The 57,671-nt window shown below is 59.2% G+C and carries 41 protein-coding genes and 1 pseudogene (2 of these 42 only partly in view); 19 read left to right on the top strand and 23 right to left on the bottom strand.

The window, feature by feature from the left end:
• The 6 genes from KW840_RS14280 to KW840_RS14255 form a co-directional block, all read right to left on the bottom strand.
• Window positions 1-2,374: the 5' portion of an autotransporter serine protease gene (locus tag KW840_RS14280; RefSeq protein ID WP_218495782.1), read on the bottom strand. It extends 674 nt beyond the left edge of the window; 2,374 of the gene's 3,048 nt are visible here — the first part of the coding sequence; its start codon is at window positions 2,372-2,374; its stop codon lies beyond the left edge, outside the window.
• 154 nt (window positions 2,375-2,528) lie between these two features.
• Entirely contained in the window at window positions 2,529-3,896 is a 1,368-nt protein-coding gene (locus tag KW840_RS14275; protein ID WP_218495772.1) for a TolC family outer membrane protein, read from the bottom strand.
• A gap of 2 nt (window positions 3,897-3,898) precedes the next feature.
• Entirely contained in the window at window positions 3,899-5,209 is a 1,311-nt protein-coding gene (locus KW840_RS14270; protein ID WP_371318468.1) for an HlyD family type I secretion periplasmic adaptor subunit, read from the bottom strand.
• Window positions 5,210-5,244: 35 nt separating this feature from the next.
• Window positions 5,245-7,020, bottom strand: a complete 1,776-nt coding sequence (locus KW840_RS14265; protein ID WP_218495770.1) for a type I secretion system permease/ATPase — start codon at window positions 7,018-7,020, stop codon at window positions 5,245-5,247.
• A 161-nt stretch (window positions 7,021-7,181) separates the two neighbouring features.
• A complete protein-coding gene (locus KW840_RS14260; RefSeq protein ID WP_218495769.1) occupies window positions 7,182-7,595 on the bottom strand; it encodes an AprI/Inh family metalloprotease inhibitor in 414 nt (137 codons plus the stop codon).
• Between the two features lie 81 nt (window positions 7,596-7,676).
• Entirely contained in the window at window positions 7,677-9,134 is a 1,458-nt protein-coding gene (locus KW840_RS14255) for a serralysin family metalloprotease (protein WP_218495768.1), read from the bottom strand.
• Between the two features lie 572 nt (window positions 9,135-9,706).
• Here KW840_RS14255 and KW840_RS14250 point away from each other — a divergent pair.
• Window positions 9,707-10,363 carry a hypothetical protein gene (locus tag KW840_RS14250; RefSeq protein WP_057714793.1) on the top strand — a complete coding sequence of 219 codons (657 nt, stop codon included), beginning with the start codon at window positions 9,707-9,709 and terminating at the stop codon, window positions 10,361-10,363.
• Window positions 10,364-10,406: 43 nt separating this feature from the next.
• Here KW840_RS14250 and KW840_RS14245 read toward each other — a convergent pair whose 3' ends face one another.
• The 4 genes from KW840_RS14245 to KW840_RS14230 all read right to left on the bottom strand — a co-directional run bounded on the left by KW840_RS14245 (window position 10,407) and on the right by KW840_RS14230 (window position 14,207).
• Window positions 10,407-11,492, bottom strand: coding sequence for a polyamine ABC transporter substrate-binding protein (locus KW840_RS14245; protein ID WP_218495766.1), 1,086 nt, complete (start codon window positions 11,490-11,492; stop codon window positions 10,407-10,409).
• Between the two features lie 71 nt (window positions 11,493-11,563).
• Window positions 11,564-11,905 (bottom strand): cupin domain-containing protein, encoded by a 342-nt coding sequence (locus KW840_RS14240; RefSeq protein WP_008050088.1) that lies wholly within the window; start codon window positions 11,903-11,905, stop codon window positions 11,564-11,566.
• A gap of 29 nt (window positions 11,906-11,934) precedes the next feature.
• On the bottom strand, window positions 11,935-13,341 hold the full coding sequence (locus KW840_RS14235; RefSeq protein WP_218495765.1) for an FAD-binding oxidoreductase: 1,407 nt from the start codon (window positions 13,339-13,341) through the stop codon (window positions 11,935-11,937).
• A 50-nt stretch (window positions 13,342-13,391) separates the two neighbouring features.
• Entirely contained in the window at window positions 13,392-14,207 is an 816-nt protein-coding gene (locus tag KW840_RS14230; RefSeq protein ID WP_150812999.1) for an AraC family transcriptional regulator, read from the bottom strand.
• Window positions 14,208-14,473: 266 nt separating this feature from the next.
• On the opposite strand from KW840_RS14230, the gene KW840_RS14225 reads away from it, so the two are divergent.
• Window positions 14,474-14,746, top strand: coding sequence for a DUF1652 domain-containing protein (locus tag KW840_RS14225; protein ID WP_057716601.1), 273 nt, complete (start codon window positions 14,474-14,476; stop codon window positions 14,744-14,746).
• A 170-nt stretch (window positions 14,747-14,916) separates the two neighbouring features.
• On the opposite strand, the gene KW840_RS14220 is transcribed toward KW840_RS14225, so the two are convergent.
• Window positions 14,917-17,391, bottom strand: coding sequence for a UvrD-helicase domain-containing protein (locus KW840_RS14220; protein ID WP_218495764.1), 2,475 nt, complete (start codon window positions 17,389-17,391; stop codon window positions 14,917-14,919).
• 279 nt (window positions 17,392-17,670) lie between these two features.
• Between KW840_RS14220 and KW840_RS14215 the strand changes: the two genes are divergently transcribed.
• Complete coding sequence (locus KW840_RS14215; RefSeq protein WP_218495763.1) at window positions 17,671-18,366, top strand: pirin family protein; 696 nt, start codon at window positions 17,671-17,673, stop codon at window positions 18,364-18,366.
• A gap of 198 nt (window positions 18,367-18,564) precedes the next feature.
• Here KW840_RS14215 and pgm read toward each other — a convergent pair whose 3' ends face one another.
• The 4 genes from pgm to KW840_RS14195 form a co-directional block, all read right to left on the bottom strand.
• On the bottom strand, window positions 18,565-20,211 hold the full coding sequence (pgm, locus tag KW840_RS14210; RefSeq protein WP_218495762.1) for a phosphoglucomutase (alpha-D-glucose-1,6-bisphosphate-dependent): 1,647 nt from the start codon (window positions 20,209-20,211) through the stop codon (window positions 18,565-18,567).
• Window positions 20,212-20,323: 112 nt separating this feature from the next.
• Complete coding sequence (locus tag KW840_RS14205; RefSeq protein ID WP_218495759.1) at window positions 20,324-21,724, bottom strand: PLP-dependent aminotransferase family protein; 1,401 nt, start codon at window positions 21,722-21,724, stop codon at window positions 20,324-20,326.
• A gap of 40 nt (window positions 21,725-21,764) precedes the next feature.
• Window positions 21,765-23,255 (bottom strand): hypothetical protein, encoded by a 1,491-nt coding sequence (locus KW840_RS14200; RefSeq protein WP_218495757.1) that lies wholly within the window; start codon window positions 23,253-23,255, stop codon window positions 21,765-21,767.
• A 549-nt stretch (window positions 23,256-23,804) separates the two neighbouring features.
• Complete coding sequence (locus KW840_RS14195; protein WP_218495755.1) at window positions 23,805-24,827, bottom strand: zinc-dependent alcohol dehydrogenase family protein; 1,023 nt, start codon at window positions 24,825-24,827, stop codon at window positions 23,805-23,807.
• 270 nt (window positions 24,828-25,097) lie between these two features.
• Between KW840_RS14195 and KW840_RS14190 the strand changes: the two genes are divergently transcribed.
• The 4 genes from KW840_RS14190 (at window position 25,098) to KW840_RS14175 (ending at window position 32,198) form a co-directional block, all read left to right on the top strand.
• On the top strand, window positions 25,098-26,015 hold the full coding sequence (locus KW840_RS14190) for a LysR family transcriptional regulator (RefSeq protein ID WP_256353324.1): 918 nt from the start codon (window positions 25,098-25,100) through the stop codon (window positions 26,013-26,015).
• A gap of 316 nt (window positions 26,016-26,331) precedes the next feature.
• A complete protein-coding gene (mexE, locus tag KW840_RS14185) occupies window positions 26,332-27,585 on the top strand; it encodes a multidrug efflux RND transporter periplasmic adaptor subunit MexE (protein ID WP_057714781.1) in 1,254 nt (417 codons plus the stop codon).
• A gap of 12 nt (window positions 27,586-27,597) precedes the next feature.
• On the top strand, window positions 27,598-30,777 hold the full coding sequence (locus KW840_RS14180; RefSeq protein WP_150812992.1) for an efflux RND transporter permease subunit: 3,180 nt from the start codon (window positions 27,598-27,600) through the stop codon (window positions 30,775-30,777).
• Window positions 30,777-32,198 carry an efflux transporter outer membrane subunit gene (locus KW840_RS14175; RefSeq protein ID WP_218495752.1) on the top strand — a complete coding sequence of 474 codons (1,422 nt, stop codon included), beginning with the start codon at window positions 30,777-30,779 and terminating at the stop codon, window positions 32,196-32,198. The genes KW840_RS14180 and KW840_RS14175 overlap by 1 nt, the downstream gene beginning before the upstream one ends.
• 207 nt (window positions 32,199-32,405) lie before the next feature.
• On the opposite strand, the gene KW840_RS14170 is transcribed toward KW840_RS14175, so the two are convergent.
• The 3 genes from KW840_RS14170 to KW840_RS14160 are packed head-to-tail and all read right to left on the bottom strand — an operon-like array spanning window position 32,406 to window position 35,701.
• Window positions 32,406-33,371, bottom strand: coding sequence for an HlyD family secretion protein (locus KW840_RS14170; protein ID WP_218495750.1), 966 nt, complete (start codon window positions 33,369-33,371; stop codon window positions 32,406-32,408).
• Window positions 33,372-33,375: 4 nt separating this feature from the next.
• Entirely contained in the window at window positions 33,376-33,576 is a 201-nt protein-coding gene (locus KW840_RS14165) for a DUF1656 domain-containing protein (RefSeq protein ID WP_032829912.1), read from the bottom strand.
• Window positions 33,566-35,701 (bottom strand): FUSC family protein, encoded by a 2,136-nt coding sequence (locus KW840_RS14160; protein WP_218495749.1) that lies wholly within the window; start codon window positions 35,699-35,701, stop codon window positions 33,566-33,568. The genes KW840_RS14165 and KW840_RS14160 overlap by 11 nt, the downstream gene beginning before the upstream one ends.
• A 214-nt stretch (window positions 35,702-35,915) precedes the next feature.
• Here KW840_RS14160 and KW840_RS14155 point away from each other — a divergent pair, with 214 nt between their 5' ends.
• The 3 genes from KW840_RS14155 (at window position 35,916) to KW840_RS14145 (ending at window position 40,257) form a co-directional block, all read left to right on the top strand.
• Window positions 35,916-36,971: a tetratricopeptide repeat protein gene (locus KW840_RS14155; protein WP_057714776.1), complete on the top strand. Its 1,056-nt coding sequence runs from the start codon at window positions 35,916-35,918 to the stop codon at window positions 36,969-36,971.
• A 116-nt stretch (window positions 36,972-37,087) separates the two neighbouring features.
• Window positions 37,088-38,590: an ATPase domain-containing protein gene (locus KW840_RS14150; RefSeq protein WP_218495747.1), complete on the top strand. Its 1,503-nt coding sequence runs from the start codon at window positions 37,088-37,090 to the stop codon at window positions 38,588-38,590.
• Complete coding sequence (locus KW840_RS14145; RefSeq protein WP_218495745.1) at window positions 38,587-40,257, top strand: response regulator; 1,671 nt, start codon at window positions 38,587-38,589, stop codon at window positions 40,255-40,257. The genes KW840_RS14150 and KW840_RS14145 overlap by 4 nt, the downstream gene beginning before the upstream one ends.
• Window positions 40,258-40,261: 4 nt before the next feature.
• Here KW840_RS14145 and KW840_RS14140 read toward each other — a convergent pair whose 3' ends face one another.
• From KW840_RS14140 to KW840_RS14120, 5 genes and pseudogenes are all read right to left on the bottom strand, one after another.
• The gene (locus tag KW840_RS14140; protein WP_057714773.1) at window positions 40,262-40,639 is read right to left on the bottom strand and encodes a response regulator; all 378 of its coding nucleotides are present in this window, start codon (window positions 40,637-40,639) and stop codon (window positions 40,262-40,264) included.
• Between the two features lie 76 nt (window positions 40,640-40,715).
• Complete coding sequence (locus KW840_RS14135) at window positions 40,716-41,897, bottom strand: hybrid sensor histidine kinase/response regulator (RefSeq protein WP_218495743.1); 1,182 nt, start codon at window positions 41,895-41,897, stop codon at window positions 40,716-40,718.
• 41 nt (window positions 41,898-41,938) lie between these two features.
• Window positions 41,939-42,067, bottom strand: a pseudogene (locus tag KW840_RS14130) (chemotaxis protein CheB); the annotation flags it as partial.
• Window positions 42,064-42,897: a protein-glutamate O-methyltransferase CheR gene (locus tag KW840_RS14125; RefSeq protein ID WP_057714771.1), complete on the bottom strand. Its 834-nt coding sequence runs from the start codon at window positions 42,895-42,897 to the stop codon at window positions 42,064-42,066. The gene KW840_RS14125 and the pseudogene KW840_RS14130, both read right to left, overlap by 4 nt.
• Window positions 42,897-46,388 (bottom strand): response regulator, encoded by a 3,492-nt coding sequence (locus KW840_RS14120; RefSeq protein WP_218495741.1) that lies wholly within the window; start codon window positions 46,386-46,388, stop codon window positions 42,897-42,899. Before KW840_RS14120 ends, KW840_RS14125 begins: the two co-directional genes overlap by 1 nt.
• 247 nt (window positions 46,389-46,635) lie before the next feature.
• Between KW840_RS14120 and KW840_RS14115 the strand changes: the two genes are divergently transcribed.
• The 9 genes from KW840_RS14115 to KW840_RS14075 all read left to right on the top strand — a co-directional run.
• Complete coding sequence (locus tag KW840_RS14115; protein ID WP_218495738.1) at window positions 46,636-47,004, top strand: response regulator; 369 nt, start codon at window positions 46,636-46,638, stop codon at window positions 47,002-47,004.
• Between the two features lie 232 nt (window positions 47,005-47,236).
• Entirely contained in the window at window positions 47,237-50,212 is a 2,976-nt protein-coding gene (locus KW840_RS14110) for a hypothetical protein (protein ID WP_218495735.1), read from the top strand.
• Window positions 50,213-50,353: 141 nt separating this feature from the next.
• On the top strand, window positions 50,354-51,652 hold the full coding sequence (locus KW840_RS14105) for a glycosyltransferase (RefSeq protein WP_218495733.1): 1,299 nt from the start codon (window positions 50,354-50,356) through the stop codon (window positions 51,650-51,652).
• A gap of 105 nt (window positions 51,653-51,757) precedes the next feature.
• On the top strand, window positions 51,758-52,648 hold the full coding sequence (locus tag KW840_RS14100) for a phospholipase (protein WP_218495731.1): 891 nt from the start codon (window positions 51,758-51,760) through the stop codon (window positions 52,646-52,648).
• 61 nt (window positions 52,649-52,709) lie between these two features.
• Window positions 52,710-53,615 (top strand): AraC family transcriptional regulator, encoded by a 906-nt coding sequence (locus tag KW840_RS14095; RefSeq protein ID WP_090455307.1) that lies wholly within the window; start codon window positions 52,710-52,712, stop codon window positions 53,613-53,615.
• Between the two features lie 360 nt (window positions 53,616-53,975).
• The gene (locus KW840_RS14090; RefSeq protein WP_218495726.1) at window positions 53,976-55,286 is read left to right on the top strand and encodes a sugar ABC transporter substrate-binding protein; all 1,311 of its coding nucleotides are present in this window, start codon (window positions 53,976-53,978) and stop codon (window positions 55,284-55,286) included.
• 154 nt (window positions 55,287-55,440) lie between these two features.
• Window positions 55,441-56,367, top strand: a complete 927-nt coding sequence (locus KW840_RS14085; protein ID WP_218495725.1) for a carbohydrate ABC transporter permease — start codon at window positions 55,441-55,443, stop codon at window positions 56,365-56,367.
• A gap of 8 nt (window positions 56,368-56,375) precedes the next feature.
• On the top strand, window positions 56,376-57,206 hold the full coding sequence (locus tag KW840_RS14080; protein WP_057400064.1) for a carbohydrate ABC transporter permease: 831 nt from the start codon (window positions 56,376-56,378) through the stop codon (window positions 57,204-57,206).
• A 164-nt stretch (window positions 57,207-57,370) separates the two neighbouring features.
• Window positions 57,371-57,671: the start of an ABC transporter ATP-binding protein gene (locus tag KW840_RS14075; RefSeq protein ID WP_218495722.1), read on the top strand. The gene runs 803 nt beyond the window's last position; only the first 301 of its 1,104 coding nucleotides appear in the window; the start codon lies at window positions 57,371-57,373; its stop codon lies beyond the right edge, outside the window.

Below are 57,671 nucleotides of genomic sequence, written 5' to 3'. Positions count from 1 at the left end.
CGCTATAACCGGTAACGAAACCCAGTCGTGTGTCTTCAGTGATCAAGCCATCGACGCCGGCCAGCAGCCCGCCGATGGAGCTGTTGGAACTGGCGTTGTCATTCCCGCCATCGCTCTTGCCCCAGGCGCCGAGCACTTTGAGCCAGGCATTGCTGCGGTCATCGGTCGGTGCGCTGGCGTCGAACAGATCACGCTCGCGCAGACGTTCGCCGACCGCATCGCGCAGGTAGCGGCTGTCGTTGATCAGCAGCGTGCCGATCGCCGGATGAATCTCACCGGACAGTTGCTGGAACGCTTGTTGCGCGACAGCGGCGGTCGGCGACAACAGCAGGGTTTCGTAGAGCCGATTGCCTGTGCCCAGTTGCTCGGCGGCAGCGGCCACGGCCCGTTGATTCGGGGTCAGGCCTACACTGGTGAAAGATGTCGCATTGCGCTCCACCGCCAGTTGAATGCTGTCCGTCGTGTAACCGAGGGTGCCACCGATAAACAGGTAGTCCGGCAACACCGCCCCGAAACGCCCTTCGATCCCGCCAGCGGCTTGCAGGATGTTGTACTGATTGCCCAGCAGGGTTTTCGCCTCGCCGGTGGTCAGCAGCGTTGGACTGTTTTCCAGGGTCAGGCTGACCGTTGCGCCTTCGATGGTGGCTGTGCCGCCGGCAATGATCTGGTCGCTGCGGGTGGGCGACACCTCTACGGCGTAGGTCGAGCCGGGCTCGAAGGTCATGTCGCCCGTCACCTGCAAGGTGCCGATGGAGTTGCCGGGCGCCACGGTACCGCCGCTTTTCGCAGTCAGTGCCGCGATACTGCCGTTACCACCGAGGATGCCATTGTCATTGACAGTGACGGCCGATAGCAGCGAACCGTTGACGGCCAATCGGCCCTGATTGACCAGGGTCTGGCCGGTGTAGGTGTTGGCTCCGGTCAGCACCAGCGTGCCGATGCCCTGCTTGGTCAGGCCGCCGTGGCCGGATATGTCGTTGCGCCAGACGTCGAGCCCGCAGTGCACGTCGTTGCACACACGCTCGGTGGGTTTGCCGGCGTCGATGATCGCGCCGATACCCGGCAAGTCCGCGACAAACTGACTGAAGCCGTAGGCGCCGTCGATGCGGAACTCTTCGGGAATGTCCTGCTCGGTGACGAGCATCGCCGGGCCGTCGATGCCTTTGCGCAGGTTGATCATGCCCCAGCCATACAGCGAATCGACGCCGGGTGCGCCGAGGTCGGTGGCGGTGGTACGCAGCACGCTAGCGACTTGTGCGCCGGTCATGTACGGGAAGCGTTCCATCAACACCGCCACCGAGCCGGCAACGTGCGGTGCCGCCATGGAGGTGCCGTTGTAATTGGCGTAGCCGGTAGTCAGGTCAGCGGCATCGGTGCCGCTGATGATCGAACTGTAGATCCGGCTGCCCGGCGCCGACACGCAGAAACTCGCGGTGTAGCCGCAGCGCGACGAGAAGGTGCTGATGTTGTAGGGGGCGGGACTGTTGGTGTCCGGGTTCTTCTGCAAGGCGGCGACGGTCATCCAGTTCGGCGCGATCTCGGGGACGAAATAACCGAGGCCGGCGATGGCGTCCGGGTTGTTGAGGTTGTAGTCGTTACCGGCGGCGAAAATCGTCACGATGCCGCTGCGGGCCGCCGCGATGGCGCCGTCGTAGGCACCGCCGGGTTTGGTCCCCAGCAAGGTCCGGATCTCGTTGAACTGCAGTTGTGCATCCTGCACGGTGAAGTGCGGATACGCCGGGTCCCGACCGCCGAGGTCGAAGCGGTCGGTGATGCCGATGCCCCAGCTATTGTTGATGATCCGCGCGCCGCTGGCGATCAGGGCGTCCCAACCGGCCTTGTACACCGCGCCGTCGTTGCCGCGTACGATACCGTCTTCCGGGCCCGGGTCGCCGTTGTCGGCGCTGATGATCTGTGCACCAAAGGCGACGCCGTGCATCGGTCCGCCATCGCGGCTGCCGGCGGCGATCCCGCCGACGTGGGTGCCGTGGGCACCGAGTTTGCCGTTGGAGCCCACCGAGGGCGAACCGTCATAGAGAAAGGCGTCCCCGACCTTGACCGGAATGTACGGGTCGGTGTACTCGCGGATGCCGCTGGTCACCAGCGTGATGACCTTATTGGCTCCGGAAAACTCCGGGTGCAAGGCGTATACCGGTTGGTCGAAGATCCCCAGCTTCACGCCTTTGCCGGTGTAACCGGCCGCATAGGCATCCTGCGCGTTGATCGCCCCCAGGCCCCAGTCAGCGCTGAACTCTGTGCTGCGCCAGCTTTCGGGATCGCCTGTCCTGCCGTTTTCCACGTAGGGTGCCGCGTGTGCGGTGCCCAGTGTGGCCAACGCGCAGAGCACGGCTAGATTGTTGTACTTGTTATTCATCGAGCTACCTTCCTTAGTTGTGTTGCCAAAATCCTTGTTGTTAGACGCCTTGCCTCAATTCCTCTTGGTTAAAACGCGCCACTACAGGGGCTGCGGTGTGCAGTTCCTCAACAGACAGGCATTTTTTGAGTCCTCTCCATACTGTTTTTAATAGCTACTGCACCCTCGGTCCCTGGCCGAAGGCCTCATCCACCTTGGCCAGGTCCTGCTCGCTCAAGGTCCCGGCGTAGAAATGCAACCGGGTCCAGGCCATTAGATAGTCGTAGCGGGCCTGGGCCAGATCCCGGCGGGTGGTAAACAGTTGTTGCTCGGCATTGAGCGCATCGAGGTTGACCCGCTCACCGCCCAGAATGCTTTGCCTGGTCGAGACCACCAGCGCTTCGGCGGAGACCAGGGCCTTCTGATAGGCACGCAGCTTGCTCACCCCTGTCAGGCAGGCGCTGAACTGCCGTCGCAATTCGATCAGGGTTTCCCGGGTCTTGCCGTCCAGTTCGTACTCGGCCTGTTCCATCCCACGGCTTGCCTGGCGGGTCGATGCAGAAACACCACCGCCGGCGTACAGCGGCACATTGATTTCGATGCCGATGGTGTTGGTGTCGTAGCGCTGGTTGTAGGTGTTGCCGCTTTCCGATTCATTCTGACGCACCGTGGCGTAGGCGCTGACCTTGGGCAGGTGCCCGGCCCGGTTGCGCTCGACCTCGTAGCGCGCCACTTCAAGCGCCTGGCGCTGGGAAGCCAGGTTGGGGTTGTTGGCCACGGCCATCTCATGCCAGGTGTCGTAATTGGCCGGCTGCAGGGTGAAGGTCTGGAAGTTTTGATCCAGTGGTGCAAGGTCGGCAATGTCGATCGCCGGCACACCGATCAGCGCGCCGAGTTCGCGCAGAGATGCATCCTGTTCATTACGTGCTTCGATTTCTTCGGCGGTGGCCAGCTCATAGCGCGATTCGGCTTCGAGAATGTCCGTGCGAGTACCTTCGCCCTGGCGAAACATCTGCTCGTTCTGCTGGAACTGCTGCTCGAAAGCTTTCTTCTTGGCCAGGGCGATATCGATCTGGTCTTGGGCGAACAACGCCTTGGTGTAGTTTTCCAGCACCCGCACCAGCAATCGCTGGCTCTTGCCACGAAAATTTTCGTCGGAAAACAGCGATTGCGCGACGCCCTTGCGATAAGCCGCGTAGGCCTCGTAGTCGAGCAACGGCTGTTGCAAGGTGAGGCTGGAACCGTAACTGCTGTAGTTGCGGTCATCGCTCTGGTTTTGCCCGCGCTCGTTGAGGTAGGTAGCCTTGGAGCTGTTCCTGCCCTTGTTGTAGTTGTAACCCAGTCTTGGCAACAACCCGGCGCGGCCGATGGCACGGTTCTCAAGGCCTGCATCGCGTTCCTTGATGGCGCCGAGGAATACCGGATCATTGTGCAGTGCCTGTTCATAGATCTCGAACGGTCCCATGGCCGCCACGGCCTGGTTGCCCGCGAACAACATCAACGCCGCCCCGAGCATCGAAAGCTTTTTCATACAGCCGAACATCCTTATTCCTCGGTCAACGCGGAGCCTGCCCGGTCGAGCAGCGGTTTGAACAAATAATTGAGGAGCGAACGCTCACCGGTACGCACGAACATTTCCGCCGGCATACCGGGCTTGATCACCAGGCCATTGAGTTTCTCCATGGCCTGGTCACTGACGCTGCTGCGCAGCACGTAGTACGGTGCGCCGGTTTTCTCATCGAGCAACTGGTCGGCGGAGACCAGGCTGACTTCACCTGGTACTCGCGGGGTGCGGCTCTGGTTGAAGGCGGTGAACAGGATATCCACCGGCAGGTGCGGACCGACCTTGTCGATCAGGTTGACCGGCAGGTGCCCTTCCACTTCCAGGCGCGTGTCCTGAGGCACGATCTCCAGCAGGTTGTCGCCCTGGCGCACCACCGCGCCTACCGTGTGTACACCCAGATTGACCGCAATGCCGTCAGCCGTGGCGATGATCTCGCTGTGCTGCAGATCGAACCCGGCGGAGGTCAACTGTTCCTCCAGCGTCACGCTTTTGAGCTGCGCTTCGGCCAGTTGGGTGCGTACTTCTTTCTGGTACTCCTCGATATGCTGTTGCAACTTCAAGCGGGACTCGACAATGCCCTGCTCCACCCGACCGCTTTCGCCGAGGTTTTCGGCCAACTGCTGTTGCACTTGCGACAGTTGCCGCTGGTACTCCATCAACCGATTGCGCGGGATGTAGCCGTTTTCCGCCAGTGGCGTCAGATTGCTTAGCTGTTGTTGCAGGGAATCGGCCTGAGCGCTCAAGTCGGTACGGGCACGGCGCATGCCGGCCAGTTGCGCGCCGGCACCTTCGATGCTGGCGCGCAACGCGGCCTGCTCGCGGGCGAAGGCATCGCGACGACTGCTGAACAACTGGCGCTGGCCTTCGAGCACCAACGCCAGACGCGGGTCGGGATCATTGCTTAGCTCGGCGGGGAAATTCACCTGCTTGAGGTTGTCCCGCTCGCTTTGCCAACGGGCAAGGCTGGCCCAGGCCATGCGGTACTGCGCTTGCAACGATTGCACGTCCGCGGCGACCTGGGTCTGGTCGAGCCGGAACAACGGCTGGCCCTGTTTCACCCGCTGGCCTTCGCTCACCAGAATCTGGCTGACCACGCCGTTGCTCATCGACTGCACGGCCTTGCGCTTGCCCGAAACCACCACTGTGCCCTGTACCGGTATGCCTTGATCGAGGGGGGCCAGGCTGGCCCAGGTGAAGAAACTGCCAGCGCCGACAATCGCCAGTATCCAACCCAGGCGAGCGAAGTAACGCGCATCGCGTTCAGGCTGTCCAGCCAGGTAGTCGTGCTCCATCGTCGCTTCGTTTTGAGGGTTTACCTGCCTGCGGCTCATACGCCCGAACTCCTTGTCGCGGGCTGAGACTTCCAGCTCATGCTGAGCCCGCCCGGCGCTTGCGCGGTTTTTTCATGTTGTGCTTGCTGAGCCCCCGAGAGTGCCTTGAGCACTTCCTGGCTCGGACCGAACGCCTGCAAGCGGCCTTCGTTGAGCACCAGCAACTTGTCCGCCTGGGCCAGCGCGGAAGAACGATGGGTCACCAGAATCACACTGGTGCCCTGGGCCTTCATTTGCGCAATCGCGCTGGCCAACGCCGCTTCACCCACGGTGTCGAGGTTGGAGTTCGGCTCATCCAGCACCACCAGGCGCGGCTGGCCGTACAGCGCACGGGCCAGGGCCACCCGTTGTTTCTGCCCGCCGGAAAGGCCACTACCGTCTTCGCCGAGCACGGTGTCGTACCCTTGCGGCAGGCGCAGGATCAGTTCATGCACCCCGGCCTGCTGTGCGGCGGCCACGACGCTCTGTGGATCGGCCTCGCGGAAACGCGCGATGTTTTGCGCGATGCTGCCGCTGAACAACTCGATGTCCTGCGGCAGGTAACCGATGTAAGGCCCGAGGTCGTCGCGGTTCCAGCGATGGATGTCCGCACCGTCGAGCCGCACCGTACCACCGAGCGTCGGCCAGACACCCACCAGTACCCGTGCCAGTGTCGATTTACCGGAACCGGAAGCACCGAGCACGCCCATCACCTCACCCGCTGCGAGGCTGAAACTGACCAGGTGCAGGGTCGCCGCCCGTTGCCCCGGAGGCGCCGCGCTAACCTGCTCAAAGGTGATCTGGCCCTTCGGCGCCGGCAGCGCCATGGCCTCGTCGCCCCACGGGAAGGCTTGCAGCAAGGCGTCGAGACGGCGGTAAGCCAGCTTGGCGCCGCTCCATTGTTTCCATACGGCGATCAACTGATCGATAGGACTCAGCACACGGCCCATCAGGATCGAACCGGCAATCATCATTCCCGCAGTCATGTCACCCTTGATCACCAGCAATGCGCCAAGGCCCAGCACCAACGATTGCAGGCTCAGGCGCAGGGTTTTGCTCAAGGAACTGATGACGGCGCCCGTGTCGCTGGCCTGGTTTTGCAGGCCGAGGAACCGTGAATGCACCTGAAACCAGCGATTGCGCAACGCCCCCAGCATGCCCATGGCCTGAATGGTTTCGGCGTTATGCAAATGGCTGGTGGCCAATTGGCTGGATTGCTGGGAACACGCGGCGGCTTCGCCCAACGGTTTTTTGGTCATGGACTCATTCAGCCAGGCCAGCGCAATCAGCAGCAGAGCCCCCGCCGTGGCAAAAACGCCGAGCCAGATGTTGAACAAATAAATCACCAACAGGTACACCGGGAACCACGGCGCATCGAAAAACGCGAACAACGCCGGGCCGGTGACGAACTGGCGAATATGTGTCAGATCCCCCAGCGCCTGTCCCGCATTGCCTTCGCCTTTGAACAGGTTGCGCTCGAACGCCGCCCGATAGACCCGCAGATTGAACCGTCGCTCCAACTGACTGCCTATACGGATGACGATGAAACTGCGGACAGCTTCCAGCAAACCGATAAAGGTAAAGAACCCGACAATCATCAGCGACAACATGACCAGTGTTGTTTCATTCTGCGAAGACAGTACCCGGTCATAGACTTGCAGCATGTAGATAGAGGGCGCCAACATCAGAATGTTGATCAGGGCGGTAAAACAACCGACGCTGATCAAGATGCTCTTATAGTCCCCCAGTGCCTTTATTAATGGTGTGGTGGCTGGGGCCTTCGCCATCTTCATTGGTTATTCCTGAGCTGATATTTATCGCCACGCGCGGGCGAGGTTCCAGTTAACTGTCCGCACACGGTCGAGACATTGTTTGCCCGTTATCGTTTACAAATAACGAACAATGTTTTGTGATCGATAAAGTGCCGGGGGATTGCGCTTGACTGCTTTTGCGGCTAACGCGTCGGCCGCTTGAGGGTAATGATCCGACCCGACTGCAAAGTACCTTGATAAAGCCCTTCGAACTGACGGTTGAAAAACAGGATTTTTGAGCCTTCCTTGCCGGTGATTGCAATGCCGTCCGGTTCGGGAAACCAGCCGATCGCCTGCTCCCCAAGCCAGGCGGTGAAACAGTCCGCGCCAGCACCCAGGGTTTGATTTGGCTGAAAGTCGATCAAGCATTCATTCGAAGCAACGAGCGGTGATTTGTCCGTGTCTTGCGCGGCTCTTAGCGTAGCCAGCCAATTGCCAGCCAACTCTGACGGATCCGCCAGTTTCAGACTGCTTGCCATGGTTTCCTCTCCAAAAAACATCATCAACGCTGCCAGTAGCCACGCGCTTGTCTTGCGGGAAAAGACGCTGTGCGTCATAGGTTCTTGTACTCCGGGCCGCAACCCTGCTTACGGTAAGAGAGCAGCGCATCGGGCGCCGCCCTCCTTGTTCACCTCACATCAAGCCACGATGTCCGAGTACGCCGCCTGGCCCACGGTACTGACCAGGAAATCAGCCGCGCCATGCCCCGAGAAGTCGATCGACAACAAACTGTTGCCGCCCGAGGTGCTGAGCACCGCATCGCCCACCGCCCCGGTGAAGGCGCTGACAAAGTGCAGGCCCGCGCCGTTGGTGATGCCGGTCAGGTCGATCTTGTCCAGACCGCTGACAAAGTCGAGGATCTGGTCGACCGTACCTGGCCTGGAGTCACTGCTGGCCGCAAACACGAAGGTGTCCGAACCTGCGCCGCCCCACAGTTTGTCCGCGCCGCCAGCGCCGTAAAGGATGTCGTTGCCGGCACCGCCTTTGAGCTCGTTGGACACGTTGTTACCGATCAGCAAGTCGTTGCCCGAACCGCCAATGGCGTTCTCGACGGTGACACCCTTGGCGATGGAGACGTTACCCACCAGGCCGCCGACGTCCGAGAACGACGTTTCATTGAGGTTGATCTTCTGGTTCTGGGTAAACCCGGAAAAGTCCAGGGTGTCCTTGCCGCCTGCATCCCAGACCGAAAACACCACCTTGTCCGCCGAAGAAGACGCGCCAAGGAAGTCGCGACCGGCGTTGGAGTTGAAACCGTAGGTAGTGTCGCCGGTGCGAGTGGTGGTGTTGGCACCGTAGAGCTGCTGAATGGCAGCGATATCGTCAATCAGCGGGCCGGACGCGTAGGCTTCGACGCCGCCCTTGCTGAAGTTCTGACTGGTATTGCTTTCACTCCAGTAGCTCATGACGCTGTAGCCGCGGGTGTCTTGCCCATAGGACGCGTCATTGTAGGTCGGTGCACCCTCGCCGGCGTTGTAGTCGCCGGGGTGGGCCAGGCCCAGGGAGTGGCCGATTTCGTGGGTCAGGGTTTGCCGGCCATAGTTGTTCAGGTCCGGGGTCTTGTTGGGCGTGTAACTGCTGTTGATCAGGTACCAGGAAGTCCCGTCGTAACCGGCCCCGGTACCAGGCAGGTAGGCAAACGCAGCCGCACCGTCCTGACCGCCGCTGTAGTTGCCGAAGGTCATGTGGCCATCGCCGCCGCTGGCCTTGTCAGTGAAGGTAACATTGGCCACGTCGGCCCAGGATTGCATGGCGAGCACGGCCTGGGCTTTCTGTTGCGCGCTGAACTGACTGAATCCGGTAATCCCGTGCTTGTACATCGTGCTGGACGATGCCGAAGTCAGGAAGGTATAGGTCAGCTCTATTTTGCCACTACCATCCTTGTCCTGGTAAGCAGCGCAGTCGCGCAGCAATTGGTTGGCTGCCTGATCGACGGAGAACGACGGTTTGCCATTGACCGTGAGGTTGCCGCCCCGATCATACTGATGGCTGAAACTATTGATCTGATTGAATGCAGAACTGCTTGCCGCCAATGCTGACAGTGGCAGCAGCACCTGTTCGGCGGAATCAATAGCGTGATCTTTTACTTTCGACATAAACACACTTCCTTGTTTAGCTATGGAACAGTTTTTGTCAGATAAAGACGATCCCTGGCGAGATCGTCCTATCACTCGCCCAATGAAGGCGTAGGAAAACTGACACAATTAGAAATCAAACGTCCACTACTTTTTTGACGTCAAATTTGCGCATTCAGGAATGTGCCCGTAAACAGTGGGCGTACTGAGAAAGTATTGAGTTAAAAAATATTAGATGGGAGTTATTGTCGGACAATCGACAATTTAATTATTAAATATAGGTAAATTTCCGGGCACTCGAATCGTCCGACTATTTATGTTTAATCCGTTAAACATTTCAATGAAGTGATCACCTCTGAATACCGGGTTATCGTTCTTCGCGAGCAGGCAACGAATGACCATCAGGCAATAACCATTTCAACTCCGCAAAGGCTGCACAACCGGCGTTGTCGCCCCACTGGAACCCTCCCCGGTGTGGCAGGTTTTGCACACTGCCTTAAACTGCGATACAGCCCATGAACGAATGACGGTGCAAGGGTTCGATGGATTGCCTTACACCACGGGCCTCACGAAATGATCCGGGTGAAGCCGACATGAAAATGGTCACGCCTCTTTTGGCCGCTCTCATCGCCGCCAGCGCGTGTGCGGTAATGAGCATTTGTGCGAATGCCGGGACGACTACGGTCCTGGCAACCAGCTTCGACTGCGCCAGGGCCAGCGCATCCGTCGAGAAGCTGATCTGTCGCGACCCACAGCTGAAGCGGATGGAGATTGAACTGACACGCCTTTATCGCCTGGCGCTCACGGACGATCATTCGGTACCGCGCCCCGACAAGGTCGAGATCGAACAGCGCTTCTGGGTCGACGCGCGAAATCAATGTGCCACCAAGGCAGAGCCCAAGGCCTGCACGATCCGCAGTTATGCCGAACGCGCACACCAGCTTCGCCAGGGTTCGGCCATTGCGAGGACCAAGGATCCAAGCAGGCTCACCGATGGCCCCGTAGCCTTTCGTTGCGCAGGATTGAACGCGTTGATTGCCGCTACTTTCTTCAATGTCGAGCCGCGTGTGGTGTACCTGAAATGGGCGAATACCTCTGCCACCCTTATCCAGGTACCGAACGATTATGCAAGCCAATACAACGGCAAGGATTTGCGGGGTAGCTACGGCTTTTGGCAAACCGGTGACGAGGCCCTGTTACAGATCCCGGGCTCGGGGCAAATGCGTTGTACGCTCGAGCCAGTTGGCTGATGGCGCATCGGGACATCCTTTCCCGGTGGCCTGATGCAGCTTGTCAGCTGCCGGTGCGGATCTTGTTCCAGACCCGGGTACGCACCCGGTCGATGTTCAGTGGCATGGCTTCCAGCGCAAACAGCTTGCCCATCATTTCAGGACTTGGGTAAACCTTGGTGTCGTTCTTGATCGCAGGGTCGATCAGGCTGTCGGCCTGCTCGTTGCCATTGGCGTAATGCACGTAGTTGCTGACGCTGGCCATGACGTCCGGGCGCAGCAGGTAGTCCATAAAGGCGTAGCCGGCCTTGTCGTCCGGAGCGTCGGCCGGCATCGCGACCATATCGAACCAGATCGCTGCGCCTTCCTTGGGAATCGAGTAGCCGATGTCGATGCCATTGTTGGCTTCCCTGGCGCGGTTTTCCGCTTGCAGGATGTCGCCGGAGAAACCGACCGCGACGCAGATGTCGCCATTGGCCAGATCACTGGTGTACTTGGACGAGTGGAAATAGCTGACATACGGCCGCACCTTCATCAGCAGGGCTTCGGCCTTTTTGTAGTCTTCCGGGTTCTTGCTGTGATGCGGCAAACCGAGGTAGTTCAACGCGGCCGGCAGCAGTTCGGGGCCGTTGTCGAGGATGGCCACGCCGCACTTCTGCAACTTCTGCATGTTCTCGGGCTTGAAGATCAGGTCCCAGGAATCCACCGGGGCGTTGTCGCCCAGCACCGCCTTGACCTTGGCAATGTTGTAGCCGATGCCGGTGCTGCCCCACAGGTAAGGGAAGCCGTGCTCGTTGCCCGGGTCGTTGGTCTGCAATGCCTTGAGCAATACCGGGTTGAGGTTTTTCCAGTTCGGCAACTGACTCTTGTCGAGCTTCTTCAGTGCGCCGCCTTCAATCTGCCGGGCCATGAAGTGGTTGGACGGAAACACCACGTCGTAACCGGATTTTCCGGTCATCAGCTTGCCATCGAGGGTTTCGTTGCTGTCGTAGACGTCGTAGGTGAAGCCGATGCCGGTTTCTTTCTGGAAGTTTTTCGTGGTGTCTGGCGCGATGTAATCCGACCAGTTATAGATTTTGACGGTTTCGGCGGCCTGGCTGATGGATGCAACCAGCATCAGCGGAGCCAGAGTCAGGGTCTTTCGGATCATGAGTCGATTCCTGTAGAGGTTGTTGTTATTGGCAGGCAATCAAAAGATCAGCTTTCAAATTTCAAAAGCATTCAAAAAATCAAAACGTAGGTCTTGCGCACGGTTTCCTGGATGTCCCAGATACCGAGGCTATTGGCTGGCAGCATCAGCGCGTCGCCGGCCTCGATGTGCAGCGGTTCGCCGCCGTCGGGCGTGAAGGTGCAGCGGCCCTGAATGAAGTGACAGAATTCCTGGGCGACGATCTGCCGCCGCCAGCGCCCGGGGGTACATTCCCAGACACCGGTCTCGACGCCGTCGTCGCGTTCGACGCTGGTGGTCGAAGCCACGGCCACGGGAGTTCCCAGGGGCACGGCGACCGGATTGGATTCGTCCAGTTTCAGGGTTGCGGTGTTCTTGAATTGCGTGATGCTCATGGCGATACCTGTCGATGTAGAGACGCTGTTTAGTGCATGAAACCTTCCATGAAACCGGCCACCCCGCTGGCCAGCCTGCGCCGCCAGGGCGCTGTGGCCGGGTTGGCCAGGGTCTGGTCCTCGTGGACAAAGCTGCGGATGATCGCGTTGTAGCCGAGCCAGCGGATCGGCTCCGGCTCCCAGGCCCGCAGTGCGTCGAGGCCGCGCTGGGGGATGACCCACGGTTGGCGTACCAGATCGGTGTCGCGCCCCAGGATCAGGTCGGCCAGCGTGCGGCCTCCCAGGTTGCTGGCGCCAACGCCCTCCCCGCCATAACCGCCCGACAGGGCAATGCCGTTGGCCCGGTCGCAAAGCATGTGTGGCTGGAAATGCCGGGACATGCCCAGGTTGCCGCCCCAGGAATGGGTGATCTGCACGTTCTTCAACTGCGGGAACAGTTCGCCGAACAGATAACGCCGCAGGTGTATTTCGTCAGCGCTCAGGTCGAAGTCGTGGCGCAGCTTGCCAGCGAACTGGTACCCGCCACGGGCGCCAAAGATCAATCGGTTGTCAGCGGTGCGTTGACCGTAGGTGACCTGGCGACTGGCCTCGCTGAATGCCTGGCCGTGACTCAGGCCGATTTCGTCCCAGATGGCCGCCGACAAGGGCTCGGTCGCGACGATCAGGCTCTGCACCGGCATCTGATAACGCCCCAATGGCGGCAGCGTCACGGAGTAGCCTTCTACCGCCGGCACCACCCAGCGACTGCGCACCGAAGCTTTGGCCGTGCGCAGACTGCCGGACTGCCAATGGGTGACCGGGCTGTTTTCGTAGATTCTGACGCCCAGGCGCTCCACCGCCCGGGCCAGCCCCCGTACCAGCCTGGCCGGGTGAATGGTCGCCACGTGCGGCGCGTAGATACCGCCGTAGGGTTTGGCGACGCGGATCTGTTGCGCCAGTTGTTCCGGGGTAAGCCAGCGATAGTGGCTGTCGTTGAGGCCCTGGCGGTGGAGATCGTCCAGGTAGCGACGCAGGCTGGCCTCCTGCTCCGGATAGCGTGCGGCGCAATACAGCACCCCGCCTTTGCGGTAATCGCAGTCGATTCCCTCACGTTCGAGGACAATCTCCACTTCATCCGGAATGCTGTGCAACAAATCGTAGGAGGCGCGGCGCGCTTCGGCCGACAGTTTGGCCAGCAGGCGGTCTTCTCCCAGCAAATTGCCCATCAGCCAGCCACCATTGCGCCCCGACGCGCCGAAACCGGCGGTTTGCGCTTCGACGATGGCGATGTTCAGGTCAGGTTTGTGCTGCTTGAGGTAGTACGCGGTCCAGAGGCCGGTGTAGCCCGCACCGATGATCGCCACGTCCACATCCAGGTCCCGGTCCAGTGCCGGACGCGCCAATAGGGGCTCGTCGAGCTGGTCCATCCACAAACTGATAGTGCGCCACGCCGGCATGCAAGACTCCGCCACTCAAACTTCGATGACGTCGATCCTAGTGCGTGGGCTCAGGCGCTGTCTTGCGCGCGTGCACGCAAAGAAATTTGTTTGACGTAGGCCTTGGGGGACTGGCCGGTGTGCTGGCGGAAACAGCTGTAGAACGCCGACAGAGAATTGAATCCGGCAGCGAAGGCCAGTTCGTCGATGCGCACTGGCGGCATGGCGGCATCCAGCGCCGCAAGCAAATGTTGCAGGCGCGCCTGGTTGACGTAGCGGTAGAAGCTCTGGCCCAGCACCTGATTCAACAGGTAGGAAATCTGGTTGCGGCTGTAGCCACACTCCTTCGCCACTCGTTGCAGATCGAGCTCCGGGTCGAGATAAGGCTGTTGGCGCTGGAAATACTGCTGTAGGTCATCGGCCATGAAGCTCAGTTGGCGAGGCGACAGACCGAGCCGGCTGACCGCAGGGCGCTGATTGCCGGACGTTTTGCTGCCGGGTTGTTCATGCACCAATGAAGCATATTCATTGACCCGCCAGATCAGCCCGTCCTTGACGGTGATCGCTTCGCTGGCGCGGAACGATACCAACCCTTCACCACCGCGCAAGGTGATGCGGTACTGAATGAACGCAGTGTTGCCGTCCAGTCGAATGCGGTCGGAGTGCTCCAGCGCTTCATCCGGATCCCGGGGCATGCTGCTGCGCACATATTCGCGCAATTCGGCCAGGCCCATGACCCGGTTCTGGAAAAAGTCGTTGTACTGGACTTCAGGGTGATAAAGCGCCATGACGCCATCCAGATCCCGGTGCTTCCAGCGCAAGTGATAGCGCATGACCGTCTCGCCCGTGGCCTGGGTTTGCAGCGGGCCATCATCATCGGCGTGCATTGAACATCTCGACGGGAAAAGACCGAGCTTGCCCAACTTCCGTTTTGTCTTCAACGACCAAACCGATTATGGCTTGTGCCCGCAAATGGCCGATAAGCGTGACCTGAATCAAAAAAAGCGCCGGCAATCGCCAAACGACCTGAAAACTCCACATTGTTTTCACATCCGGATGCTACTTTTAAAAACTGTCACTGGTTGAACCAATGAAGGTTCTTCCCTCCTACCATGAGCTAACGGACGCGCTCGATAATGAAGGCGGGCAACACATGAATAAAGGGTTCAGTAAGGTTACGTTTCCAAACGCCTGCCAGCTGATGCGCTGGCATTTTCATCCCATGGGTTTCGAGGCGAGCATGGACGCGCCGGGCAGTATGATTGCCCGTCTTTTTGATCGTGCCACTGGCGAGACCATGATCGCCATTGCCGGTATTCCGTGCGCCACCGTCATGAATGCCGCGGATGTAGAACGAATAATCGAAGCGGTAGAGGACGAGCTTGAAGCCTTCATCCCACCGGAGGCCTTCAAGAGTTACGCCTGAAGGCTCAACTGTTAAAAGGCCCACTTTATGTGGGCTTTTTGTTGAACGCTTCCCTGTACCTGTAGGAGCGAGCTTGCTCGCGATGGTCGTTAACGATAACGCGTATTTACTGGCTAACCACGGCGCTCTTGAATCCATCGCGAGCAAGCTCGCTCCTACACCTACAGAAGTCAGGCGGTGATTTGGCTTTTACGATGGTCGACAAAAAACGCTTTGCCCTTGCCGATCCGGTCGGAGGCCTTGGGCATGTTCGCGGCCTGGGTGTCTTGTGCGTCGACGTACCAGTAGCAATGGCTGACAGCGCGGGTAATACCCACGTAGGCCAACCGCAGGATCTCGTCCTTCTGGGCATTGTCATAGGGCTCGCTGTCGCCAGCCTTGCCCAGGCCCGCCATCCGGTAAACCTGATTCTTGTAAGGTGAACTGGTCAGGTGCTGGCAGTCGCCCAGCAAAAACACCGCATCGGCCTGGAGGCCCTTGGCGCTGTGATACGTCAACTGCTTGAGCCTGCGAGCCTCATACGGCAAGCTGGAATCAACATTAAGTACTGATTGAATATGCTCTTCTATCAATGACTTATCGCTGCTTTTTCGATAAAGCATCAAGATCGAATCGCCCTTTCGGTAATGCTCCATCAGGCGTTGGGCCATGCCCTGGTCATCACGATCAAGGACGTTCACCGGCAGCAATGCCTTGGGTTCACCACTGGCCTTGGCTTTCTTCCCGGCAATCGCCGGTGCTGCGCGCACGATGTGCTCGGCGGCATCGATGATGTGCTGGTGGCTGCGGTAGTTGTCGCTGAGCATGACCTTGGTGGTGCTCGGCGACGGGAACTCCTTGTTGAACTCCATGAAGTAGGTCGGCGAACTGCCGCGCCAACCATAGATGGACTGCCAGTCATCTCCCACACAGAGCAACGAGGAACGCTGGGCTGCGCGCCCGACGTGCATGGCCGGTCCGCGACTGCGGATCTCTGCCAGGCTGGCCCTGATCCAGGAGACGATCTGCGGCGAGACATCCTGGAATTCGTCGATCATCAGGTGTGACAGCGGCCGCAGCAGCTCATCGCCGAGCAGTTTGAGATTCTCCGGCGAATGTTCGCTGAACAGGGCGAACATTCGGTTGTAGGTCATGATCGGCGGCTTCTGATCCAGCAAATGATCTTCCAGCGCCCGCCAGTACAGACTCAAGGCTTCAAAGAAGAACCGGTCGGGATCGTCCTTGGCGAAACTCATCCGGGCCACGGCGCCCGGCACGTCCAGCCCGAGGTTTTCGATGAACCCGGCGGCGGCGACAAAACAATCGAGCAGTGGCGCTGAAGCGAGCTCGCCCTTGACCTTGTAGTCGAAACCCGGCCCGGCGCTGGCATCACCGGCGAGCGAGGCCAGAACACGTCTTGAAGATTCGTAACTATCCAACCATATCAATGGCTTACGACAGAACGCTTGAAACAGGGTGCGCTTTACTGCCCACTCTGCGCGCACCGTCAGCTTGGCATTTGGTCGCGTGACCTGCGGGTTCTCCCGAGGATCGAACCCCAGCACCACCCAGGCATCCAGCGACGGGATGTAGCCGTGACAATGGAATGTCGAACCGTTGATATCGAACGACTGGCGATTCGGTTCGATGCCCTTGATGGGCCAGGCACCGGCGCGAAACCACAGGTCCTCGATGGCGTCGCACAGCTCCTCGTCGCGTTTGGCCGCCAGTTCGGTAACGCCCATGCGTTTTTGCACATCCGGGTGATCGCGCTCCAGCTCCTTGAGTTGCAGCGCATGCCGGGACAATGGCTTGATCAACTCGCGAAAACGCTCATCGTCACGGTGCAGACGGTGATAGCAGGCGTTGAGCTGTTGGCGTTGGGCGTCGTTGATGCGCAGATCGAACGGATTGCTGTCGACCTCCTCATCACCCTGTGCAGCCCGCAGGCTGAGGTTCTCGAAAGCCTGTAAACGCTCGAAACCCGGAAGGCTGCGCACCATCGGCAGGATCCGCGAGTGAAAGGTGCGCACCAGGTCCCGCGCCTCCTTGAAACTGATCGCACGTCCCCAGAGCGCAAACAGTTCGATCAGCTTGTTGATGAAGTCCTTGCGCGACTCGCGGGTGAAAGTCACCACCGTCATCGAACTCAGCTCGAAGCCCAGGTAATGGGTCAGCAGCAGGATTCGCAGCACCAGCGTGGTCGATTTGCCTGCACCGGCACCCGCGATCACCGAGGTGGACGGGGTGTCGCTGAAGATCATTTTCCACTGTGCGGCACTGGGTTGGGCATGGGCCGGTAACAATCGGGCGACATCGGCCTTCATGCGCTTCTTCAGCTCGGCGCTCAATGGCAGGCGCCAGTCGTCGAACAACAGGTCATCGACATTCGGCGGTCGGTGTTCAGTGCAGCGCGAGTCGCGGATCAGCAGGACCTGCCGGCCCTCTTCCAGCCCCTCGAGCTTGCCTTCCCTGTAGCCGTAATCGACCCCGGCGCTGTGACCACTGCGAAAACCGTCAGCCTGGCCATGCAACCACGACGCCCGATGCTGTGCGTGCAGGCGGGTCAGGCTGTAGCCGAAGAATCGGGCAAGCAATCGCTTGATCAGCGGCATCTCGGCCAAGGGGCGAAGTTCGGGAGGGAGATCGGGGGTGTGTTGCGGCACGCGGACTGACTCCAGGGTGTGAGGCTGTTGAGCGCTATGGTGTCTGCATTTGCCGTTGAGTTCTAGTGAATTGCTTATGACTCATTGGCTTATGCGATGAAGTGAAGGTTGGATGAGAAACTTTCGAAGTTATTTCATATCAATCCATTCGATAGGAATGCTGCATTTTTTACGCTTTTTATCGATTGTTGCCTGTTGGATGATGGCCGTCATCACTCACCGGTCTCGCTTCGTGGCTCAGGTGTTTCGCCCCATGACGAACCTTTTCTGGAGACGATCATGCTTGAACTCAGACCTTTCAACTCGCTCGGCGGTGCTCACCACGGCTGGTTGGATGCCCACCACCATTTTTCGTTCGCCGAATACTACGATCCCAAGCGCATGAACTGGGGCAACCTGCGGGTCTGGAATGACGACGTGATCGAGCCCGGCACCGGTTTCCCGCAACACCCGCACCGCGACATGGAAATCATCACCTATGTCCGCGAAGGCGCCATTACCCACCAGGACAACCTTGGCAACAAGGGTCGCACCGAAGCGGGTGACGTCCAGGTCATGAGCGCCGGTACCGGGATCGCCCACAGCGAGTACAACCTGGAAGCGACGCCGACCAGGATTTTCCAGATCTGGATCATCCCGAACGAGTCCGGCCTGGCGCCGTCCTGGGGCGCCAAGCCGTTCCCGAAAGGTAACCGCGAAGGTTTTGTCACCCTGGCCAGCGGTAAGGAAGGCGACGATCAGAGCCTGCGCATTCGGGCCGATGCCCGGCTGGTAGCCGCGAACCTCAAGGCCGGCGAGTCCGCCGAGTATCACCTGGACAACGGTCGTCGCGCCTACCTGGTACCGGCCACGGGGGTCATTGAGGTCAATGGCTTGCGCGCACAAGCTCGAGACGGCGTAGCCGTTGCCGATGAGCAGGTGCTGCGGGTGACGGCCATCGAGGACAGCGAGATTGTTCTGGTGGATCTGGCTTGATTCGCTGAGCGCAATCGCAAATAAAAAGGGGCGACCGCATTGGTCACCCCCTTTAAGTGGCTGCAGCCAACCCCTGTGGGAGCGAGCTTGCTCGCGATGACGGCCTGGCATCCAACATTGATTTTGACTGACAGTCCGCTATCGCGAGCAAGCTCGCTCCCACAGGGTTATATGCAACTCCAGTGGGAATTACGCCGTTTATTTTGCGGAAATGGCACCATCCACCAGCGTTTGCGCCTCGGCCACCAGTTGCTTGAGGTGGTCGTCGCTGACAAAGCTTTCGGCGTAGATCTTGTAGATGTCTTCCGTGCCCGACGGACGCGCCGCAAACCAGCCGTTCTCGGTCATGACCTTGAGACCGCCAATGGCCTGGTCATTGCCCGGTGCGTGGCTGAGGATGCTCTGGATCGGCTCGCCGGCCAGTTGAGTCGAGGTGACCTGTTGCGGCGACAGCTTGCTCAGCAACGCTTTCTGCTCCGGATTGGCCTTGGCGTCGACCCGTACCGAGAACGGCTCACCCAGTTCATCGGTCAAGGCGCGATACGCCTGACTCGGGTCGCGACCAGTCCGGGCCGTCATCTCGGCGGCCAGCAGGGCCGGAATCAAACCGTCCTTGTCGGTGCTCCAGACACCGCCGTCCTTGCGCAGGAACGAGGCACCGGCGCTTTCTTCGCCGCCGAAACCCAGGGAGCCATCGAACAGGCCGTCGGCAAACCATTTGAAACCCACCGGCACTTCGTACAGGCGACGACCCAGGCGCTTGGCCACGCGATCGATCAAGCCGCTGCTGACCACGGTTTTACCGACGGCGGCATCGGCGCGCCATTGCGGACGATTCTGGAACAGGTAGTCGATGGCAACGGCGAGGTAGTTGTTCGGTGCCAGCAAGCCACCGGACGGCGTTACGATGCCATGGCGGTCGTGGTCCGGATCGCAGGCAAACGCCACGTCGAAGCGCTCTTTCAGGCCGATCAGGCCTTGCATGGCGTGGCTGGACGATGGGTCCATGCGGATCTGGCCGTCCCAGTCGACGGTCATGAAGCGGAAGGTCGGGTCGACCTCTTTGTTCACCACATCCAGGTCCAGGCGGTAATGCTCGGCAATCGCCGACCAGTAGCGCACCCCTGCTCCACCCAGTGGATCGACACCCAGGCGCAGCTTGGCATCGCGGATCGCGTCGAAGTCGATCACGTTGATCAGGTCGGCGACATAGGTGTTGAGGTAATCGTGACGATGGGTAGTGCTGGCCTTCAGTGCCTGCTCGTAGCTGATGCGTTTGACGCCAGCGAGCTTGTTGGCCAGCAGTTCGTTGGCCTTGGCTTCGATCCACTTGGTGATGTGGGTATCGGCCGGGCCACCATTGGTCGGGTTGTACTTGTAGCCACCGCTTTGCGGCGGGTTGTGGGACGGCGTGATGACAATGCCGTCCGCCAGGCCAGTGGTGCGTCCACGGTTGTAGCAGAGAATCGCATGGGAAATGGCCGGTGTCGGCGTGTATTCGTCACCTTCGGCGATCATCACGGTCACGCCGTTGGCTGCAAGTACCTCGAGGGCACTGGCGCCGGCCGGCGTGGACAGCGCATGGGTGTCGATACCGACAAACAGCGGGCCATCGATGCCTTGAGCTTCGCGGTACAGGCAGATCGCCTGGCTGATCGCCAGCACGTGCCATTCATTGAAACTCAAGTCGAACGAGCTGCCACGGTGCCCCGACGTGCCGAAGGCAACGCGCTGGGTGGAAATCGCGGCATCAGGCTGGCCGGTGTAATAGGCCGTTACCAGTCGCGGGATGTCGACCAACAATTGTGCCGGTGCCGGTTTACCCGCAAAAGGACTGAGTGTCATGCAAAACCTCTGGAATAGAGTGGTTCAGGAATTGGGTCGCAGTTTACTGGCAGTTTGACCGCAAGGCGATGGGATCGATCCGCACAGTGGAGGTTGTTATTTTTTGTCTCACTCACTCGATGGATTCCAGGCGCAGCGCATCCCCCAGCAATCCCAGCGCGGCCGCCAGATTGTGATCGCCACCGAAGGTATGGCTCAGGCGCAGATGCTGCCCGTGCAGGCCGTGGAGGCTGAACAGCTCGCCCGGCGCGATGACCACCTGATGCGCCAGCAGGCGCTGGAACACACGACGGACATTGACCCGACGCAACGAGCGCATCCAGATCGTTGCACCACCGTGCGGCTCGACGAAATGCAAGGCATCACCCAATCGCTCCTGCAACAACAGGGTCATTTGATTCTTGCGGTCATTGAGCAGCCGCCGCAGCACCAGCAGGTGTTGGTCAATGCGACCGCTGCTATACAAACGGGCAATGGCTTTCTGGCGTATCGGCGAGAGTCGGAAGGACCGCAGCAGAAAGTGCCTTTGCAACTCGGCGCTCAAATGCCTTGAAAGCAGAAAACCGTAGGGCGCTTCAGGTCCGATGACTTTCTCGAACGTGGAAAACACCATCAACCGTTCAGGGTCCAGCAAGTCTCGAAAGCGCAGGGTGCCCAGGTCGAATCCGAGTTCGCCATAACAGTCGTTTTCCAGCACCCAACTGTCATGCGCGGCCAGCAGCCGGGCAATGGCCTGTCTGTTGTGGTCAGGCGCCAGGCTGCCACGGGGCATGTTCAGGGCCGATGACAGCATCACCAGCCTTACCGGTTCGGTATCGAGCAGCATTTCAAGACGTTCCGGATCCAGACAGGCATCGGCTTGCACGGGCAACTCGATCACCCGCACGCAGGCGGCTTGAAACAAACGCAGGATCGTCCAGTCGCACGGCGATTCGACCACCACCGTAGCGTCTTTCAATCCCAGCACGGCGATCAGGATTTCCAGTACACCGCGCAGGTCGGCGCCGATGTAGACATCATCGGCGTGCCAGTAACGCATGGGAGACGTGGTGTAGCGTGCTGCCAGGGCGGCGCGCAATTCGAGTTCGCCGCAGGGTTGCGAAGGCGACTGCGGCTGGCGGGGATACTGGCGCAGCAACTCCCGCTCCAGCAGCAACAAAGGACTGTCCAGTGGCTGCAATAACGCCGGTTCATCGGCGCTCAGGACCAGCATCCCCGGGCGCCTGGCATTGACGTAGACCGCTTCCAGCAAGTCGCTGCCGCTGTCCTGCAGGTTGATTGCGGACACTGGCAATGCGTAGTAACCGGACTTGGCCACCGAATACACCCGCCCTTCTTTCTCCAGCAGCGAATAGGCGTACTGAATGGTCGAGATCGACACATTCAGACGCTCAGCCAGGTGCCGCAGCGACGGCAGGCGGATGCGCGAATCCCCTTCAGACTCGTTGATCAGGCTGACCAGGTATCGATAAACCGCTTGATAGGCGAAATCCGTTTCTCGTGGACCTTTCATCGGTGAAGGCCATTTGCATTGACTGAAAATCCGCCCACGTTCAGTGACCCGCTGACCATTCATCCACCAACGTGCTGTCAGCATCAGGATCGTCCAGCGCATTTTGCGACACGGCCCTTGGGATGATTGCTTCAGCCGCCCCGCCAGCGTCTGCGGGCGTCCACTCCATGCGGTAAAGCCGGCCAATCAGGCTGACGGGCAATCCGCTGACATCAATCATCCATTGCATGATCTGTTCGGCGACCGGGTGCCCCTGCATGGCCTTGTGCAACTCGGGCATGGCCACCAGCATGCCCGGATGGCACTGACGCAGAAAACGCTCGAGCCCCGCACCTTTTTCGGTAAAGGGCGCAAACAGCAGGCACACCAGTTGTGCTTCGCTCAGGCCCAGATTCTTTTGTGCCTCGGCCGCCGCTCGGGCGCGCAGTTCGACCAGTGTCGCCGGATTGCCGAAGACCTCGATGGCCTGCTCGCACAATCGCTCGGGCAAGTGCTTGCGGCGCATCATCACCAAGGCCCGTTGCAGGTATTGCGCAACACCGGATTCGTAATTGCGATTCTGCACGAAGCACGCATGCAACCCTCGGACGTGCGCCGTGATCGACGGGCTGACGAATTCGTTGTCGCTGATCTGCGCGGACAGTTCGTCAGGCTGGAAGCCGAGAAATTCCGTCAACAATGGCCAACGCTCTTCCAGGTTGCTGACCAGCAGGTCGTGAATGTCGATGCAGGCCGTACGACGGCAGGTTTCGAAGCGCTCTTGCGGACGCCACCGGGCCTGGCCGTAATCGGCGTAGAACCCGTGATAACAGTCGCTGCCCAGTTCATCGAGCAATGCAAACAACCCCGCATAACCCGGCTCGCCCGCAGGCGAAGGCTCGAGCCCTGCCTTGGTGGCGGCGCGCCTCAAGCCGTCGATGAACTGCGTTTGCTGACGCGGTGTGTCACTGATGAGCAAGGCGTCGACACCGCCGTCCCAGCGAGCGATTTGTCCGTAGAACTCTCCCGTGGCCAGATAACCGTCATCCCAAAGGTCGAACCCGCCGCGCCACTCCCGGCGATGGCCGATCAGCAGCAGGTTCAGGCGGCTGGACTCGCGGCCGGCGTCGGAGATCGGCGCCAGGTGGTTGAACGGCAAGACTTCCCGATCATCGACCATCAGTACCTCGACCCGGGGATCGTCATAGACAAACAATGCGCTGTTGGTCCGGTGCATGTTTTCCACGGCCGCGCCGCTTGTGCCGTTCAACCGTAACGAGGCGATGCGCAACTGGAATGTCGCCGGTGTCCGCGTGGCGATGGTCAACTGTGCAGCACGCAACAAAGCCAGGGTGTAGCAGTTGTCACGAGCCCCGGACTGGATCGCCAACACCTTGTAATCGCCAATGTGCTCCATGCCCCCGGCCGCTACTGCCAGGCGCTGAATCAACAATTGCAATGCAGTGCGTTCGGCACGGGAGAAAAAACCCAGCAATCGCTGCAGCACTTGTTGATAGACATAGTTCATCGCTTGGTCATGGATGCTGGTCATCTTTATTTACCTGATACTCGTAAGTTCAATATCGTACAGACAGCAAATCCCGTTGGACTGTCGGCGCGAATGGAGTCATGGACTTTATTGCCAAATGCTAACACTTGAATTTTCTTGAAATCATTTGAAACGATCGCAGCACCCCCTCGACTTAACGACGAAGGTGGGGCTGGAACGCCCTACTGGCAAGGGTTTGCTGATTTGAAATCGGAGTCCTAGGAAATATCCGACAAAGTCCCACAGACACTTAATACAAGAAACAAGGAAGGAAGTTGCAGCTGTCTTTTTGGCAACTAGCCAACGGCCAACTAATTTGGAGATTTGCACCGATGGCGCACATTGAAAAGTTTCAGCCTGACACCCGGCCATGACTCATTCCTTGAGATGAAAGTAATCATTCAATTATCAGGGCTTAGTGGCTGATTAGAAGCTACAGATTACGGGCAAAAACCAGTTCAGTTGCTGGACCGGCCTGCGGATCGACGGCTTTCGGGGGGGCTCAAACGAAAGAGTCCGTGTGGGCACGGACTCTTGGGAGGACTGTAAGTGCTACGCCGGCTCGACCTGCAGCGCGACCCGTTCGCGACACGGGCATTCGTCCATGTAGCGGTGTGCTTCGACAAACTCGGCAAACGGGAAGACCCGAGTCTTGAGCGGCAGCAGAACGCGGTCGGCGGTCAGCTGGTTGATGTCGCGCAAGGCACGTTGCAGTGCGGCCTGGTCCTGGGTGATGCCCAGTTCCGGCTTGCCCGTGAAGTTGCCGATGCAGTGCACGAAGAACTGAATGTTCTTCTGGAACGCTGCGCAGGCCGGGAAAGGTGTCTGGTTGCCACCCTGCAGGCCGTACAGCACCAGGCTGCCACGAGGCGCCAGCACATCGCCCAGCAACGACATCTGCGGACCGCCCAAACCATCGAACACCACATCTACGCCACGGTTATCGGTGATTTTGTTGATCCGCATCAGCAGATCTTCTTCCTCGGTGACGATCACTTTCTCGGCACCCAGCGACAGCAGGTATTCACGTTCCTCCTCGGTCTTGGTCGCGGCGATCACTCGAACACCCAAGGCCTTGCCCAGTTGTACGAACGAAGGTCCGGCGCAATGACTCGCGTCAGTCACCAGAACAAATTGCCCGGGCTTGACCCGTGCCAGATCGGCATAAGCGAAATAGGCGATCAACAACGGCGTGTAGTGCACGCTCGCTTCAATCGGGCTAAGCACATCCGGATAACGGGTGACTGCCGAGCGCGGCAGAACGATCTGCTCGCCGTAGACCGGATAGTCGTTCGGGCTTTGGGCCGGAAAGCTGGCGACCTTGTCACCGACCTCCAGGTCATCGACGCCATCACCGACAGCGGTGACGATACCGGCCATCTCCTGGCCAAGGCCTGAAGGCAGTCGGGCATGGGACGGGGCCAGGTTCTGACGCCAGAGAGTGTCATACCAACTGATGCCAATCGCCTCGACGCGCACCTGCACTTCGCCCGGGGCAGGCAGAGCCGTCGCATGCTCTTCGCATTTGAGCACCTCGGCTGGACCAAACTTGTGAAAACGTATCGTGCGGGACATCGCAAACCTCGCCAAATAAACCTCTAATGCCATGAACTCTAGCCGGGCTTTCAACCCAACACTATCTGTGGCTATTAATAGTCGACATGCCTGTCATTGATTCCGCAGCGGCGGCAACATCGTCAAATGTCGTAAGAAACCGAAGCAGCCTATGTAGGAAAAACTGAATTACCCGGTGCAGAGTACCAGTCTTTCCCCGTAATATTCCTGCTGGCCATTGTTCTCATATGGCCGCCCACGTCAAGCTTGCTGACTCTGCCAGGACTCCAGATGAATCGTAATGACCTGCGTCGTGTCGACCTGAACCTGTTGATCGTTTTCGAAACATTGATGCACGAACGCAGCGTGACCCGTGCTGCGGAAAAACTGTTCCTCGGCCAGCCAGCCATCAGTGCGGCGCTCTCGCGCCTGCGCGGCCTGTTCGATGATCCCTTGTTTGTGCGTACCGGCCGCAGCATGGAGCCGTCCGCCAGGGCGGTCGAGATCTTCGCCCTGCTCTCGCCGGCACTGGATTCGATTTCCACCGCCGTCAGCCGTGCGGCCGAGTTCGATCCTGCCACAAGTACCGCCGTGTTCCGCATCGGCCTTTCGGACGACGTCGAGTTCGCCTTGCTGCCGACGCTGCTCAAGCGCCTGCGTGCCGAATCGCCGGGGATTGTGCTGGTGGTACGTCGGGTCAACTACATCCTGATGCCGGGGTTGCTGGCATCCGGTGAGATATCCATCGGTGTCAGTTACACCACCGACCTGCCGGCCAACGCCAAACGCAAGGTACTGCGCCGCAGCCAACCGAAGCTGTTGCGCGCCGACACCGTGCCGGGGCCGTTGAGCCTGGATGATTACTGCGCTCGCCCCCATGCACTGGTGTCGTTCGCTGGCGACCTCAGCGGCTTCATCGATGAAGAGCTGGAAAAGCTCGGGCGCAAACGGCATGTGGTGCTCGCCGTTCCCCAGTTCAACGGGTTGAGTACCCTGCTCGCCGGAACCGACATCGTGGCGACGGTGCCGGACTACACAGCCGATGCACTGACTGCCGCTGGCGGAGTGCGGGCCGAAGATCCGCCGTTGCCGGTGCGCAGTTTCGAGTTGCACATGGCGTGGCGCGGATCCCAGGATAATGATCCGGGGGAGCGTTGGTTGCGGTCGCGGATTCAGATGTTCTTCGGGGATCCGGACAGTCTGGCCTGATCCTGATTTTGCAGGGCTTCTGGCCCTATCGCGAGCAGGCTCGCTCCCACAGGGATTTGGGAACAGCGAAGATCCAATGTGGGAGCGAGCTTGCTCGCGATGGCCGCAACACGGTTCCAAATCTGACCATTGCATCCAATGCAACACACAATTGTCATCAATCCAGTTGATGACGACCGAACACAAGGTGCAGGCTAGAGGGCTGGCTTGGGTCTTATATCATTCCGGATGATAGTTACCTTCGCCCCATTCGATTCGTGAGATACAAACCCGCCGCGCATCATTCGCCAATCTCAACACATTGGCGGATGCATCCATGGAACAGTCACTCAAACATTTGCGCTTCCCGTTGGCTTTGTTGGCCGTAGTGGTGATCAGCGCTTGCGGCAAGGCCCCGGAAACCGCCGCCAGCATGCCAGCGGCCAAGGTCAGCGTGGCCAAGGTGCTGGAACAGCCGGTCAACGAATGGGACGAATTCACCGGCCGTCTCGAAGCGCCGGAAACCGTCGAGATTCGTCCACGGGTCTCCGGCCAGATCGATGAAGTGGCGTTCACGGAAGGCGCCCTGGTCAAGAAAGGCGACCTGCTGTTCCAGATCGACCCGCGTCCGTTCCAGGCTGAGGTCCGCCGCCTCGAAGCACTGGTTGCACAATCGCGCGCCAATGCCACCCGCAGCGAAAACGAAGCCCAACGCGGTGAGCGCCTGCGCACCAGCAACGCGATTTCCGCCGAACTGGCCGACTCGCGGACCAGCGCCGCCCAGGAAGCCCGCGCCGCGGTCGGCGCCCTGCAAGCGCAGCTGGATCTGGCCAGGCTGAACCTGAGCTTTACTCGTGTGACTGCTCCAATCAGCGGCCGCGTCAGCCGTGCGGAAATCACCGCCGGTAACCTGGTGACTGCCGACACCACCCCGCTGACCAGCGTGGTCTCCACTGACAAGGTGTACGCCTACTTCGACGCGGACGAGCGTGTGTTCCTCAAGTACACCGAGCTCGCTCGCCAGGGCAAGCGCGGCGCCACCACCCCGGTCTACATGGGCCTGTCCAACGAGGACGGCAACCCGCACCAGGGCGTGATGAACTTCGTCGACAACCAGGTCAACCCGAAGACCGGCACCATTCGTGGGCGCGCCGTGTTCGACAACAGCGATGGCAGCTACACCCCGGGCCTGTATGCACGCCTGAAACTGGTGGGCAGCGGCACTTACAGCGCCATGCTGATCAATGACGAAGCGGTCGGCACCGACCTGGGCAAGAAGTTCGTGCTGGTGATGGATGCCGACAACAAGACCGCCTACCGCGCGGTGGAGCTGGGTCCGAAGATCGAAGGTCTGCGCATTGTGCGCAATGGCCTGAACAAGGACGACACCATCATCGTCAAGGGCCTGCAACGGGTGCGCCCTGGCTCACCGGTCACCCCTGAAGTGATTCCGATGGCCAGCGAACAAACCCTCGCGGCACTCGCACAACAACGCCAAGCGCTGGAAGCCAGCAACCTGCCCCAAGTCGCGCCTGCCAGGGTTGCGCCGGGCACGGCTGTGAAACTGGCCGCCACGACCCCACGCGGTTAAGGGATTTTTACGATGAATTTTTCCCAATTCTTCATTTCACGGCCGATCTTTGCAGCGGTGCTTTCGCTGCTGATCCTGATCGCCGGCGCCATCTCGCTGTTCCAGCTGCCGATCAGCGAATACCCGGAAGTGGTACCGCCGACCGTTGTGGTTCGTGCCAACTTCCCGGGTGCCAACCCAAAAGTCATCGGTGAAACCGTGGCCGCTCCACTGGAGCAAGCCATCACCGGTGTCGAGAACATGCTGTACATGTCCTCGCAGTCCACCGCTGACGGCAAGATCACCCTGACCATCACCTTTGCGCTGGGCACTGACCTGGACAACGCACAGGTGCAGGTGCAGAACCGTGTGACGCGGACCGAGCCAAAACTTCCCGAGGAAGTGACACGCATCGGTATCACCGTGGACAAAGCTTCGCCCGACCTGACCATGGTTGTGCACTTGACCTCGCCGGACAAACGCTACGACATGCTCTACCTGTCCAACTACGCCTTGCTCAACATCAAGGATGAGCTGGCGCGTCTGGGTGGTGTCGGCGATGTGCAGTTGTTTGGCATGGGCGATTACTCCCTGCGTGTCTGGCTCGACCCGAACAAGACCGCTTCGCGCAACCTGACCGCCACCGATGTGGTCACGGCGATTCGTGAGCAGAACCGTCAAGTGGCGGCCGGTGCCTTGGGTGCGCCTCCTGCACCGAATGCCACGGCCTTCCAGTTGTCGGTCAACACCCAGGGCCGTCTGGTTTCCGAGGAAGAGTTCGAGAACATCATCATTCGCTCTGGCGACAACGGTGAAATCACTCGCCTCAAAGACATCGCTCGCGTCGAACTGGGCTCCAGCCAGTACGCCCTGCGTTCGTTGCTCAACAACCAGCCGGCGGTGGCGATCCCGATCTTCCAGCGTCCGGGTTCCAACGCTATCGAAATCTCCAACGAAGTGCGGTCGAAAATGGCCGAACTGAAGAAGAGCTTCCCCGAAGGCATGGACTTCAGCATCGTCTATGACCCGACGATCTTCGTGCGCGGCTCCATCGAGGCGGTGGTTCACACCCTCTTCGAAGCACTGATCCTCGTAGTACTCGTGGTGATCCTGTTCCTGCAAACCTGGCGCGCCTCGATCATTCCGCTGGTCGCTGTGCCGGTATCGCTGATCGGTACCTTTGCCGTGATGCATCTGTTTGGCTTCTCGCTCAACGCCTTGTCGCTGTTCGGCCTGGTATTGGCGATCGGTATCGTGGTGGACGACGCCATCGTGGTGGTGGAGAACGTCGAGCGGAACATCGAACTCGGATTGACCCCGGTTGAAGCGACCAAAAAAGCCATGGGCGAGGTAACCGGCCCGATCATCGCCACGGCGCTGGTGCTGTGTGCGGTATTCGTTCCGGCGGCGTTCATTTCCGGCCTGACCGGCCAGTTCTACAAACAGTTCGCCCTGACCATCGCGATTTCCACGGTGATCTCGGCCTTCAACTCCCTGACCCTGTCGCCGGCGCTGGCCGCGGTATTGCTCAAGGGCCATGACGCGCCGAAGGACCGTTTCTCCAAGGTGCTGGACAAGATTTTCGGTGGCTGGTTGTTCCGTCCGTTCAACCGTTTCTTTGAAAAGGCCAGCCATGGTTATGTCGGCACCGTTGCCCGCGTGATCCGCTCAAGCGGCATCGCCCTGCTGCTGTACGCCGGCCTGATGGTCCTGACCTTCTTCGGTTTCTCCAGCACCCCGACCGGTTTCGTCCCCGGCCAGGACAAGCAATACCTGGTGGCCTTCGCGCAACTGCCGGATGCCTCGAGCCTGGACCGTACCGAAGACGTGATCAAGCGCATGTCCGAGCTGGCGCTGAAACAGCCCGGCGTGGAAAGCGCCGTGGCCTTCCCGGGCCTGTCGATCAACGGTTTCACCAACAGTCCGAACGCCGGCATCGTGTTCGTGACCCTCAAACCGTTCGACGAACGTAAAGACCCGAGCATGTCCGCCGGTGCGATTGCCGGTGCCTTGAACGGCCAGTACGCGAATATCCAGGAAGCCTACATGGCGATCTTCCCGCCGCCGCCGGTACAAGGCCTGGGCACCATCGGTGGTTTCCGCCTGCAGATCGAAGACCGGGGCAACCTGGGCTACGAAGAGCTGTACAAGGAAACCATGAACATCATCAACAAGAGCCACAACGTGCCGGAACTGGCCGGCCTGTTCACCAGCTACACCGTGAACGTGCCCCAGGTCGATGCCGCCATCGACCGGGAAAAAGCCAAGACCCACGGCGTGGCCGTCAGCGACATCTTCGACACCCTGCAGATCTACCTGGGTTCGCTGTATGCCAACGACTTCAACCGCTTTGGTCGCACCTATCAGGTCAACGTTCAGGCCGAACAACAGTTCCGCCTCGAATCCGACCAGATCGGCCAGCTGAAAGTGCGTAACAACAAAGGCGAGATGATCCCGCTGGCGACCTTCATCAAGGTCAGCGATACCTCGGGCCCGGACCGCGTGATGCACTACAACGGCTTCATCACTGCTGAAATCAACGGTGCGGCAGCCCCCGGCTACAGCTCCGGCCAGGCCGAAAAAGCCATCGAGAAACTGCTCAAGGAAGAACTGCCCAACGGCATGACCTACGAATGGACCGACCTGACCTACCAGCAGATCCTGTCCGGTAACACCGCACTGTTCGTGTTCCCGCTCTGTGTGCTGCTGGCGTTCCTGGTACTGGCGGCTCAATACGAAAGCTGGAGCCTGCCACTGGCGGTGATCCTGATCGTACCGATGACCCTGCTGTCGGCCATCACCGGTGTGATCGCCTCCGGCGGTGACAACAACATCTTTACCCAGATCGGTTTGATCGTATTGGTGGGGCTTGCCTGCAAGAACGCGATCCTGATCGTCGAGTTCGCCAAGGACAAACAGGAGGAAGGCTTGAGCCCGCTGGCTGCGGTCCTGGAAGCGTGCCGTCTGCGTCTGCGGCCGATCCTGATGACCTCCTTCGCGTTCATCATGGGTGTGGTGCCCCTGGTGTTCTCCAGCGGCGCCGGTGCCGAAATGCGCCACGCCATGGGTGTCGCGGTGTTCTCCGGGATGCTTGGGGTGACCTTCTTCGGTCTGTTGCTGACGCCGGTGTTCTACGTACTGATCCGTAACTTTGTCGAGCGCGGCCAGGCACGCAAAGCTGCCAAGGCCACCCTGAAGCTGGAGTCGCACTGATGAGTTTGAAAGCCTTCCTGCCGAGCCTGCTGGTACTGGCCCTGAGTGCCTGTGCCGTGGGCCCGGACTACAAGACGCCAACCACCGAGGCGGCCAACATCACGGCCGCCACCGATGGCGCCGCCGGCCAGAAGAACTTTGACCGTTCGCGTTTCGAAGGCATCTGGTGGCAGCAGTTCGAAGACCCGACCCTCAACCAGTTGGTGACGCAATCCCTGCAAGGCAACCGTGATCTGCGCGTCGCCTTCGCCCGCTGGAAAGCGGCGCGGGCGATCCGCGATGACGTCAGCAACGACGCCATGCCGACCATCACCAGCCGCGTCAGCAGTGACCTGGGCAAAGGCCAGATTCCGGGCCAGACCACCGACCGGGTCAACAGCGAACGCTATGATCTGGGCCTGGACATGGCCTGGGAAATCGACTTGTTCGGTCGCATCCAGCGCAACCTGGAGTCGGCCAACGCCGAGCAACAGGCATTCGAGGCCGATCTTTACCAACTGCAAGTCACCATGATTGCCGAACTGGTGGACTCCTACGGGCAACTGCGCGGCGCGCAGTTGCGGGAGAAAATCGCCCTGGCCAACCTGGAGAACCAGCAGGAGTCGCGCAAGATCACCATCAGCCTGCGTGATGCCGGCGTCGGCGACCAGCTCGATGTGGAGCGCGCCGATGCGCGACTGGCGTCGGTCGAAGCCAGCGTTCCGCAATTGCAGGCCGAACAGGTTCGGCAGAAAAACCGTATCGCCACCCTGCTGGGTGAACGTCCGGACAAGCTGACCGTGGACCTGAGCCCGAAAGACCTGCCGGCGATTGCCAAGGCCTTGCCGATCGGCGATCCGGGTGAACTGCTGCAACGTCGTCCGGACATTCTCAGTGCCGAACGCCAACTGGCTTCGGCCACCGCGCGTATCGGCGTGGCCAAGGCGGATCTGTTCCCGCGGGTCAGCCTCAGCGGCTTCCTCGGCTGGACTGCCGGACGTGGTTCGCAGATTGGTTCTTCGGCGGCCAACGCCTGGGCGCTGGGCCCGAGCATCACCTGGGCCGCGTTTGACCTGGGTAGCGTAAAAGCCCGCATACGTGGCGCCGACGCCGATGCCGAAGGCGCCCTGGCGACTTACGAGCAGCAAGTGTTGCTGGCCCTGGAAGAATCGGAAAACGCTTTCAGCGACTATGGCAAACGCCAACAGCGCCTGATCTCGCTGATTCGCCAGAGCGAGTCCAGCCGCTCGGCTGCCGACCTGGCGCAAATCCGCTACCGCGAAGGCACGTCCGATTTCCTCGTACTGCTTGACGCCCAGCGTGAACGCCTGGCGGCCGAAGACACCCAGGCCCAGGCCGAGGTTGACCTGTATCGCGGCATCGTCGCGATCTACAAGGCCCTCGGTGGTGGCTGGCAGCCGGAGACGGTCGCGAGCAAGTAATACGGTTTTTAAAGCGCTCCTTTGGTTGGCCGCAACCAACCAATTTCCTTGCCCTGCGTCTCATTCGGTCGCGGGGCTTTTTTTGCCCTGAAAAAGGCAGTACACCCCCCCTGTGGGAGCGAGCTTGCTCGCGATGACGCAAGCACCTTCACCAATGATGTTGACTGATCCACCGCTATCGCGAGCAAGCTCGCTCCCACAGGGGGGTTAGTGCTGGTCTTTGGATTTGCGGGTTTCCTGGACGGTCACGGTAGCCGTGGTCCCCGCCCGCAGGTTGTTTTTACCGGCATAGTCGGCATCGATCTCGATCCGCACCGGCACCCGTTGCGCCAGTTTGATCCAGGTGTAGCTGGGGTTGATGCTGGCCAGCAGACGGCCGCCCGGCAGGTTTTCCCGGTCGGCAATGGCGAAGGCAATACTCTGCACTTTGCCGCCGAACGTTTCGCCACTCATCAACTCGATCCTGACCCGGTCACCCTCCCCGATCCGCGGCAACTTGGTTTCTTCGAAGTAACCGCTGACATAGAACGACTCGCTGTCCACCAGCGCCAACAATGGGCCACCAGCCGAGGCGTAATCACCCTCCCGGGTCAGCAGATTGGTGACATAACCGGTCACCGGGGAGACGACATGGGTACGCTGCAAGTCGAGCTCCGACTGGGTCAATGCCGCGATGGCCAGTTGCACGTTGGCCTGGGCCAACACCAGACTGGCCTGATTACGCATCAAGTCGGCCTGGGCCACCGACACGTCGGTGCTGGCTTTCTCCCACTCTTCGCCGGAAATCGCTGAACGATCCTTGAGCGTGCGCCGGCGCTGCTCCTCGCTCTGACGTTGTTTGAGCAATGCTTCGCTGGAGATAATCGCCGCCTGGGCCTGCCCGAGCGAGGCTTTCGCCACCTCCACCGCGCGCCTGGCATGCTCCACCGCCAGGGTGTAACGCGCCGGATCGATCTCCAGCAGCGCCTGGCCCTTGCTCACATGTTGGTTGTCCTGCACGGCCAGGCTGACGATTCGCCCCGAAACGTCGGCGGACAAGGTCACCACATCGGCACGCACCCGGGCATCCCGGGTCCAGGGTGCGCGGGTGTAATGCTCCCAGGCGAACCAGCCCAGGATGAAGGCCAGCAATACCACCGCCACCGTCGTGAGTCGGGAAAGGATGTTCTTCAAGGCTTCAGGCTCCCATGACCAGAATCAACGTGGCGCAGACGCAGGCGTACAACGCGCCTTCGAACAACGCCTCGTGCCAGACAAACTGCAGCACGCCAAGGCGCCGCAATGTCCAGTCCAGCAACAGGAAAATCGGCAAGCCCAGCAGCAGCGCCTGGGCAATCGGGGGTAGATAGGCACCACCCACTTCCAGATCAATGGGCAAGGACAGGGTCTCCTTCAAGGCCTGAGGGTTGAAAGTGGCCGCGATAGCGTTCCACGAACGACACCACGATCAGCAGCGCCACACGCATGCGGAACACCGACCACAGGTGCTCGTGAACATCGGTGTGCAGGGCATCCAGGTCGTCGCCCAAGGTGTGGAGGCTATCAAGCACCTGCACCACTTCGACCCCGGGCCGACCGGCAACCAGCCTGCCCGGTTCCCGGACTGTCGAAAACAGGCGACGTTGCAGATCCGGACTCAGCAGTGCGTTGTTCTGCCCTTGCTGCCGCAGCTGATTCAAGGCGATACCCAATGCCATGCAGGCCAGGCTGACTTGAAACAGCTCGCGCGATTGTGGCTCCCGGGTCGCCGGCAGTAGCCCCAACATCATGGTCAGGCGGTCAACCATACGGCTCTCGAACGCAAACTGCTGTTCATCGCTCGCCGACGTTTTCAGCAAGGCGTACACCTGCTCGCAGTTCTCTTTGTAGAGCCGGCGCATGCGAAAATCCGGCCTGAACGGAAAGATCAGCGCATAGACACTCAAAGCCAGCACGGTCGCACAGGTATAGGCTCCGGCAAACTCGAACCACTGGCTGGCAGTGTTTTGACCAATCCCCACGTTCAACGGGCCAAGCAACAAAAACGTCGTGAGCCCCAGACCAATCCCGGTACCTGTAGTGGGTGGACTGGCCAGCCCCACCGCTACGGCGTAGAGCAAGGGCGCCAGCAGCAAGGCAAGCATCTCGAAATTGCTGATCATCGGCACAAACATGAACTGAAGGAGCGCCGAGACCACCAGTGCCAGCCCGAACCCCCTGGCATAGCTTTGAACAGCCAGTAGCGGTCGGGGAAACGTCGACATCAGCGAGCAAAGGATGCCCACCAGCACCATCCCGGCTCGCGCACCGTCCCAGCCGGTTTCGATCCAGATCAGGCCGGCGATCAACAGCGCGCAAAAGGCCCGGACGGCATTCATCGTCGCCAGGGTGAAGTCCAGATGCAGCGGATTTTCCCGCCCGCGAAACACGCTGCTGGCGGGGCGCCCGCTCTGGATGGCATCGCTCAGCTCCAGAATCTGCTCAAGCTGCTGCAACAGGCGCGCCTGCTCCCAGCGCAGCGACCAGGCCAGCGAACGCAAGGTGGCCGGCAGCGGCTCGGTCAATTGTTCGGCCCTATAGGCCAGCTCATCAAAGCGTTGTTGCAGCGATGTGAAATGATGGCGCTTTTCACTGGACAGCGAACGCCCCTCCCGCGCCAGTTCATCGAGAAAGGCCAGCTCTTCGGCACGCAGCCGTTGAATCTCTTCAGGCAGCTCGCCCTCCCAGCGCTCGGTCAACAGCAGCCGCTGGTGGCGCAGGGCGGTCAGCCGCGCGGTCAACAACACCAATTGGTTACCCAACAGTTGCACCAGGCCGTTGGCACTGCGTAACCGGGGCGCATCGTAGTACATGTGCCGACGCACGCCCTCCAGGCCACTGATCTGGCCCAGCAGCTGCATTTGCCGCTGCTGGAATTCGGCTTCGCTCTCTTCGGTGCGGATGACGGCGCTGGCATGGGTGGCCAGCAACCGGGTGATTTGGTCGATTTTAGCGAAGTAATCACGGGCCACGGCTTCCGGCCTGGCGGTGAGCAGGCTGACCACGCACACGCAGGCAACCGCCAGCAAGGTTTCGGTGAGGCGGGTCACTGCCAGCAAAAAGGTGCCGTCCTGATCGGGAATCGCCAGCAACGCGATGACCACGGCGGTGTAGCCACTGAGCACGAATGCCCCGGAACTGGTGTAGCGCAACAGCGTGCCACCGGCGGTGCACAGCGCCAGCCACAACGCCAGGGTGGTGATGAACGGCAGCGGTGCCTGGGGAAAGATCGCCATGATCAACACCGCCACGGCCGCCCCCAGCGTGGTGCCGATCACCTGGCCAAAACTGCGGGCCAGCACCATGCCAGCCAGTGGCTGGCTGATGATGACCACGGCCATGATCGACCACTTGGGCTGGTCCAGATCGAACAAAAACGCCAGGTACAGGGTCAACAACCCGGCCGCGATGGTTCGCAAGGCAAACAGCAACACCCCGGGGCCGGGGTTGAAAATCGCCTTGAAGTATTGCAACAACGCTTGCATGGGACACTCGTCGAGACACCTCCAGCAAGCGTAGTCACTGCTGCGGTGCCTCGAGAGGTTTTGCCATCGACGCAGCTTGCCGGCCCGTGGATTGTCGGCTGAAGGGCTGTTCAACGGTTTGAATCGAGCGAGAACGGCGTCAAGGTTTGACTCAAAGCCTGGCCTGACCGAAGCTTGCGCCTTTGCAAAAGCTTGCCAGCTTCCGGATTCCTGCATGCCCAAGTCCCGCCGCCTTCTGTTTATCAGCCTCTTCGCCCTGCTCGTCATCGGCGGTGTCTGGTTTTCCCTGCGCGATACCACCCCGGTGGTTCCCGAAGCCATCCAGCACGGCTACAGCGAAGCGCTGGCGGCTGCCCGGGCCGGCCAACCGGGTGCGGCGCGGGTGCTCTATCAGCAATTGGCCCGTCCGGACCTGTCCCCCAAACGTCGTATCGGGTTGCATGCCGAGCTGCCCAACTATCCAAGCTCGGTGGCCCTGAAGCTGGCGGATGCCGACCTGCAGAACGAGTCGCCCGAGGTACGTATCGCGGCGATCAGAAGCATCAGCGGCCTGGTACCGAACGGCCAGCGCAGTCTGCTGCTGGGTCCATTGCTCGATGACAGCGAACAAAGCGTGCGGCTGGCGGCGATCAACGCGCTGCTGGGATTGTCCCCGGATGAACTGGGTTTGTATTTCGGGCCGCTGGAGCAAGCCATCGATGCCTGGGAGCAAGTGCTCAAGAGCGCGCCGCAAAGTGCCGAAAACCAATACCAACTGGCCCGACTGCACTTGCACAACGCCGAGCTCAAGCAAGCGCAACAGGCGCTGGACAACACCCTGCGCCTGGCGCCGGACAACCTGCCGGCGCTGGTACTGCAAATCGAAGTGCTGGATAAACAGGGCCAGAACGACGCCGCCCGGCAACTTTTGGCCAGGCAACTGCAGGCACAACCCAACTCGGCCTACCTGCAACACGCGTTGGGGCTCTGGCTGCTGCATCACGAGCAAAGCGAATTCGCCCTGCTCGGCCTGTCCAAGGCCGTAGAGCTTGAGCCCAATAACCGGGACTACCGCTACGACCTGGCCACCACGTTGCACGGTGAGCAGGAGCTCGAAGCGGCGCAGAAACAGTTGCAGGAAATCGTTCAGCGCCACCCGAACGATCGCAAGGCCCGGGTGCTGCTGATCAACTACTGGAAGGAAAGCGGACAGCTGCAAAATGTGCAGATCCTGTTGGCCCAACTCGAACAGATGAACCCCGATGATCCGGCGTTGCAACAAGGGCTTTGACCCCGACTGAAATTTCGTTGAACCGTCGTCCTGGCCAGGGGTCAAGTGAACAGGCAGCCCGTTATGGCGCTTCGCAGCGGCTGCCTCGTTGACCCTGGCCATATGAGGACGCTTGTTTGTCTCTATCCAACGATTTGAACCGAGACAAGGCCGCCACCGGTATCGAAGGTCTGGACGATATCCTCGATGGCGGACTGTCCCGCGGACATGTGTTTTTGCTCGAAGGCGAGCCGGGCACCGGCAAGACCACCGTGGCGCTGCACTTCCTGTTGGCAGGCGCGCAAGCCGGCGAACGCTCCTTGTACATCACCCTCTCTGAAACCGAACGCGAGTTGCGCCAGGGCGCCTTGTCCCATGGCTGGGAGATGGACGAAAACGTCCATATCTTCGAACTGACGCCCCCGGAAAGCCTGCTCAATGTCGAACAGCAGCAGACACTGCTCTATTCCTCCGACCTGGAACTGGGCGAAGCCACCCGCCAGATCTTCGAGGTGGTCGAGCGGGTCAAGCCGACCCGCGTTGTCCTGGACAGCCTTTCCGAGATTCGCCTGCTGGCGCAAAGCTCGCTGCGCTACCGTCGGCAGATTCTGGCCATCAAGCATTATTTCGTGCGTTACGACGCCACGGTGTTGCTGCTCGATGACCTGACTGCCGAGTCCCTGGACAAAACCGTGCACAGCGTGGCCCACGGCGTGATTCGCCTGGAAGAATTGACCCCGAACTACGGCGCCGAGCGACGTCGCATCCGCGTGGTCAAGTACCGCGGCCAGAAGTACCGCGGCGGCTTCCATGACTTCACCATCACGGGCGATGGCGTGCGTGTATTCCCGCGCCTGGTGGCCGCCGAACATCGCGGTCAATACCTGCGTCAGCAATTGACCAGCGGCATCCGGGAAATGGATGCGCTGCTGGGCGGCGGTATCGAGACGGGTTCCAGCACCTTGATTCTCGGCCCGGCGGGGACCGGCAAATCGCTGATCGCCATGGTGTTCGCCGCCGCGGCCGTGGCCCGGGGCGAAAAAGCCGCGTTATTCATTTTCGATGAAGAGTTGGGGTTGTTGTTCGAGCGCATGAAGAACATCGGCATCGATTTGCAGGCAATGCAAGACAGCGGCAATTTGCTGGTCGAACAAGTGGACGCGGCCGAGCTGTCCCCCGGCGAGTTCTCCCACCGGGTCCGGCGCTGCGTGGACGAAGGCAATATAAAGACCGTGGTGATCGACAGCATCAACGGCTATCAGGCGGCGATGCCGGAAGAAAACGCCTTGGTGCTGCACATGCACGAGCTACTGCTGTACCTCAATCGCCAGGGCGCCGCAACCTTCATGACGGTCGCCCAACACGGCCTGGTCGGCGACATGCAGGCGCCGGTCGACATCACCTACCTGGCCGACACAGTCATTCTGCTGCGTTACTTCGAAGCCCTGGGCAAGGTGCGCCGGGCCATTTCGATCATCAAGAAACGTACCGGCAGCCATGAGTCGACCATCCGTGAATACCGCATCAGCGCCCAGGGCATGACCATCGGTGAGCCCCTGGAAGCCTTTCAGGGCGTATTGCGCGGCGTACCCACGTATCTCGGCGCCAGCAATCCATTGCTCGCGGACGAAATCCCGTGACGGACATGCAAGCGACGTCCGAGCGCGCAATCATCCTTGCGCCGCGAGGGCGCGACGGCCAGATAGCCCTGATGATGCTCAACGAGGCCGGGTTTCACGGGGTGATCAGCCCCGACCTGCCCGAATTGTGCGCCGAACTTGAACAGGGTGCCGGCCTGCTGCTGATCTCTTGCGAGGCGCTGTTGGGCGCTGATCTGGAACCGCTGATCCGCCTGATCGAACAGCAGCCCGCGTGGTCGGATCTGCCGATCGTGTTGATGACACACCATGGCGGCCCGCAACAGAACCCGGCATCGCGCTTCGGCCCGCAATTGGGCAACGTGACCTTCCTCGAACGGCCATTTCACCCGGTCACACTGATCAGCCTGGTCACCACGGCCCTGCGCGGACGGCGACGACAGTACGAAGCCAGGGATCGGTTGATCGACCTGAGCCAGAGTGAGTTGCGCCTGCAGAACACCCTCGAAACCCTTGAACAGCAGGTGCAAGAGCGCACCGCGCAACTGCGTCACAACGAGGAAGCGTTGCGCCAGTCGCAGAAAATGGAAGCCGTCGGCCAACTCACCGGCGGCATCGCCCATGATTTCAACAACATGCTGACCGGTATCATCGGCAGCCTGGAGTTGTTGCGTCGACGCCTGGCCCGGGGGCGAACCGAAGACCTGGACAGCCTGATCGATCTGGGGGTGACTTCGGCCAACCGCGCAGCGGGCCTGACCCACCGCCTGCTGGCGTTTTCCCGGCGCCAGTCGCTGGATTCGAAACCCGTGGAGATGAACACCCTGGTGATCTCCATGGATGAACTGCTGCAACGCAGCATCAACGAAACCATTCGTCTGGACATGCAACTGGACGAGCACCTGTGGGTGGCCGAAGCCGACCCCAATCAACTGGAAAGCGCCCTGCTCAACCTGGTGATCAATGCCCGCGATGCCATGCCCAATGGCGGCAGTCTGGTGGTCTCGACTTCGAACCAGCACTTTGACGAGGATTTCACCCAAGGCCAGAGCAATCTCGATGCGGGTGACTATGTGGTGCTCAGCGTGACGGACACCGGCTGTGGCATGCCGCAAAGCACCATCAACCGCGCCTTCGACCCCTTCTTCACCACCAAGCCTATCGGCCAGGGCACCGGGCTGGGGTTATCAATGATCTATGGTTTCAGCAAACAATCGGGAGGTCACGTCGCCATCCAAAGCGTCGTGGGCGAAGGCACCACGGTGAGCCTGTTCCTGCCACGCTTCGGTGGAGACCTGCCTCGGGACCATCCATCGGACGTCGAGCATTCACCTTTGGCCAGGAGTGGCGAGACGGTGTTGATTGTCGAGGACGATCCGGCGGTGCGGGTGCTGGTCAGCACGGTGTTGAGCGACCTGGGTTATGCCTACGTCGAGGCTTGTGATGGCGATAGCGCGGTGCCGATACTCGATTCGGCCCAGCGCATCGACCTGCTGATCAGCGATGTCGGCTTGCCCGGTATGAATGGCCGGCAACTGGCGGAAATCGGCCGGCAGTTGCGTCCCGAGCTGAGGGTGCTGTTCATCACCGGCTACGCCGAGCACGCCGCGGTGCGTGGCGGGTTCCTCGATCCGGGCATGCAGATGATCACCAAGCCGTTTACCTTCGACCTGTTGACGGCGAAGGTCAGGGAGATGATCAGGGCCTGAAGGCTTACGAAAGCATGTCCTGCATCAATTCCTGCAATTTATCCAGATCGAAAGGTTTTTCCAGGATCGGTGCCTTGTGCGTAATCGGGCTGTCGGTCTCGCGGATTTCCTGGGCATAGCCGCTGATGAAGATCACCTTGAGTTCCGGTCGCAGCTTCACGGCGGGCTCGGCGATCTGTACACCGGAGATTCCTCCGGGCAGGCGGAAGTCGGTGATCATCATGTCCAGGTGCGGTTTGCTCGCCAGGATTTCGAAAGCCTGCTCGCCGTTTTCGGCCTGCAATACGCGGTAACCCTCGCCCGACAGATAAGCGGACAGCACCATCAGAATCGAGGGATCGTCCTCGACGACGAGTACTACATCTTGTGCATCTTCGCTCATGGGAAGCCTTTGCTCGGTCAATTGCTGCTGATAGACCGTGGGGTCGACCAGAGGTTGCGTTTATCCGGTTGTTTTCCTACAGCGGCAGACAAACGCGAAACAAGGCGCCTTCGCCGATCCTGCTCTGGACGGTAATAGTACCGCCATGGGCGGCCACAATCTGCTCTGAAATAAACAATCCCAGGCCCAGCCCGGCGACGGCGTGCCTGGCCGATACCCGCTCGAACTGCTGGAAGATCCGCTTCTGGTTTTCCTCGCTGATGCCAATCCCTCGATCCTGCACGTCCACCAGCGCCTGGCCACCTTCACAGTAGACCTTCACCGAGATCGGGCTCTTGGCCCCGTAGCGCAAGGCGTTGGTCAGCAGGTTGGAAATGACCTGTTCAATTCGAAACTCGTCCCAGTTTCCGATCACCGGTTGCGTGGCATCGAGCGAGACCGACGCTTCGGCGGCGTCGATCTGCTGGGAAAAGTTGTGCAACAGCTCGCGAACCAGCGTTGAAAGGTCAAAGCGCTTGGGCCGGATCGACAACTTTCCGGTGCGAATGCGCGAGACGTCGAGCATGTCTTCAATCAATCGAATCAGACTTTTGATCTGCCGCTCGTCGCGGTCGACCATCGCGTGCATCTTGTCCAGGGTGAAGGCGGCGGAGTTGTCCCGGGCCAGGTGCATCTTGCGCAACTGGGTTTCAAGGATCAGGCCATTGAGCGGCGTGCGCACTTCGTGGGCGACGATGGACATGAAGTCATCGCGCATGCGTACCGCCTGTTCCAGTTCCAGTTGAGTGCTTTGCAATCGCTTGAGCAGGGTCTCCTGTTCGCGGCGACTTTGCTCAAGGGCCAGCACTTGTTCCTTCATCGCCTTGCTCTGGCGATAGAGGTCGACGAACACATTGACCTTGCTCTTGACCGCCTGGAGGTCCAGCGGTTTGTACAGGAAGTCCACGGCACCGCTTTCATAGCCCTTGAAGGCGTAATTGAGTTCACGCCCGGCGGCGCTGACGAAAACGATCGGGATGTTCCTGGTTTTTTCCGTGCCGCGCATCAACTCGGCCAGCTCGAAGCCATTCATGCCGGGCATCTGCACATCGAGGATGGCCAAGGCGAATTCGTGTTGCAACAGCAGGGACAAGGCCTCGTCGGCGGACAGCGCCTTGTACACAATGCGGTCCTCACGCTTGATCAGCGCTTCAAGTGCCAGCAGATTCTCCGGCAGATCGTCCACGATCAGCAGTTTGGCCTGGAAATTACTCAGCATGCGATTCGTTCCAGCTCGACAAGCAGACGGCCGATGCCGCGTACAGGAATGATCGGAAGTGCGAAGCCTTCGCGCAGCGGGCCGGGGATGTTCAACAGCGCCTCGACACCACCGGCGCAGGCACCGATCACGATCGCTTCGATAGCCGGCATTTTCGTTGCACTTTTCATGATTTTCGATAGATCCGTTCTTGTTTGACCAGCGGCTCGAACTGATCGCCGAAGGCTGAGAAATCCGGGGTTTCCTTACTGCCCAGCACCAGGAAACCGCGATGGCAGAGGGACTCATGAAACAGCCCGAACGCTCGACCCTGAAGACTTTTATTAAAATAAATCAGTACGTTACGGCATGAAATTAATTGAGTTTCGGAGAATACGCTGTCCGTCGCCAGGCTGTGATCGGCAAAGGTCACGTTCTCGCGCAGGGTCTTGTCGAAAATCGCGTACCCATAGGCCGCCGTATAGTAGTCGGCAAACGAACTCTGGCCACCGGCCTGCTGGTAATTAGCAGTGTAGGCGCGGACGTTCTCCATCGAGAAAATCCCTTGCCTGGCCTTTTCCAGCGAGCGCGGATTGATGTCGGTGGCGTAGATGATGGTACGGTCCAGCAGGCCTTCTTCGCGCAGCACAATGGCCATCGAATACACCTCTTCACCTGTGCTGCATCCGGCGATCCAGATCTTGATCGAAGGGTAGGTTCGCAGCAGCGGCACCACTTCCTTGCGGATGGCCAGGAAGTGCGAGGGATCGCGAAACATTTCGCTGACCGGAATGGTCAGCAACTGCAGCAGTTGCATGAACGCGGCGGGATCGTGCAGGACCTTTTCCTGCAACGCCGAAATGGTGTTGCACTCGAACTGACTCAACGCATGGTCGACCCGGCGTTTGATCGAAGCGCCGGAGTAATCGCGAAAATCGTAGCTGTACTTGAGATAGATCGCCTCGATCAACAACCGCAGTTCGATTTCGCTGTTTCGATCCACTGAAAAATTGCGCTCCACTAGATACGTTCCATCTTCGGTAACCACACACGAATCAGCGAAAACAGGCGATCGAGATCGATGGGCTTGGCCAGGTAATCGTTGGCGCCGGCCTGTAGGCAGCGCTCCTGATCGTCCTTCATGGCCTTGGCCGTCACGGCGATGATCGGCAGCTTGCGCCAGCGCAGATTCTTGCGGATTTCAACGGTGGTTTCATAACCATCCATTTGCGGCATCATCACGTCCATCAACACCAGATCGATGTCTTGCACCTCATTCAATCGTTCAATCGCTTCGCGGCCGTTGCGGCCAATGACCACGACTGCGCCCTTTTGCTCCAGCGCGCTGGTGAGGGCGAAAATGTTGCGCACATCGTCATCCACCAGCAGCACCTTGCGGCCTTCGAAGACCTTGTCGCGGCTGCGGGCGACCTTGAGCATCTTCTGCCGCTCATGGGACAACCGTGATTCGACTTTGTGCAGAAAAAGCGTCACCTCATCCAGCAACCGCTCCGGCGAGCGTGCGCCCTTGATGATGATCGAACGCGAATACTTGCGCAGTTCGGCCTCTTCATCCCGGGTCAGGTTGCGCCCGGTATAGACGATGACGGGCGGAAAGGAACAGATGTCTTCGGTGGACATGCGCTTGAGCAGGTCATTGCCGAGCATGTCGGGCAGCTTGAGGTCGATGATCATGCAATCGAAGACGGATGAGCGCAGCAGGTCCAGCGCCTCCTGCGCCAGGCCAACGGCGGTGATCTCGATGTCATCGTCGCCGATCAGGCGGGCAATGCTGGCGCGCTGCACGTCGTCGTCTTCGACCAGCAGCACGCGCTTGACCTTCTGGGTCAACTTGGCCTCAAGGCGTGCAAACACGTCCTTGAGTTCCTCGCGGGTGGTCGGTTTGACCACGTAGCCGATGGCGCCCATGTGCATCGCCGCCTCGACCCGGTCTTCGACCGAAATCACATGCACCGGGATGTGCCGGGTTTCGGCGTGTTCCTTCAAACGTTGCAGCACGCTCAGGCCGGAATGATCCGGCAGGCGCATGTCCAGCAGGATCGCATCGGGGATGAACGCCTTGGCCAGGTCGTAGCCTTCGTCGGCGCCGTGAGCCACCAGGCACTGATAACCCAGTTCATGGGCCAGGTCGTAGAGGATGTGCGCAAAGTTCGGCTCATCCTCCACCACCAGAATGCAGCGTTTGGTGAACGGCCCTTTGTTGCGGTCGTCGTCGAAGCGCGGAATGTCGACTTCGGCCACCAATGGCGACAACGTGGGCGGCAATACACTCGACACAGCCGCCACAGGAGCGGCTCGCATCGGTTCGACAGGTACTTCGCCCGGTTCCACGTACTGCTGTGGCAAGACCAGGGTAAACACACTGCCCTGCCCCGGCGTGCTGGTCACGCTGATGGAGCCGCCGAGCAGGGCCGCCAGGTCACGGGAGATCGACAACCCCAGCCCGGTGCCGCCGTAACGCCGATTGGTAGTGCCATCGGCCTGACGGAACGCTTCGAAGATGCTTTCGTGCTGATCCACCTCGATGCCGATCCCGGAATCGCGGATGCTGAACGCGATGCCGTCATTCGGCGCCGTGGCGACGGACAGGCTGACGCTGCCGCTTTGCGTGAATTTCACCGCGTTGGACAGCAGGTTCTTGAGCACTTGCTCCAGACGCTGGCGGTCGGTGAACAGCATCAACGGCGCACCGTCCTGCATATCCACCCGGAAATCCAGTTGCTTGTCCGTTGCCAATGGCTGGAACAGGCCGCGCAGGCCATCCACCAGGCGCGCCACGCTGGTGTTCTCCGGACGGATTTCCAGCTTGCCGGCCTCGACTTTGGAGATATCCAGAATGTCGTTGATCAGGTTGAGCAAGTCGTTGCCGGCGGAGTAGATCGACTCGGCGAATTGGACTTGCTCGGCAGTGAGGTTCTCTTCCGGGTTTTCCGCCAGCAGCTTGGCCAGGATCAACGAGCTGTTCAGCGGCGTGCGCAGCTCATGGGACATGTTGGCGAGGAATTCGGACTTATACTTGCTCGAGCGCTGCAATTCTACCGCGCGTTCTTCGAGCTGGATCTGGGCCTGATTGAGTTCGGTATTCTTCAGGTCCATGGCGTCGCGCTGCTCGGCCAGTACTTCTGCCTGCTCGGCGAGTTGTTCGTTGGTCTGCTCCAGCTCCACCTGCTGGGTTTCCAGGTGCGCCTGGGACTCCTTGAGAATCCGCGACTGCTCTTCGAGCTCTTCGTTGGCGGTCTTGAGTTCTTCCTGCTGAACCTGCAGTTCTTCGTTGAGTTGCTGGGTTTCGGCCAACACCTCCTGCAAACGCTGGCGATAGCGTGCCGCCTCGATCGAGGTGCCGATGTTGCCGGCAATCAGCTCAAGCAATTCAACGTCACGGTCGGTCAGTGGACGCAGAAAGCCCAACTCGATCACGCCATTGACCCGCTCGTCGTCGCTGGTTGGCACCACCAGCACACTGCACGGCAAACCGTCACCGAGGCCAGAGCTGACCTTGAAGTAATCTCCCGGCACCTCGTTCAGGCGAATCAGCCGTGCCTGTTGCGCCACCTGGCCGACAATGCCTTCTTCGCTGTAGATCTGCTGTTCACGCCCTTCCTGTTCACGGGAAAAACCATAAGTGGCGATGCGCTTGAGGCCGCCATGGTCTTCGCGCACATAAATAGCCGCCACGGCGGTGCCCAGGTACTGCGCGCAGAATTGCAGGATATTGCGACCCAGCATGCTCAGGCTCAATTGTCCCAGCACCTGCTCGGCCAGCTCGGTCTGGCCGTTGCGCAGCCAGGCCTGTTGCTCCAGACGATGGGCGCTGGCCTGTTGGGCGGCAAGGTTGACGCTGTAGTTCTGCGACAGGGTCAACAAGTCGCGGCGCCCGACGTACGCCAGCAACCCGCTGACCCCCGCTATGAACAACAGATAGAGGCTGATGCTCATGATGGTGGTGCCGCGCACTTCGTCATTGCGCGATGCGCGCAACTGTTGCTCGGTGTCGATCACCGCCTCGAACTGCTTGCGAATTTCATCGGTCAGGCGCTTACCTCGTCCGGCCTTGACGATGGCGCGATAATCGCCGCTGCTGCGCTGCAAATCGATCATCGATTGCGCGTAGTTGGTCCACTCCAGCTGCAAGGCTCGCAACCGTAGCAAGCGATCAGTCTGCACCGGGTTGTCGGCGGTCAGTTCAAGCAAGGTGTCGAGCGCCACGGCGATGCGCGGCTTGGCGGTTTCGTAGGGATCGAGGAAATGCTCGTCGCCACTGAGCAGGAAACCGCGCATCCCGGTTTCCAGATCCACGGTCAGCTTGACCGCTTCATTGGCGTTATTGATCACCCGGTCGGTGTGCTCCACCCACTGGATGGTCGACAGTAAATAGCTGATCAGCGACACGAAAAACACAGCGCTGATAAGACCCAGACCCAACGGCAGGCTGATGTTACGGCTCAGGAGTTTACGAAATCGTTGCTCATCAACCGAGGACGCTGAGGTCATGGGGCAGGCCTTGTCGAACTGTCAGAATGCAAGGAGTTTGCCCCAAAACTGGCAAATTGATCCAATTATCTGACATGTTTGCGCGCAAGGTCCTACATTGCGCTGCTCCCGCGTTATCCTTGCCTGGCCTGTACCGCCAATCCTTTTTCCATCGCGCAGGGAACTTGTCGGGATCCGCCACTTACTCATGCAAGAGGCCGGTGATTTCCAGCGACCGGCAATGCCAATCTTTTTCGGGAATTCGACCATGTCATCCGCCAACGCCTCCACCATCCTTGTCGTCGAAGACGATGCCATCGTGCGCATGCTGATCGTCGACGTCCTGGAAGAACTGGAATTCAAGGTTCTGGAAGCCGATGGCAGCGAACAGGCACAGGATTTGCTCAAGGACTTGAACCGACACATTGACCTGATGATGACTGATGTTGGCCTGCCGGTCATGGACGGTCGCGAACTGGCCACCCTCGCCCGCACGTTACGCCCTGACCTGCCCATCCTGTTCGCCAGCGGTTATGCCGAAAGCATTGAAGTACCTCCAGGCATGCACTTGATCGGCAAACCCTTCTCCATTGATCAGTTGCGGCAGAAAATACGCGAGATGCTGCCAGCCAATTAATTAACAGCTCAAGCCCTACTTACATAAAAGACAACATAGCCCTGTCGAGCCGGCCTTCTGAGCCAGACTCGATGAAAACTGTCGCCCGAAACAAAAAGCACAGTATATGAACTGGGCAACCGAGCATCAGAAAACATACTCTCCACTAAAATAACAGGGCAACTAAATTTCAATAATCGAGATGTGTTTCTCGACCGAAAAACACACACCCCATCAAAAAAAGGATTTGTTGATGAACAGCACCCAATATGACTATAGAAAACCATCAACTTTTGAAACCCTGCAGCGGGATATTCAAAATTTGAAGCAGATAAACAATCTTGAAAAGGCTCACGTCACTTCAACTTTACAGAGAAACCTTTCCAGCCTTATCGACAGCAACAACCAATTCATCCTCAGCGACTGGATTATCGCCTTCACTCATGACAGTTCGTTACAAATAGCCCATCGAGCGGGACAGTCAATGCTGAAAGATTTACTGGCTAGCGAAGAGTTTCTTGGCCTGGAGGAGCTATCCAGCCTTTCAGGCGCCACTACATACGTATGCGACGCCAATATGAATATGCATGTATTGATTGACGATGAAAAGATGCACGTTGACGACTTGCTCAAAGAAAATGAAGTGCTTCACGAGCGCCTGAAACAGTTGAGCAACTATGCGAGCAGCGCGGGCGATTTCATCTACAGCTCTGATGAGTTCAATGTCGAGCAATGGTTACGGTTCTACGGATACCCGATTCCGTCAACCGCCAGACAGCTTGTGAACCTCATTGAGTTTTTCAACAAGGAACGGCCAAAACTTCCGACAGCAATAGCCTATTACAGAATACTCAAAGACCCTGAATTTTTCCCGACAGCACTGCCTTTGATAGAGCGGCGAAAAATTGAAAAAGTAACAAAATCATTCGGAGCAACTAACAAAGGTCAATTGCTAAAAACACTGGTCGAGCAAGTCGTCAGCCTACCAGCTGATATATTGAGAGCTGCCCCCAACCAATACATTAGCAATCTCCTGGAAAGCACGATTGGAAAAATTTGGGCGCGGGGTTATCTGGATGCATTGAACTGGTATGGCGCTACCTCAGGTGCCTCACCATCCACGAAGGATCTTGAGCAATTGCTCATTACCGCCATCATCCTGAACCTTGAACCAGAGGCTGGCCTGACTCAAAACAAAGGTCGGGCACTGGGCTATGGATTTTACAACCCGGTCAATGCCGAAGTTCATCCTGCCAAAGTACTGCTGATGTTCGAAAAGCATCTTGTCGATAACAATATCGTTGATGCAACAGTAGTTCCTCTGGCAGCGTACTTGCTCGCATGCGCTGCTGCGCCTGAACTCGTTGTAAAACAAATCCCGGACGACATGACGATAAACTCGCCTGCGTGGGTGGTGCATAGCGTTGCCGTCGAAAAAATCGAGCACATTGCACCAGGTGCCTCGGCCGCGATGACTTTCGATGAAGTCCAGGCTTACGCTGATCTGGAGCCATTCGATGACAACCTTGAGCAATTGTTCGGGCTAAATGCGCTGACGTCGATGCTGAACTGGGGCGCAATGAATCGCCTCATCCCCTATAGCGAACGAGGCGATTACAACAGTGATGACTACCGAGCGGCTGAAGCACTTTACACCGATTACACCGAGGCACTTGAGCAATGCAGGAACGCCATCAATACCCCACTGCGTACGCGACATGAGATGGCCTTGAATGAACTGAAGAGAGCCATGCCCGACGGAGACTATCTGACAAACAGAAACTACATGCACACCGACCTGCCCTTGGGCGAAACAATATCAGCACATGAACTATTCATGTCTGGCGACCTCATGAATGAAGGATGGACCGGGCTTACCCTGTCGCACAAAATCGTGTCAACCTTTGAAGCGTATGAACTTCCAAGAACATTACCCTACCTAGGGCGACTGCAGGACATTAAAAAAATCTACACAGACACGTTCAACCATTATTTTGATCAGCTAAGGCTGGGAACCGCCACCGCATTGAAGCTCGCCATGTCGAAAATGCCTGAAGCTGATCGAAAGCGCCTGGAGTATGGCAATCTCAGTTTCTTTACTGTTCGCAAACAATTCCACGTTGGAGCGGCCAAGGAAACACAGCGTGACAGGGATAAGTACAGGGGGCGCTTTGGTGTAATCATCTCGTCCGAATACAATTCACGATTTTATTACTACGAACTGTTCACATTGCGAGCCGAGTGTCATCGCCGCCAGGACCTTCATGCGATGTTCGGTTCAACCAACCTGCACTTCACGGAAGCCAGTGTTTGGCATGATAAAGATGAAAAACAATGGCAGGCTCAAGGGCTTGACTGGCCATTGGATATCGATGCATACCTCAAGGGAACGCCCCCCATAAAAAATATCAGCAATAAAGTGGTTGTCGAAAAGCTTTGGCAAGCCTATGAACAGGAAGGCGTGGAGCGCGTAGCCCCACAAAACAGAAGTCAGGTCGAGATGTTTTTTTCTGAGGCGACATCAGACACAGTCAACCGAGTACTTGAGTACTTCCCGCCTGCTACCTACGATGAACTGTACAACGCTGGTTACGGTATAGCGCCCTTGGAAGCGGCAAGACAGAACACCAAGGACAGAATAGACCTGGTTCTTAACCTGATTATCCCGTTCAAGAGTTGCATCGAAGACCTGAGTTCCGGTGACCGTGACCGTGAGCGGGGGGCCATCTTTGGATGCGCATTGGACGCGCTGTCGATTGTCGGAGCTGTACTGGGTGTCGCGCCAAAATTCGCTTCCATCGCGTTCAAATCCGGCAGCCTCCTTTCCAGATCTTTAACACTCGCCAGGGTCAGCAGCAGTTTTGCCCTGAGTTTGGTCAACCCGCTCGATGGTGTGCCAAGTCTTTTGAAGAAGGGAGCGACCATTACCAAAAACGGAGTCGTGCTGGTTACAGGGGTTGGTTCCAAAGTCAGCGGCAAAGCCGTGAAGCAACTTCAATCCCTCTCCGGAGCACTCGATACCTATACCGCGGCACGGTCCTTGAATTGCATCGATATGAAATTGGCGCGCGTGGAAGGTATCAGCGAACTATCTCAGTCAGTCGATGTTCTGCTATTCAAAAGAGCAAACGACTGGTTTGAACTTGACCTGAACAGTTGCAAGGTGAGAGGCGGAAAAGTCACCGATTACAAGGAAATAATACAGGCGGGAGAATTTGAACGGGTGTAACCCGAAACATCCAGCAGGCACTGAGAGCGGTGAAAGCCATCACTCACCGCTCTCAGACCTAGTGCCACAGCGCCAGGCGGTCTGCTGTGGTTTAATACCCGCGCTTTTTCAACCTTCTGCCGGTCCTAGGAATTCCCGTTCATGACTCAACCCCGCGCAACCAAAGTCCTGGTCATTGGTTACGTCTGGCCCGAGCCCCGCTCTTCCGCGGCCAGCGGGCATGTCATGCAGATTCTCGACGTTTTCCTGGACCAGGGCTGGGACATCACGTTCAGCAGCCCGGCAGGCTTCGGCGAGCAACGTGCGGACCTGACAGCGTTGGGTATTGACGAAGTACCTATCGAGCTGAACAACAGCAGTTTCGACGCATTCATCAGCGAACTGGCGCCTGACATCGTGTTGTTCGATCAGTTCATGATGGAGGAACAGTTCGGCTGGCGGGTCGAGAAGCATTGCCCCGATGCCTTGCGCGTGCTCGAAAGTTGCGACCTGCAAAGCCTGAGGCTGGGTCGGCATCAACGCCTCAAGGAGCGTTTGAAGGCCAGTGACGACAACAATGACTTCAACGAACTGTTCGCCCCGGCGGCGCGCGAAGAGTTCGAACACATGGCTGATACCGATCTGGCGAAGCGCGAGATCGCCTCATTTTATCGTTGTGATTTGACGCTGATGGTTTCCGAAGTGGAAGTCGAATTGCTGGTCGAGCAGTTCAGGTTTCCCCGCAACCTGCTGCACTGGTGCCCGTTGATGGTCGATGTTCCGTCCCGTGCATCGGTACCGTTCGAAGAGCGGGCACACTTTCTTCATATCGGTAACTTTCGCCATGCGCCCAACTGGGATGCGGTGCTCTGGTTGAAAAGCGCTATCTGGCCGTTGATTCGCGAGCAGATACCCAGCGCTCAATTGCATATCTATGGTGCCTACACACCACCCAAGGCGACTGCCCTGCACAACCCGGCCCAGGGTTTTCATGTGATGAACTGGGCAGAAGACGCCCTGCAAGTCATGTCGTCGGCGCGGGTCTGTATGGCACCGTTGCGTTTTGGCGCGGGAATCAAAGGCAAGATTGTCGATGCGATGCTCTGTGGCACGCCGAATGTGACGACGCCAGTGGGTGCCGAGGCGATGCATGATCAAGAGGCATGGCCCGGTGCAGTGACCCGTTCGGCACGCGAGTTCGCCGATCATGCCGTGCAACTGCACAACGACAAGACGCGCTGGCTGGACGCCCAGGCGCACGGGAAAACCCTGCTTGCCAGTCGCTACCGAAAATCCGTTCATGGCCCAGCCTTGATCCAGCGGCTGGTCGATTGCCAGCAGAATCTGGCAAACATAAGACGAGATAACTTTACCGGCAGCATGCTGCGTCATCACCAGCACAAGAGTACTCAATACATGGCGCAATGGATTGAGGCGAAGAACCGACTGAATCAGGAGTAGCCCACTTTTCTTGTGCAATACATAGTTACCGCCATTGCTGTGCCCGACCGGTTAATCTGACCGCTTCACACCCAATGGATGGGGTGATTCGCACAAGGAATGGCCATGACCAGCAATACGCGTGGTTTGCTCGACAAGCAAACCTGGATGAGCAGCACCCTCGAAATCAATCAACTCAAACTCACCGATATCGTCTGGCCTGGCGTGCATAACGCCGGAATGGACAAAAAAGCGCCCAACCACGATGCGGTGCTCGGCCATTGGACGATTTGTCAGAACGACACTTTTTCCTGGCAACTGGCCAACGGCGCCCGCGCCTTTGATATCCGTCTGGGCTACACCGCCGGTGCGGCTCGATCGGGCTTCTACTTTCACCACAACGGCTTTCGCTCGCACCGCGCCCTGGACGATCTGATCGACGCGGTACTGCTGTTCCTTGATCGAAACCCGGACGAATTCATCGTGCTGGACTTCCATCAACTGGCTGATGGCAATAAACCTTTCGATCATGAAAGGTTCAGTGACTGCCTCGTGCGACGTCTAGGGCTGCGGGCCGTCCTTCCAGGCGACAGATTCAAAACGGTTGGAGAACTCAAAAGTGCGAGCCCACATCGCCGGGTGATCATGGCGGCACCCGCCCTGTCGGCGCTCGATGGCGAGTACTTCTGGCCTCGCATCCCGCACAAATGGCGCGACAACGCGTTCTCCGCCCCCGCCGAGCTGCAACGCTACATCGCGCAAACCCTGGAAGATGCGCCCTACGAAACCTTCCTCTGGTCACTGTCCGCGACCACCTACTCGCTGCTCGGCGGGCCCGGAAATATCAAGCGGCAGATCAACGACTGGTTCGACACCACGAGAAACTGGGTCACGCGTTGCAGCATCATCAGCACCGATTTTTTCGACGAGTCCGACATCGTTCGTTATTGCTGGAGCGCCACCAGCATGAAAGCGGTTTACGGCCGTGCCTTGCACGAACAGACGCACCGGCGGTAGTAGCGCTATCCATCCGGCAAGAGGCATGATCGGGGCGGGATAACTACACAAGCGCCCTGACATGACCCGTACCGCCAGAGTCACCGATCCTTCCTATGAGTTGATGGACGACCACAACGGCTTGTCCATCATCTATCGCCAGCACGGTTTCCCCTGCCCTCTGGTGCGCTGGCATTTCCACAAGGAATACGAACTGCACCTGATCGTCGCCAGTTCCGGCAAGGTGTTCATCGGCGACTACATCGGCAACTTCTATCCCCGGACACTGTTTCTCACCGGCCCCAACCTGCCCCACAACTGGATCAGCCAGGTGGCCGAGGACGAAGTGGTGCCCAAGCGTGACATGCTGGTCAATTTCACAGACGAGTTGTTCGACAGCGGCTATCAGGTGTTCGCCGAACTCAAGGCCCTGGCACCGCTGCTGGAGCGCGCGCAGTACGGCATCGAGTTTCGCTGCAAGCACACCATCGACAAGGCGATGGACCTGATGCAGCGCATCGCCGATACCACCGGTATGACCCGGCTCGGGCACTTTTTCATTCTGCTGGAGTTGCTTGCGGCCACCGACGACTACCAATTGCTCTCTGGTGCCACAACCCCGCAACTGGCGGACGAGCACAATATCGATCGCACCAACCGCGCGGTGGATTACATTTTTGCCCACTACGCCCGGGACTTGACGCTGGAAGAGGTCGCCGAGCACCTGGGCATGAAGCCGACTTATTTCAGTCGGGTATTCAAGCAGGCCACCGGGCGCAATTTCATCGAATTCGTCAATCGCCTGCGCATCAGCAAGTCCTGCGAGTTGCTGGCCGATGGCGACAAGCCGGTGACCGATGTCTGCTTCGAATCGGGCTTCAACAATATTTCCAACTTCAACCGGCGCTTCCAGCAGCTCAAGGGCATGACGCCTTCGCATTACCGGCGGCTGGTGGTGCAGCGGTTGACCGAGCAAAACCTGGGTTGAAGACACGCCTCAAATTCCTGTGGGAGCGAGCTTGCTCGCGATGAGGCCGTGTCAGTCGACATTTATTAACCTGATACACCGCCATCGTCGGATCGCCGCCCGGACCAAGCTCGCTTCCACAGGTACAGCGTTACCCCCTAAAACCTGTACGGATTCAATACCCCTCCTTCGCTGAAAAGCCCTTCCCTGCGTCTACCCCTCAAAACTTCAGTGCAAAAAAGTATCGATTGAAGTGCGATGGATGATTTGTCTCGCCCTCGATTGAAGGATGTAATCAGCGCACATTCTTCCTGCCTTCGGAAGACACAAAAACAATAACTGTCCTTCTGTAGCCCGCCGGGTGCAGAAAAGGAGTGCACGATGCAACCTTCGGTAAAAGCCCTGCTTGCCCTCACCTGCATGACCCTCAGCAGCGTCAGCCTTGGCGCACAGACCCTGACCATCGCCACCGTCAACAACAGCGACATGATCCGCATGCAAAAGCTCTCGAAAACCTTCGAGGCCGAGCATCCGGACATCAAGCTCAATTGGGTGGTCCTCGAAGAAAACGTCCTGCGCCAGCGCCTGACCACCGACATCGCCACCCAGGGTGGGCAATTCGACGTGCTGACCATCGGCATGTACGAAGCCGCACTCTGGGGTGCCAAGGGCTGGCTGGAGCCGATGAAGGATTTGCCGGCTGGTTATGCCCTCGAAGACGTATTCCCGTCGGTGCGCGAAGGCCTGTCGGTGAAGGGGTCGCTGTATGCCTTGCCGTTCTACGCCGAAAGCTCGATCACCTATTACCGTACCGACCTGTTCAAGGACGCCGGCCTGACCATGCCCGAGCGCCCGACCTGGGAGCAGATCGGTGAATTCGCCGCCAAACTGAACAAACCCGAACAGGAACAGTACGGCATCTGCCTGCGGGGCAAGGCCGGCTGGGGCGAGAACATCGCGCTGATCAGCACCGTGGCCAACGCCTATGGCGCGCGCTGGTTCGATGAAAAGTGGCAGCCGGAATTCAACGGTTCCGAATGGAAAAACGCGCTGAACTTCTATGTCGACACCATGAAGAAATCCGGCCCGCCGGGGGCGTCGAGCAACGGTTTCAATGAAAACCTGGCGCTGTTCAATAGTGGCAAATGCGCGATCTGGGTCGATGCCAGCGTCGCCGGCTCGTTCGTCACCGACAAGTCCCAGAGCAAGGTCACCGATCACGTCGGCTTCACCTATGCGCCGCATCAGGTCACTGACAAGGGCTCGGCCTGGTTGTACTCCTGGGCGCTGGCCATTCCGACCAGTTCCAAGGCCAAGGACGCAGCGAAAACCTTCAGCGCCTGGGCCACGTCCAAAGAATACGGCGCACTGGTCGCGGAAAAAGACGGCATCGCCAACGTGCCGCCGGGCACCCGAGCCTCGACCTACAGCGAGGCGTACATGAGTGCCGCGCCGTTCGCCAGGGTCACGCTAGAATCGCTCAAGGCCGCGGACCCGAGCAAACCGGGCACCAGACCTGTGCCGTACATCGGCATCCAGTTGGTGACCATTCCCGAGTTCCAGGGCATCGGCACCCAGGTCGGCAAATCCTTCTCGGCGGCGCTGATCGGCCAGACCACGGTCGACCAGGCGTTGGCGGCGGCCCAGCAAACCACCGAGCGCGAGATGAAGCGCGCGGGTTATCCCAAGTAACCGGCAGTAGCCTGCCCCCTGTTCCCTGTGGGAGCGAGCTTGCTCGCGATGAGTCCATGACATTCAACAGTGATGTCGGCTGACAGATAGCTATCGCGAGCAAGCTCGCTCCCACAGTTGATCTTCATTGCCTGTACCCATTCGGTTTAACACCATGAATACATCAACTGCAAAAGCTCACATGGACATTGCCCAGCCGCAGCGCAAAAGCAGCGTGGCCAATCCCGGCTGGTTTCTGGTCAGCCCTTCGGTGGCATTGCTACTGTTGTGGATGATCGTACCGCTGGGTATGACCGTCTACTTCTCGACGATTCGCTACAACTTGCTCAACCCCGGCGAGAACGAGTTCGTCGGCCTGGAAAACTTCACCTACTTCCTCACCGACTCCGGCTTTCTGCCCGGCGCCACCAACACGCTGTTGCTGGTGGGCAGCGTGCTGCTGATCAGTGTGGTACTCGGCGTGCTGATCAGTGCCCTGCTGGAGGCCAGTGAGTTTTTCGGTCGCGGCATCGTACGGGTGATGCTGATCTCGCCGTTTTTCATCATGCCCACGGTGGGCGCACTGATCTGGAAGAACCTGATTTTCCATCCGGTGTCGGGGATTCTCGCCTACGTCTGGAAGCTGTTCGGCGCGCAACCGGTGGACTGGCTGGCGCACTACCCGCTGCTGTCGATCATCATCATTGTCTCGTGGCAATGGCTGCCCTTCGCAATCCTGATCCTGATGACCGCCATGCAGTCCCTCGACCAGGAACAGAAAGAAGCCGCGCGCCTGGACGGTGCCGGGCCCATCGCGATTTTCTGGCACCTGACCCTGCCGCACCTGGCGCGGCCGATTGCGGTGGTGGTGATGATCGAAACCATCTTCCTGCTCTCGGTGTTCGCCGAAATCTTCACCACCACCAACGGCGGTCCCGGCTACGCCTCGACCAACCTCGCCTACCTGATCTACAACCAGGCGCTGGTGCAGTTCGATGTCGGCATGGCCTCGGCGGGCGGCCTGATCGCCGTCGTCATCGCCAACATCGCCGCGATCATCCTGGTGCGGATGATCGGCAAAAACCTGACCGACAAAGCCTGAGGCCTGCCATGACTCTTCAACAATCCCGTCGCCTGCAAAGCCTGCTGCTCGGTACGTTGGCCTGGGCCATCGCGATCCTGATCTTCTTTCCGATCTTCTGGATGGTACTGACCAGTTTCAAGACCGAGATCGATGCCTTCGCCACGCCGCCGCAGTTCATCTTCATGCCGACGCTGGAGAACTACCTGCACATCAACGAGCGCAGCGACTATTTCAGTTTCGCCTGGAACTCGGTGGTGATCTCCTTCAGCGCCACCGCGCTGTGCCTGCTGATCGCGGTGCCGGCGGCCTACTCCATGGCGTTCTACGAAACCCGGCGCACCAGAGGCACGCTGCTGTGGATGCTCTCCACCAAGATGCTGCCGCCGGTGGGCGTGCTGATGCCGATCTATCTGCTGGCCAAGAGTTTCGGCCTGCTCGATACACGGATCGCGCTGATCGTCATCTACACGCTGATCAACCTGCCGATCGTGGTCTGGATGATTTACACCTACTTCAAGGACATCCCCAGGGACATCCTCGAAGCCGCGCGGCTGGACGGCGCAACGCTGGCACAGGAGATGCTCCGGGTGTTGCTGCCCATCGCCAAGGGCGGCCTGGCATCCACGGTGCTGCTGTCGTTGATCCTGTGTTGGAACGAGGCGTTCTGGTCGCTGAACCTGACCTCGTCGAAAGCCGCGCCACTGACCGCATTGATCGCCTCGTACTCAAGCCCCGAAGGGCTGTTCTGGGCCAAATTGTCGGCCGTCTCGACCCTGGCCTGTGCGCCGATCCTGATCTTCGGCTGGATCAGCCAGAAACAACTGGTGCGCGGCCTGTCGTTCGGCGCCGTGAAATGAATACCGCTAACCGAATGCGACTCCTGTGGGAGCGAGCTTGCTCGCGATAGCGGTGGGTCAGTCAGCATCAATGCCGACGGATACACCCTCATCGCGAGCAAGCTCGCTCCCACAAAAAAGCCCACCTGGTTCAACTGAATAAAAACAAACGGAGGCCCATCACCATGGCCAACCTGAAAATCAAGAATCTGCAAAAAGGCTTCGAAGGCTTTTCCATCATCAAGGGCATCGACCTTGAAGTGAACGACAAGGAGTTCGTGGTATTCGTCGGCCCGTCGGGCTGCGGTAAATCCACGCTGCTGCGGCTGATCGCCGGGCTGGAGGAAGTCAGCGGCGGCACCATCGAACTCGACGGCCGCGACATCACCGAAGTGAGCCCGGCCAAGCGCGATCTGGCGATGGTGTTCCAGACCTACGCCCTGTACCCGCACATGAGCGTGCGCAAGAACATGTCGTTCGCCCTCG

This window comes from Pseudomonas sp. PDM30 (assembly GCF_019218985.1).
In the GTDB taxonomy this organism is placed as follows: Bacteria; Pseudomonadota; Gammaproteobacteria; order Pseudomonadales; family Pseudomonadaceae; genus Aquipseudomonas; species Aquipseudomonas jessenii.
The sequence above is the reverse complement of the archived record's forward strand: the minus strand, read 5'-3'. Positions and strand labels throughout refer to the sequence as shown.

Excerpts from the sequence above, each read along its gene's own strand:
- KW840_RS14265 (WP_218495770.1), bottom strand. The coding sequence starts at position 7,020 with ATGAAGATGGCGAAGGCCCCAGCCACCACACCATTAATAAAGGCACTG.
- KW840_RS14205 (WP_218495759.1), bottom strand. The coding sequence starts at position 21,724 with ATGAAAGGTCCACGAGAAACGGATTTCGCCTATCAAGCGGTTTATCGA.
- KW840_RS14090 (WP_218495726.1), top strand. The coding sequence starts at position 53,976 with ATGCAACCTTCGGTAAAAGCCCTGCTTGCCCTCACCTGCATGACCCTC.
- KW840_RS14215 (WP_218495763.1), top strand. The coding sequence starts at position 17,671 with ATGCTTGAACTCAGACCTTTCAACTCGCTCGGCGGTGCTCACCACGGC.
- KW840_RS14120 (WP_218495741.1), bottom strand. The coding sequence starts at position 46,388 with ATGACCTCAGCGTCCTCGGTTGATGAGCAACGATTTCGTAAACTCCTG.
- KW840_RS14235 (WP_218495765.1), bottom strand. The coding sequence starts at position 13,341 with ATGCCGGCGTGGCGCACTATCAGTTTGTGGATGGACCAGCTCGACGAG.
- KW840_RS14270 (WP_371318468.1), bottom strand. The coding sequence starts at position 5,209 with ATGGAGCACGACTACCTGGCTGGACAGCCTGAACGCGATGCGCGTTAC.
- KW840_RS14225 (WP_057716601.1), top strand. The coding sequence starts at position 14,474 with ATGAATAAAGGGTTCAGTAAGGTTACGTTTCCAAACGCCTGCCAGCTG.
- KW840_RS14250 (WP_057714793.1), top strand. The coding sequence starts at position 9,707 with ATGAAAATGGTCACGCCTCTTTTGGCCGCTCTCATCGCCGCCAGCGCG.
- KW840_RS14105 (WP_218495733.1), top strand. The coding sequence starts at position 50,354 with ATGACTCAACCCCGCGCAACCAAAGTCCTGGTCATTGGTTACGTCTGG.
- KW840_RS14155 (WP_057714776.1), top strand. The coding sequence starts at position 35,916 with ATGCCCAAGTCCCGCCGCCTTCTGTTTATCAGCCTCTTCGCCCTGCTC.
- KW840_RS14230 (WP_150812999.1), bottom strand. The coding sequence starts at position 14,207 with ATGCACGCCGATGATGATGGCCCGCTGCAAACCCAGGCCACGGGCGAG.
- KW840_RS14240 (WP_008050088.1), bottom strand. The coding sequence starts at position 11,905 with ATGAGCATCACGCAATTCAAGAACACCGCAACCCTGAAACTGGACGAA.
- KW840_RS14160 (WP_218495749.1), bottom strand. The coding sequence starts at position 35,701 with ATGCAAGCGTTGTTGCAATACTTCAAGGCGATTTTCAACCCCGGCCCC.
- KW840_RS14275 (WP_218495772.1), bottom strand. The coding sequence starts at position 3,896 with ATGTTCGGCTGTATGAAAAAGCTTTCGATGCTCGGGGCGGCGTTGATG.
- KW840_RS14190 (WP_256353324.1), top strand. The coding sequence starts at position 25,098 with ATGAATCGTAATGACCTGCGTCGTGTCGACCTGAACCTGTTGATCGTT.
- KW840_RS14180 (WP_150812992.1), top strand. The coding sequence starts at position 27,598 with ATGAATTTTTCCCAATTCTTCATTTCACGGCCGATCTTTGCAGCGGTG.
- KW840_RS14085 (WP_218495725.1), top strand. The coding sequence starts at position 55,441 with ATGAATACATCAACTGCAAAAGCTCACATGGACATTGCCCAGCCGCAG.
- KW840_RS14175 (WP_218495752.1), top strand. The coding sequence starts at position 30,777 with ATGAGTTTGAAAGCCTTCCTGCCGAGCCTGCTGGTACTGGCCCTGAGT.
- pgm (WP_218495762.1), bottom strand. The coding sequence starts at position 20,211 with ATGACACTCAGTCCTTTTGCGGGTAAACCGGCACCGGCACAATTGTTG.
- KW840_RS14195 (WP_218495755.1), bottom strand. The coding sequence starts at position 24,827 with ATGTCCCGCACGATACGTTTTCACAAGTTTGGTCCAGCCGAGGTGCTC.
- KW840_RS14260 (WP_218495769.1), bottom strand. The coding sequence starts at position 7,595 with ATGACGCACAGCGTCTTTTCCCGCAAGACAAGCGCGTGGCTACTGGCA.
- KW840_RS14245 (WP_218495766.1), bottom strand. The coding sequence starts at position 11,492 with ATGATCCGAAAGACCCTGACTCTGGCTCCGCTGATGCTGGTTGCATCC.
- KW840_RS14100 (WP_218495731.1), top strand. The coding sequence starts at position 51,758 with ATGACCAGCAATACGCGTGGTTTGCTCGACAAGCAAACCTGGATGAGC.
- KW840_RS14200 (WP_218495757.1), bottom strand. The coding sequence starts at position 23,255 with ATGACCAGCATCCATGACCAAGCGATGAACTATGTCTATCAACAAGTG.
- KW840_RS14140 (WP_057714773.1), bottom strand. The coding sequence starts at position 40,639 with ATGAGCGAAGATGCACAAGATGTAGTACTCGTCGTCGAGGACGATCCC.
- KW840_RS14135 (WP_218495743.1), bottom strand. The coding sequence starts at position 41,897 with ATGCTGAGTAATTTCCAGGCCAAACTGCTGATCGTGGACGATCTGCCG.
- KW840_RS14115 (WP_218495738.1), top strand. The coding sequence starts at position 46,636 with ATGTCATCCGCCAACGCCTCCACCATCCTTGTCGTCGAAGACGATGCC.
- KW840_RS14080 (WP_057400064.1), top strand. The coding sequence starts at position 56,376 with ATGACTCTTCAACAATCCCGTCGCCTGCAAAGCCTGCTGCTCGGTACG.
- KW840_RS14110 (WP_218495735.1), top strand. The coding sequence starts at position 47,237 with ATGAACAGCACCCAATATGACTATAGAAAACCATCAACTTTTGAAACC.
- KW840_RS14255 (WP_218495768.1), bottom strand. The coding sequence starts at position 9,134 with ATGTCGAAAGTAAAAGATCACGCTATTGATTCCGCCGAACAGGTGCTG.
- KW840_RS14095 (WP_090455307.1), top strand. The coding sequence starts at position 52,710 with ATGACCCGTACCGCCAGAGTCACCGATCCTTCCTATGAGTTGATGGAC.
- mexE (WP_057714781.1), top strand. The coding sequence starts at position 26,332 with ATGGAACAGTCACTCAAACATTTGCGCTTCCCGTTGGCTTTGTTGGCC.